Raw genomic sequence first — 57,671 nt, 5'->3', positions numbered from 1 at the left:
CTATGGATCAGTTGATTCAGCGTTTACACTCCACCCATACCGCAGGAGTATTAGAAGCCGACTATGTATTTGATGTAATAGCGAGAGCGAAAGCACCGTTTACCGCGTTGGATAAAAAGCATATTGAGCAGATTTTTCAGGTCTCTGGGGCAAATTTAATTGTCGCAATGACGTTGACAGGCTCACCAAACGACTACCAATTACTTTATACGCTTTATTATCGTGACAATGTTGAAAAAGGAACGGTATCAAACGGTCAAGTCAATCAAGCGGTCGATAATTTAGCCGGAATTATCGGCAAACGACTGGATAAAGATTACGCGCTGCCTGATGACAATTATGAGTCTTCACTGGCAAATGAAATCCTTTCCAATGCAATTGTTTTAAAGTTGGAAGGTGAATTTAAACAAGCAATAGATTTACTTAATGCTGCCATTATTACCCATCCCCTCGCCATCATCGAAAGACGTATTCTCGGACAACTATTAGTTGAGCAGCGCTTCCCCTTTCAACAGGCTTTTGACGTTTTGCAGCAAGGAATTTCTCAAGCGAAAGCTGTGAATGAGAAAAAAGAACTTGTTCGTTTAAACTTCTGGCAGGGCGTAAATCATCTACAACACGGAAAACCAGATACTGCGCAAACTTTTTTTACCGCTGCAAAAGAAGGTGCTCAGCAGATTAAAGACTGGCTATATTTAGCCTACCTAGAAGAAGTAAATGGACAACTTTATCAATTTGAAGGTAATTTCTCGCAAGCCAACACTTCGTATCACAAAGCCATGGACTATCATCAGGTAATGCAATGTCCATTAGGCTATACAAATGGCTTGATGAACCTTTCACAACTGGCTTACGCGCAAAATCAACATGCGCAAGCGCTGAAATTCGCCCAACAAGCACTAAGTGTAGCTAAACAAAGGGAGTTGATTGATAAAAAAATGGTTGTCGAGCAATGGTTGACGCAACTCAGTAACGAGATCAAGCCTGAATAAAACCCCTATTATGATTCATAACAAAAAAGCGCCCAAGTGGCCAACTCTCTTTGGCCACAGGTTTATAATAATTCCAGTATCTTCTTCCTAACTTGTTCCCCCCTTGTCCGCCATTGTATGCGGGCGACCTGCTTTCGCCGAGATAGCCAACCTTATAATAAATCGCTAAACGCAGTTGAAATAGTCTGCACTGCGGTCGATTCTAATCCAGTTATTCGAATGTACAATACAGTGCAGGTTATTGAATTGCTATTTTCTGTCAATAAATTCACAGGGCGACCCCACTTTTTCGCATTGCTCAAATTAGCGTTTAAAAGTTTCCCATTTTCTTCGTAAAGCTGTTATTACTCAGATGTATTTGCCCTATGAGAAAATGAATTAGATAGCGAAGGTTAAACATACAACGTTTTTAATTTTTACAGGCGCTTTTTGACGAATTGGAAGTACACCAGGAGCTATTAAAGACCAAAGTTTGCGCTTAGTGAATCTATAACTTAAGCGTTACATACGCTTCCCCCACTTAGTTCGTCTACACTTATATTTCTTATCTATTCTATCCCCTAGGGCCAAATGAAATCAGCGTTAGGAATTTGGCACAATTTGACTCGTTTCTATGATGTTTCAATGAATCGTAAAAACTCGGGTTGGGTTGTGAATTATTCACTGCTTTTTAAGTTATGAGAGAATCTATATTGTGAAAGAAACGCGAACGCTTTCAAGCACACGCGCAGAGCAAAAAACGGCTTTGACGCTGATTAGTGGGTTCGTGGTAGTGGCCATATTGTATTTCGCTAAAGTCGTTATTCTGCCCGTGGCAGTGGCTATCATGCTGACGTTTCTATTAGCGCCCATTGTAAGTCGCTTACAACGTTGCGGCTTTCCCAGAGTGTTGGCCATTATATCGACGGTGGTTATCGCATTCAGTGTTATTGCTGCGCTAGCTTGGAGCGTGAGCGTTCAGGTCGTCAGTCTTGCCGAACAGCTTCCTCAATATGAAGAAACATTAAGAACAAAAATTCGTCAGATTAATTCAGCGCAAGGCACTGATAACCCGCTCACTCGCGCAGGTGATGTGGTAGAAAACCTTCGCAAAGAATTAGAAAAGCATTCACCCAAAAACGCTCCCTCCGACGTTGCTCAGACCGATGAGAGTGATAACGCGCCTCAACCAATAGCCGTAGAAATAAGGCCCGTCAAACAGAGTTTTCTAGAATCCACGGCACAACTTGTTGGGCCGTTTGTCGGCCCACTTGGCACGACAGCATTGATCGCCATATTTGTTATCGTGATTTTATTTCAGCGCGAAGATTTGCGTGAGCGGTTCGTAAGAATCATCGGCGGGGGTAGTCTGAACGTTGCAACTGAAGCGATAGACGATGCGGCGAAACGCATTTCGCGCTATTTGTTGATGCAACTTCTGGTCAATGCATCTTACGGCATTCCCATTGGTATTGGTCTTTATTTAATTGGTATTCCAAATGCTTTTTTATGGGGTCTCCTGGCCATCTTATTACGCTTCATCCCTTATTTAGGCCCCTGGATCGCAGCCGTATTTCCCTTAGCTCTGGCATTTGCCATTGAGCCAGGATGGTCGCTACTATTGATGACGCTAGGACTTTTTCTTACCCTGGAAGTCATTAGCAACAACATCATTGAACCATGGCTGTACGGTGTAAGCACGGGCACGTCGAATTTTGCATTGATGGTTGCCGCAGTTTTTTGGACATGGCTTTGGGGGCCAGTGGGACTTTTCTTATCTACGCCGTTGACCGTATGCCTAGTGGTAATGGGCAATTATATACCCAGTTTGAATTTTATAAGCGTTCTATTAGGAAGTGTACCTGCTCTTAAACCCCATGAACGTTTGTATCAACGCATGTTGGCGATGGACTATGACGACGTGCTTTTGGTTTCTCAGCAGTTTGTGAAAGAAAATTCACTACTCGAATTTTATGACGATCTTCTAATCCCCGCACTCAATGAAGCGGAAGCTGATAGACACATGGGAGATTTGGCGGAGGTTCGTCAGACATTCATATTGCAAAATACCATTGAATTGCTTGAAGAGCTAAACGAAGAAGGCGAAACATCTACCTGCCCATTATCACAAGCTGCGAAGATTCTGATCGTACCCGCTAAGGACGATATGGATGAATTAGGTGCGAAAATTTTAGCTTGGGCAATGGAAAAAAAGGGCTGGCCTTCAAAACTTCATTCAGCGACCAGTCTACCGAATAAGTGTGCAGAACTAATTCAAACTGAAAACATTGAGGTAGTTTTCATCTCAGCTGTTCCCCCTGATGCTTTTGTGCCTGCACGCCAATTGAGTCGACGTCTACGGACAAGCTGCCCAGGATTGAAGTGTATTATCGGAGTCTGGAGCCCGACCGCTCAGGCAAATGCACTGCAAAGTAGAATGACTAAAGTTTCGGATGCTACGGTGGTGACGACCATTTCCGATGCGCTTGAACGCCTCGAAAACATACTTACAATACCGCAAGATATAGCCTACTCTCCCGCCGAAATTCCTGATGACGAACAAGAACGTCTCGCTGAGGTTAATAAATTAGGTTTACTTGAAGGACAACCAGTTGAAATTTTTGACAATGTTACTCGTGCATTGGCAAAGACGTTTAGCGTGCCTATTTCGCTCATTTCTATTATTGATTCAGATAGACAGTTTTGGAAATCTCAATTTGGGTTGCCAGAAGATTTAGCGATGGCGGGGGAATCGGCTCGCGACACCTCAGTGTGCGGACATGTCGTATCAGAAAACCAGCCGCTCGTCATCGAAGATCTAGCGAAAGATAAGCGTTTTGCTAACAACCCTTTTCTAAAGAGCCGGGGGATCCGTTTTTATGCTGGTATTCCACTACGCACTAGATCCGGTCATGCGGTGGGGAGCTTATGTGTCATCGACACTAAACCTCGCCGTATATCTCAAACAGAGCTTGCCTTGTTAAAGGCATTAGCAGCGCAATTGATGCAGGCAGTGGAAAGCGAGTCGTAAGCATGCTTCATTAAAAAATAACTGTCGCGCTTTTTAGTTGACTAATAAGGGTAGTCAGAAAGCAGCACGGAAAGTTGCCAGTATTGTGATTCAGTATACTAATTAGGAGGAGGTTCGTGTGATGCGACTGCCATTGCTAATAAATAGCCGTCGGACTTCCACTGTCCGCCATTAGTACCTTAAGTCATCCCTTCTTAATTAAACCAACGATAAATAGCAGTACCACAGCGCCGATGACTGCAGTGACGATTGAGCCTATAATTCCGCCCATGGCAATTCCCATCACACTGAAAAGAAAACCGCCTAACACCGCCCCGATAATTCCGACGATAATATTACCTATAAGACCAAAACCGCCCCCCTTCATAATTTGTCCAGCTATCCAACCGGCGACCGCCCCGATTAGGAGAAATATTAATAACCCTGTTAAGTCCATGTTCCACTCTTTTAGTCTAATTAGTGAACCTTTACTTATCACTACGCGTGTCGATAAGCGCCGTATATTTTGTGTTGTTCTCCTTAAGTCTAAAAAGTTTATGTATTTACCATAGTTCATAAAAAAGAAATCGTCACTATGCGTATAGTCGGATATGCCTTCTCGTTTTTAATCTTGAGATGGAATGTTAACGTCGTGTACGGCGAATCAATTTCACAGTAATTAAGTGATTACTTTGCTGCCCAGCGCTAGGGCGGGAATGCGCGCGCAGTTTTATTTGTATTTATGGACTAAGCTATTACATTCGCCTAACTATGCTAATTACGGCTAGATATGAGCAGGTACTAACTGAAAAAGGTATCGGAAGAGTTGTTTTCCGCTAATTCGCATTAAGTACCATATGTTCAATTAAGCGCGGTAAAAAAGTTGAATTATAGATGATGGAGTCAATAGAACTATGGTGACAGCTATCCTAATATTTACGCTAATTGTGGTAGTTGCCACATTACTTCCCTTGTGGCGAAATCCCCATTGGTTCGTCAGAGGTATGGACTTTCCCCGGCTTCAGCTAGCAGCGATAGCATGTTTATTATTCATTTTGCAACTGATTTTTTTCGATCTTTCTGACCCCCTCTACCTAACCTCAGCAGCGTTAACCATCGGTTGCTTAGGTTGGCAGCTGAAGTGGATTCTACCTTATTCGCCCCTTTTTCCTGTCGAAGTAAAGTCTGCACAGACAAATGCTGCAAACGTGACGTTGAAAATCTTAACGTCTAATGTCTTAACACCCAATAAAAACGCCGACGCATTACTGGAGCTGGTCACGGAATACGAGCCTGACATATTAGTCACCTTAGAATCGGACAAATGGTGGCAAGATAAGTTAGACGCCGTTGAAACTGAGATGCCCCATACTATCAAATGCCCGCTAGATAATTTGTACGGTATGCATGTGTATTCACGACTTCCCTTAGAGGAAGTCGAAACGTCCTACTTAGTTGAAGACGATATTCCGTCAATGCATGCGTTATTGGTAATGGACAATGGAGCCCGGGTACGTGTGCATTTTTTGCATCCTGCGCCGCCGAGTCCTACGGAGAATCCGGAGTCAGCAGAGCGCGACGCTGAACTGATCGTGGTAGCGAAAAGTGTAGTGAAAGACGATTCGCCAATCATTGTCACTGGCGATTTAAACGATGTGGCATGGTCTGCGACTACTCAAATGTTTCGCAAAATTAGTGGTTTGCTTGATCCTCGCATAGGCCGAGGCATGTTTAATACTTTCCACGCAGATTATCCATTTCTTCGCTGGCCATTGGACCACTTATTCCACAGCAGCCACTTTACTATAAAGCAAATCAAGCGATTGCCGTCGATTGGTTCGGATCATTTCCCATTATTTTCTGAACTAGTCTTCACTCCAGAGATGAAAAAGCAGCAAAGTGGTGAAGCGCCATCTCAGGAAGAGAGAAAAGAAGCAGAAGAAGTAACTGACGAGAAAGAAGTGAAAGTTAAAGATGTACCAACCCCTGGCAAGTAACCTTAATGGAATGGAATACGAGTGATGAATTACATTTTCATACTTCGCAAGCCTCACTCGCTATAGATGACAACATTTATAGTCCATTGGAATAAGTATCGAGATTCAGCTTATTTGAAGACGTTTTGACAGATAACCATAAAACGGACCAACTTAAGTGATTAGTGAGGCACTTTTCCAGACCTGCTACAGACGAATAAGGATTTAGCCTAGCCGATTCAGCAAAAGTATGATACGCACCTAAAACACCTTACTTAAACATAAGCACGTACTTTATCCTTACGCCGCTGGTCATCATAGGGAAGTTGGCTGGTTGGAGCCCCCGCTAAGATCGAGACTGACACGCTGACTCGGACCGGATCGGTACGAGTTGTCAACGCCTAGCGGAATGTTCGGGCCGAGGTTACTGCCTCAAAGCAAAGAAAAACTATCGGAGATTAGCCGGCGATTGAAAAGAAGGTTATACACCTCTTAATGCACGTAATATGGTATGGAGGCCGTCGACAACTTGTATGACCGCCCTGATTCTAAATCTTTATAAATAGCGTTTTCCGCTCGTACGCTCCTCCTCATTCTTATTTACTTTATCTAATTAAGAGGTGCCGAAGAAATGCTTGTTGATTCACGAAGTGGAAAATTGGCTACTACAACTCAGTAAAGAACAAAATCAATAGTGTAGTTTCTACAAGAAAAGCATACATAGAAACGTATCGACCTAAAAAGCAGTTTCGAATATCGCTCTGTCGGAAGAGATATCGTGATTTTTCATCAAGTCTTCATTCGATGGATTGGCAAGTGCGCACGCATTGGCGTTCTCACCTACTGATATAGAGTATTTTGCATCTAACTTTTGGATACAAAAATTGTGTTAGCAGGGTCGTTTATAGCGGGCTGAAAGAGGGATTCATTTCGCGGATCCCGTTGAGCCTACCTTTCGGTACCTTTGGTCCAGCAAAACGGCAGTCTTGCCGTTTTGACGAACCCTGTAGCCGGGATTTAAAGCTTCTTTCTACCGGGCATAAAAAAACCGGCAAAAGCCGGTTTTTTTATATTTGGCGGAGAGAGAGGGATTCGAACCCTCGATACGCTATTAACGTATACACACTTTCCAGGCGTGCGCCTTCAGCCACTCAGCCATCTCTCCAAATTTTTTCTTCGAAGCGGGTAGTCATAAACACATCCCTGATGATCGTCACCCAGGCAAGACCTCCTGTCTTGCCGTTGCGCTTCTAGAACAGTGATGTTAAATCACTGTTCTTTGTCTTCGACAACCGAATGCTCACCCACTCAGCCATCTCTCAAAATTTATCATTCAAATGCTTTCTGTATTGCATTTAAAAGCGGGCTGTATAGTAGGGAAAGACGCCCGCTGAATCAAGTCAAAGCTGCCGAAATTTAACTATTTGACTGAATATTATGCGTTTACGGGTTTTTTCGCTTTTAATTGAGCAGAAAAGTCCAGCATCCGGTTTAATGGTATTAATGCTTTTCGTCTTAATTGTTCATCAACATGGATTTCGTGCGCGGTTTTATTTTCAGTAAGCGCATTTCGAATAGCTTCTAAGCCGTTCATTGCCATCCACGGGCAGTGAGCGCAGCTTTTACATGTGGCGCCGTTGCCTGCAGTAGGTGCTTCAATAAACGTTTTATCAGGCGCTTGCTGATGCATTTTATAGAAAATACCTTTGTCAGTAGCAACAATAAAGGTATCGTTCGCCATAGTCTTAGCTGCCGCAATTAACTGACTGGTCGAACCCACTGCGTCAGCCATTTGCACCACGCTCGCAGGTGATTCCGGATGCACCAGAATGGCCGCATTAGGGTATATAGCTTTCATATCGTTAAGCTTTTGCGCAGAGAACTCGTCATGAACGATACATTCCCCCTGCCACATTAACATGTCAGCTCCTGTTTTTTTCGCAATGTAAGCGCCCAGGTGCCTGTCTGGTCCCCAGATGATGGGTTTCCCCTGTTCTTCTAAGTGTTCAACGATTTCAAGGGCGATACTGGAGGTGACCACCCAATCAGCTCGAGCTTTAACTGCTGCGGAAGTATTCGCGTATACCACAACCGTGTGATCGGGGTGCGCATCACAGAAGTCGCTGAATTTATCGATAGGACAACCTAGATCGAGTGAACAGGTCGCTTCCAGCGTCGGCATAAGCACATTTTTTTCTGGGCTTAAAATTTTGGCGGTTTCGCCCATAAATTTTACACCCGCTACGATGAGTGTTTGTTCTTTTGCATCACGGCCAAAACGCGCCATTTCCAGCGAGTCAGCCACACACCCACCCGTTTCTTCTGCCAACGCTTGAATTTCAGGATCGGTATAGTAATGGGCTACCATCACGGCATTTTGTTGCTTTAACAAAACCTTAATTTCTTCACGCAGCTCTTTTTTGCGCGTTTCAGATAATTGCACTGGTTTGCTAGGAAAGGGATAGTCGATTTCGTCGACTCTAAATAAAACTGTCATAACTTAAAGCTCAAATAACCGCTCAGGGAAAACAACGGCAGAAATTATACACGATTGTCTTAAAGAGTTCATTTCTTAACATAGTGTCATAGTAGGAAAGTGAAAGATAAATTCTAAGATGCGCGAAAAACTGGTAACTACTATTATCTAGAAGCGTTGCTAGTTCACACCTAATTTAAAAGTTTAGGATTTATTTAAGCGGCTGGTGGAAAAATTGGGCAACTTAAGAAGATATTTAAGCTACTCGATGATGGTGGGTCGTGCTGGATTCGAACCAGCGACCAATTGATTAAAAGTCAACTGCTCTACCAACTGAGCTAACGACCCATCAACGAGTAATAAAAGCGAAAAAGTGGTGGGTCGTGCTGGATTCGAACCAGCGACCAATTGATTAAAAGTCAACTGCTCTACCAACTGAGCTAACGACCCTTCGCTTTTTGTTGTTGCCAGTGCTTGGCAACGGCGGCATATATTACCCATTTCAGCCGCAGGTGCAACCTAAAAATGCGATTTATTTTCAGTTTTATTAAAAAACCTGCTCAAACGCCTAAAATAAAAACAAAACGCTTACAGATTGCACATAAATTTTGGCAAACTGTGTTGGGTAAAATAGCACTAAATGAAAAACCTCTCAAAAGAGAGGCTTTTTTAATATCGTGAATGAAAGAAGAATTATAGACCACTAATTCTGGATTCAGCCAACTTTCTGGCAGAAGAATTAGGGTACATTTCTATTACTTGCTGATAAAACTGTCGCGCTTGCCCAGGGTTATCCTGACGCTCGGCAATGACACCCAATTTTAATAAAGCATCGGCTCGTTTACTAGAGTTTGCAAAGCGGTTCGATACAATTTCGAATTGCTCTTGCGCTTGGGCCCACTCCTGCTTATTGAACAATAACTGACCTAACCAATAATGCGCATTAGGGGCATATTGACTGTTCGGGAATCGCTGTATGAAAGCCTGGAAAGCCGGAATGGCCTTATCATATTCACGTGACTGCAAAATTAAGTTAACTGCATTGTCGTACGCTGTGCTTTCATCCTCTTGGTTAACCGAGGGTCTTACAACAGGTTGGGAAGAAACAGCACCAATATCTTCGCTGGGGGAAATGGGTACTACACCAGCTTGTTTAAGCGCTTCAACGCGTTTATCAATTTCCAGATAAAGCTCTCGTTGTCTTTCCAGTACTTTTTCGAGTTGATTCGTATGCACTTCAACGGCGCCACGCAGTTCATCAATTTCTTCCTGCATTGCGTCTAAGTGTTGTTGCAACCTATGTTGCATCTGCGTACGACTATCAACCATTCTTTCCAGTACCGCGATCCGCTGCTCTACTGTTCCTGTTGGCATCCCCTGCCCTTGGCTGGAATTAACACCACGGTTATCGCTACTGTTCACATCGTAAACAGGCGCTTGTGCATTCACCATTACAGAAACGAGCAAGGCGCTACACAAGGTAGCGCCCCGAGCAATAGAACCGGATAACTTTCGGTCTGTTATTGCTTTAGCCATTATTTGTAAACTACCACTCCGCGACGGTTTTGAGCTTGTGCGTATTCAGTTGAGCCCATAACCGCTGGTTTTTCTTCGCCGTAAGATACGGTAGAAATTTGGTTGCTGCTTACGCCCGCGTTAAGCAAGTACGTTTCAACTGCCTGGGCGCGACGCTCACCTAGCGCAATATTATATTCCGGCGTACCGCGCTGGTCAGTGTGGCCCTCAATAACGACATTCTGATCAGCATTTTGCACCAAAAACTCTGCATGCTTATCAAGAAGGCTTTGGAATTCTGATTTAATGGTTGAACGGTCAAAATCGAAGTAAACAGTTTGTTCTCTCTTCAACTCATCAATTTGTTGTTGAACCATTTCTTGTTGACGCTCCATACGTTGAGCGGCTTCAGCTTGAACACGTTGCTCTTCTTCAGCTCGTGCTCTTTGCTCCGCTTCAGCTTGTTCTTGCGCCATACGGTTTCTTTCAGCTGCGAGTTCTTCTTCGCTAGGGCCTGAAGAACAGGCCATTAGAGTCACCACTGGCAAAGCGATAATGAAGCTTTTCATTATTTTATTCATTTGCATCTTCTTATTCCTTACTTTCAATTCATCAATGATTTTAGCTTATTAAAACAAAAATGGTGACCAACTTGGTGATTTCACTTGCCCATTGGCTGCTGGTAACCTGGCCTTAAAACGCCCATCAAGGGAAACCAGGGACAAAACCTGAGTTCCTTCGTGAAGGGTGCTATATATAATCATGCTTCCATTCGGCGCGATGCTGGGTGATTCGTCCAGATAAGTACGGGTCAACACTTGCATTGCACCATCATTCATCCCCTGCTTGGCAATATGGTAGTTTCCGCGCGTGCGATTTACTATCACTAACTGCTTTCCGTCAGGCGTGATTGTGCCTCCTAAATTCTGCTCACCATCAAACGTCTGACGTCTGATCTTTCCTGTTGCTAAATTTACGCTATAAATCTGAGGTTTACCACCCCGTTCCGAACTAAATATGAGGCTTTTCCCATCCGGAGTCCAGGCTGGCTCAGTATCAATCGCCCGATTTCGCGTAATTCGGCGAAGATCCTTGCTCGCTATATCCATTACATAAATTTCTGGGTTGCCGTCTTTCGATAACACCATAGCAAGTTGTTTGCCATCTGGCGAAAAAACCGGACTTCCATTGATACCAGGAAAGTCGGTTACAGGCGTTCGCTTCATAGTGTAAATATCTTGAATAAAGATCTGGGGTCTTTTATTTTCAAAGCTCACATACGCCAATTTTTCGCCGTCTGGGGACCACGATGGTGACATCAGAGGTTCAGGGGATGAAAGTAGGCGGGTTTCGTTTTCACCATCATAATCCGCGATAACTAATTGATAGGGCAATTTGTGTGTTTCGCGGTCACGGACAATTACGTAAGCGATTCGGGTAAGAAAGGCTCCGCGCGTGCCGGTAAGTTTTTCATAAACCACATCGCTGATACGGTGGGCATATTGACGAAAGTCCTTACTATTTATAATAGCTTGTCTCGAATCGATGATATGGTCCTTGCTTGATACTAATTCCCCGTTGCTTAATACACGGGATTTACCGCCGGTGATTTGGCCTCGTAAGACATCAATCAACTCGTAGGAAACCTGGTAGCGGTCAACCGACTGTTCTTCAATGGTTCCTACCAACACCGTATCCACACCTGCTGCCGCCCACGCCGCATAATCAATTTCACCATCGTTAGTTGGCTTTTGAGGCATTTTATCTGGCGAAATAGGATTAAATTTACCGCTGCGCATTAAATCAGCCATAACAACATCTGAAATAGCGCCAGCTTGCTGTCCATTTCCTTTCCATTTAAATGGGACTATACCAATCGGGCGTGCGCTATCTACCCCTTCAGTAATGACTATTTCAAGGGTTGCTTGAGCCAGCATACTAACTGAACATAAGGCGAGGGTGAGCCAAACTCGAAATTTTCGCATCATTTTATAGTTCCACTGTTAAATTAATGTCTTTAAGTTTTTCGTATACGTCAGGTGCATCAGACATCGGCATTTTATCAGGTCTCAATACTGCACTTTGAGCTGCTCTGCATAATGCTGGATCGCCTTTTAGTATTGTGACCTGGGTGACCAGACCTGTTGTAGCCAACTTGATATTTAAGCGACAAGATTTTCCATCAAAGCTGTCATCTTCAATTAAATAGCGCTTGATGGTTTGTTGTATTAAAGCTTGATAGCGCTCTGTTTCAGATAACACCTGTTTTGCTCTGCGCTGACGCTGAGCGGCTTGCTCTGCTTCCAGCTGCTGCTGCATAATTCTTTCCAGTTCCGCTTTTTCCTGCGCCTCTTTGCGCTTACGCTCTGCTTCTGCTTTCGCTTTCTTTTCTTGTTCTTCCCGTTCTCTCGCTTTTTGGGCGGCTAATTCGCGCAACTCCCGTTGTTTCTTACGTTCTGCTTCCTGTTTACGTTTTCGCTCTGCTTCTTGTTTAATTTTACGCTGTCTCTGGCGCTCTCTTTCAGCTGCCCGGCGTTTCTTTTCCTCTTCAGCTTGAGCCTGCGCTTCTGCCTGCTGCTGGGCTCGTTTTTGATCCGCAATGGCCTGGGCATCAATAAAGGTCGCCTGAATTGCAGGAGCAGATTCCGTGGGTGCCATAAGCGGTTCAGGTGAAAAACTGATACTAATGAGCAACAGCAGGGCTATCCCAAGGTGCAGCCCCAGCGATTGAAGCAATGATTTTTGTTCTGGCGACAGTGACGACTGTTTTTTCTTCACTCAGGCTCCACCGGATCCGTCATGAGGCCAACCGAAGGGACACCCGCACCTTGCAACAAAACCATTAACTGAATGATTTCGTTATAGGCAACCTGTCCATCGCCTTTTACCACAACAGGCGTTTTCGGATCTTTTTGCAATTGCGCCTGCACTAATGCCGCTAATTCGTCACCCTCCAGAACTCGCTCTTGATCCTCCCCGATATTCAAATAATAACGGCCCTGTACATCTACTGAGGCGATTAAAGGTGGGTTATCTTCTTGTTCGATGGGTTCAGCGCTGGCCTTAGGCAAATCAACTTTAACTCCTTGGGTAACCAGCGGTGCGGTTACCATAAAGATAATCAGCAACACCAACATAACATCAATATAGGGAACAACGTTAATTTCCGAAACCGGACGACGACGTTTACGTGTATACATAATTACTTTCTCCCACTCACGTTATACTCTACTGCTGAGTTGGAGTTTGAACGTGCGATGCAATCGCTTGACGATGTAGTATCGCTGAAAACTCTTCCATAAAATTACCGTAGCTGTTCTCTAGCTTCTCAACCTGATTACTGAAACGGTTATAGGCAATAACGGCAGGAATAGCAGCAAACAGACCAATAGCCGTTGCAATAAGTGCTTCTGCAATACCGGGCGCCACCATGGCCAAGGTAGCTTGTTGCACTTCCCCCAGCGCGATGAATGCGTTCATTATTCCCCAAACAGTTCCAAATAAACCGATGTAGGGACTGATTGAGCCCGCTGTAGCAAGGAAAGGTAGATGGCTTTCCAAGCTTTCTACTTCACGCGACATACTCACCCGCATAGCTCGGTCCGTGCCGTCTACAATACCGTTTATACTTGTATTGCTCTTACGTAACCGCACGAACTCTTTAAACCCCGCACAAAATAAGCTGGCCATACCCGATACATTAGACCCAGCTGACAACTCCTGATAAAGACGGTTTAGATCTGCACCGGACCAAAATTTATCTTCAAATTGACGCATTTCTTTGCGCGCTTTCGTTAATGCTTTGCTGCGTTGGAAAATGAATGTCCATGACGCAATCGAAACGCCAATGAGCAGTAACATAACCAACTGCACTATGAAACTTGCCTGCAGAAACAGGCCAATGAAGGTTAAATCAGATGACACGCGTTAAATCCCCTTTCAATGAGCGTGGCAGTCGTCTGGCAGTCATATTCGCCAGATCCACACAGGCTATTAATATTTCCGCTGACACTAAAAGATCATCCTCGGAATTTTTTATTTGTTGTTTGAATGTAACACTTGCGCCTTTCAATTCTACAATCTGTGTTTCAATACTCAATAGTTGATTGAATCGTGCAGGCGCATAGTTATGCATTTCAACCCGTTTGACGACAAACGCCACAGATTGTTCAATTAAAGTATCCTGTTCATAGCCGAGCTCTCTAAGCAACTCAGTTCTGGCGCGTTCCATAAATTTCAAATAATTCGCATAATACACGATCCCACCTGCATCGGTGTCTTCATAATAAACTCGAACGTCAAATTGGTGCATAACTATTCTTTGCGGTACATTTGATAATGTTACGATAATATTACGAGGGGGAGGAAACAAGCCCCGAATAGAAATATTTTTTCAGTCAAATCCTTTATAAAACGTAGCGTTAAACGATTTTCTCACCTCATATTAACAGGGCGTTAACCAATTAGTTTTTTTAATGCGAAAAAATAATTTTCCTCAATTGCCAGCCTGTCAGAATTCTCTATAATGCACCGCATCAGTCGCACAGCACATGACGTGTTACATGAAGTAACTAGTGATTGTGAAAGAGTTTTTTCTCCTGTTAGACATGAGTTCCCTGGATTTATTTCCTTCAACACTTGTTGTTTTGCCCGTTCAATTTGAGCGGGCTTTTTTCTTTCTGCATTCGAATAATTTTTAATTTTCACTAAAAATTTACTAATTCCCTGCCGTTAAATTTGAAAATTCCAAAGATAAGCTGGAAAACCTTTATTGAACTTTAGAGATTCAAACCTATCCTACTATACTTCATTAAGGGATAGCTTCGTCAGTATCTCACTATTTTATCCAGGCAAAATTAACCGGTACAGCTGCCCTCTAGCCAAGGGTGGATACTGATGCTGGGTTTTTAAAGTACCTTGGTAGAAGGAAACTTTTCGGCGCACCTTTTTCGGTACTTCTCTCTAATCAGCAGGTACCCAACTTAGTCATATTGCTGGGAGTTATGTGCACTCACTCAGCCAGTGAGATTAATAGCGTATACCGGGCCTGCTGGGAACGCTTTGCGAGTATAGGTTGGGTGCAAATGAGTATTAAAGATAGTCGCTGAATTGGTCTACAGTTTTACCGCTGTTCTGGCGTTGGAGTGTAGATAGATTATCGCTCCCCCTTTACCTGTCGCAATTAGCCCTACTCTCAGGCTAGTATGGTTTTCTTAAACGCAATACGGGTCTTTCACCTAGCTGATGGGTAGGCTGATGTGCGATAAATTATATCGCCGCTCTGCCATTGCCCCATAGCATTTAGTACGCATCAACGAAGTCAGCAAGGGAAGCTTGGGTATATCCAGGGCGTATTTCAAATACTAATTGGACCGGGTAAAGCTTAAAGCCACCGCAAATTCAGGTGGCTTTATTTTCAATTTTCAGCGCTGATAAGGCTAAGCTAGTATGCGCCATCACTATAGGTTAACTCATAACTATGGCTATAAATTTCAACGATATTACCAAAGGGGTCTTCCATATAGATCATGCGATATGGTTTCTCGCCTGGATAGTAGTATCGGGGCTTTTCCATACGCTTTTTGCCACCCGCAGCAACTATCTTATCGGCCAACTCTTCTAAGTTCGGATCTTGGACGCAGAAATGGAAAATACCCGTTTTCCAATATTCGAAATTATCTTCAGGGTTTTGCTGATTCGGGAATTGAAATATTTCGACACCAATTCGGTCCCCTGTCGATAAGTGAGCAATTTTGAAACTTCCCCATCCTTTCCCGAATACATCCGTACACATTTTTCCTATCGCACTGTTGTCTTCTTCTATTTCTGTGGGCTGCATGATTAAGTACCAGCCCATAACCTTGGTATAGAATTCAACTGCTTTTTCCAGATCAGGCACGGATATACCTATGTGTGAAAATGTTCTTGGAAATGTATTGCTCATAAATAGTCCTCGTTCGTTTGACTTTTTTAAGTGTAGACATCAGGATTGATTATTGGAAATTATCAAATTTTATATTTTTAAGTACATATCGTAATGATAAATACAGCGTGGTTACGTACCTTTTGCATACTTGCTGAAACAGGTCATTTCACCCGGACAGCAGAAAATTTAAATATGACCCAGTCTGGCGTCAGTCAGCATATTAAAAGGCTTGAAGAGTATTTAGGTGCTTCTGTTCTGGAACGAACTGGAAAGCAATTCACCTTGTCAGAAACCGGTAGAAAGCTTTATACAGAAGCCAAAGACGTCATTGAATCTCTATCCACCATGCCAGATCGTGTTACTGCGGATCCTGCCTACGATGGAACGGTGAGTATCATGTCGCCAGGCAGCGTAGGTTTGAAGCTTTACCCCCACCTGCTAAAATTTCAGCAACGCCACCCGAAATTGAAGATTGCGTATCGATTTGCGCCCAATAAAGAAATAGTAAATTGTTTGACACGTTCACTAGCTGATATTGGTTTGACTACTGATAAACCTGTAGAGCACGAAATCCTCGCAGAAACTGTCGGAGATGAAAAACTCCTTGTAGTGACACCTATAAATATAACCCAACCTGACTGGAAGATATTGCAGGAGTTAGGCTTTATCAATCATCCGGATGGAAAATACCATGCAAACTTGTTATTGAGTGCTAATTTCCAAGAATACGCAACCAATCCGGTGGTGAAAGAAACCGGCTTTTGTAACCAAATAGGGCTTATCCCTGAACCGGTTAGTCTTGGGCTGGGTTTCACTGTACTACCTCAATACGCTGTAGAGTCGTTTGACAAGCCTCACCTTATTCGCGTACACGAATTACCCATACCTGTGTGTGAAAGATTGTATCTATGCAGAAAAAGACAAAGATTTACGCCCAAGCGAGTGGAAATAATAATGGAAGAAATTAAAAGCAGGTTGAATTAGTCTTTCGTACTTCGAAAAATCTTGCTATTCAAAATATAAATTTTGGCTGTAATGCAATGCTCGATGTGGTTTACAAATGAATGCTTTGAGGCAACATCATTTTCGCTTATGTCACAATGTATACTTCCCAGCCAGAATGGTAAACAATTGGGTGGTATCAATCGAAGATGTGGATTGCATTCGATGAATAGCCGCTTTTTCATTTTCACCCACAACTATTCGATCAAAATTTGCCGTATAGTACTAGCTTTGTCGTCTTGCACATGTCTCAGATGCAATTGCTTATTAAAAAGAATGGTATCTTTGAAAAGCAATGTGTCTGCTCGCTCAATATGTCCATCATAAAGTTAAAATGTGATAGGGAGACGTAGAGTATATCCTTGCATAAGCTTTTCAGGACAACGCTTCGAGCAACATTGTTAAGCGAAAGTACTCCTGAAGATATTGAACGAGTGGCAAAGAGAATGATACCTCATAAGCAAGCTGTACATGAGATGAGTAACTATATTTCAGATTGCAGCAATTTAGCTCCGCGCTATTTCCTCCCTAAGGTGTTGGGCCACAGACCCTGCTAAATGAGTTGACATTTGCAGTGCACCGCGTCTGACTATTTTGGGGTATTGAGCAAGGAATAGACTCTGACGGTTGGCGCAATTAGAGGAGCTGACGTCTCATACAATATCTTAGTACTTAGTAATGTATTTCATTCGTTTACCCAGCTTGTTGAAAATAGCTGCACAATCAGTAGCCTACCTGACTATGTGGTAGCAGAAGAGGGTTTTAGCAATTTACCTATCGAGCAATGCCCTTTTACTTGTCAAGAGAACATCTATCTGCATAGCTTTTTCAACCTGTTTGCACCGCAATTTTTAATCCAAATGCTACTAAAACACCCCCTACGACTTTTTCGATGACGTTTTTACCTTGTTTAAATGCTGATAATAGTCGCGGCTGGGTTAAAAAAATCGCTACACAGCTAAACCAAGCTAAGTGCGCTAATGAAATTATTGCACCAAAAAGTATCTGCATAAGTATTGGGGTCTCTGAATCTACAACCTGGGTAAAAATACTTAAAAAGAAAACCGTTGTCTTGGGGTTTAGCGCATTAGTAATAAAACCTATGCGGAAAGCTGACTTAGCACTCATACTTCCTTGGGAATGACCAATATCTAGGTCTGTATTTGCCCTTAATGTCTTGTATCCCATGTAAATAAGGTACGCAGCGCCACAATATTTAATAATGGAAAACAATAATACTGAGCTCGAAATAATAACTGCCAACCCTGCCACGGAATAAGCGACGTGCAACCATATAGCAATACTGATACCTAACGCAGAAAACAATCCCGTTTTTCTGTTGTAAAAAATGCTGTTGCGCGTAATCATCACAAAATCCGCACCGGGACTGATAGCCATAAATATGGCAATTACCGCTACCGTGGTTAACTGTGGAATAAACTCAACTAACATGACTAAAGTTCATCAATTATTTTCGCTCTACTTTTGCTACATCGATGGATGTTGGTAAAATAAACTAATAAAAATGTGACAAGTTACGAAAGAAAGATTTTAAATCGAATTGCCGTGTTAAAACTAGCCCCTAACATTCGTAGAGTAACTAAAAGGAATTGAAAAAAATCCCCAAACATGCAGCCACTATCTAAAGTAGATTTAAATCACACTCTATTTTATCACGCCTGGCTAGAAGTAAACCTAAAAAAGCAGCAAGCATAGCGGAAAACAATGCGGGTTAAAATACATCACTCACTTCCCTAGCAAACTCAACTTATCTATTCCAAAACTAGAATCTGGTAGGCACCCAGGATTACAGCTGCACCTAAAGCAGGCCAATGACTCCTCTAGAAAATATGCAATTTCCCAATGCTAGCCTTCAATTCACCACTTATTAGACGACACGCAATCTCTCTTAGTATTATATACGCGAGAGGATTACATGAGCTGTAAAGTAAAACGACACTCCCTTACATATTTCTCACGCATCTTGGATTGAGAGTCGATCTCATGGGATACCTATATAGTAGTAACAGAAGGAACTTTTTTATTGATAAAAATAATGCTTGGAAATTATGCTTAAATCTTCTAGCAGGCTTTTTACAGTTATTTCATAAATTTGGCGAAATATCATCGCGTTTAATGTGTATTTTGTAAAAAGAGATGCAGTATAGATAACGTATGTTAGGTACGATTAGGGTTAGCAACCAAACATCAATATTTAATAATTGGAGTAGTAATGCAGGAGTTGTTGAACGACATTCTTGAAGAGGTGAAGCCACTTGTTGGAAAGGGCAATGTCGCCAGCTATATTCCTGAACTAGCGAAGGTGAATCCGAACCAATTTGGCATCGCTATTTGTGACACACAGGGCAAAGTCACTACCGCTGGAGATGCTACAACGGGTTTTTCAATTCAAAGTATATCTAAAGTTTTTAACCTGGTGTTAGCGTATATCTACTACGGTAATTCTCTGTGGGATCGTGTAGGCTGTGAGCCATCCGGGTTGCCCTTCAATTCGCTGGTACAATTGGAATATGAAAACGGTATTCCAAGAAACCCCTTTATTAATGCAGGGGCGTTGGTGGTAAGTGACATGGTGCACTCTCGCCTAATTGCGCCCCACGTAGCCCTTCGAGATCTCATTAGGAAATTGTCAGACAACCCCTCTATCTTGGCGGATATTGATGTTGCTGATTCGGAATTTGAGTACCGCGCGAGAAACGCAGCCATGTCGTACTTAATGAAGGCTTTCGGTAACTTTAATAACGATGTTGAAGAAGTTCTTCGCACTTACTTTATGAATTGTGCAATCAAAATGAGTTGTGTGGACTTAGCCCGCGCCACCCAATTTTTAGCGAACCGCGGCTTTTGCACAGTGACCAAAAAAGAAGTATTAACGGGCGATCAAACCAGACAAATGAATGCATTGTTAGCCACGAGCGGCCTGTACGATGAAGCTGGTAGCTTTGCCTTCAAAGTAGGGCTGCCCGGCAAAAGCGGGGTTGGCGGCGGCATTATCGCAGTCGTACCAGGTAGATTTTCAATTTGCGTATGGTCGCCAGCCCTAAATAAAATGGGTAATTCGATGGCAGGTGTAGCGGCTCTAGAATCCCTCACCCGTCATATCAAATGGTCAGTTTATTAGGCTTCTGGTTGGAAGCCGAAATGTAAATAAGCACGCTGAGAGACAATTCTACCTCTTGGCGTGCGTTGTAAAAATCCTTGTTGAATAAGAAACGGCTCGATGACATCTTCAATGGTTTCTTTTTCTTCGCCTATGGCGGCAGCCAAGTTATCAAGCCCCACCGGCCCGCCATCAAATTTTTCAATTATGGCTGTCAATAATTTACGGTCCATATAATCGAAACCTTCTTTATCCACATCCAACATATCCAATGCGCTAGCAGCAACGTCTGCGCTAACCTCTCCGTTGGCTTTAATTTCTGCGTAGTCGCGTACTCTGCGTAATAATCGATTAGCAATTCGAGGGGTACCCCGAGAGCGTCGTGCAATTTCAGTAGCGCCTGAGCTTTCCATTTGCATATTCAGATAGTCGGCACTGCGCTGCACAATAGTGGTCAGGTCAGTCACGTTATAAAACTCGAGTCGCTGTACGATACCAAAACGGTCACGCAGCGGTGACGTTAATGAACCGGCTCGTGTCGTGGCCCCTATTAACGTGAAAGGAGGCAAATCGAGTTTGATAGAACGTGCAGCGGGGCCTTCTCCAATCATAATATCGAGCTGATAGTCTTCCATTGCTGGATACAGAATTTCTTCAACCACGGGGCTTAAACGGTGAATTTCATCTATAAACAACACATCATTGCGTTCCAGGTTTGTAAGCAATGCCGCCAGATCACCGGCTTTTTCCAATACCGGGCCAGACGTGGTTTTAATATTCACGCCCATTTCGTTTGCCACAATATTGGCAAGAGTGGTTTTTCCTAATCCGGGCGGGCCAAATATCAGCAAATGATCGAGTGCGTCACTTCTTTTTCGTGCTGCTTCGATAAAAATTTCCATCTGGTCACAAACGTGCTGCTGGCCGGTATAATCAGCGAGAAGTTTAGGACGAATAGCTCGGTCTATCACTTCTTCTTCTGTTGACACTTGAGGATCTATCAATCTATCTGCTTCAATCATTTGTTTAAGCCTACATCGCTGCTTTCAACGCTTCGCGGATGACTTCTTCGCTAGCCATGCCTTCACTATACGCGCCTGATACCATCTTACTCGCTTGGGCGGGCTTATAGCCAAGGGCAATCAATGCGCTTTGTGCTTCTTCACGAACATTGTTTAGTGAAATAGTGGCGGTTTCATTAGTCAGTCTGGCGTCTATATCAGGTAACGAAATACTCTGCGTTTTACCAAAGTCAGCTAATCTATCTTTTAACTCCACTACCAATCGTTCAGCTGTTTTTTTGCCAATTCCAGGTAGTCGTGTCAAACCCGATACGTCCCCTTGTTGAACACATTGTAAAAACTGACTTGCCGACATGCCTGATAAAATAGCTAACCCTAATTTTGGACCTACTCCGTTCGCTTTAATTAACTCCCGAAATAAACCTCGTTCTACTTTATCTGCAAAACCAAATAACAATTGCGCATCTTCACGCACGACAAAATGAGTGAACACGGTTACCTGCTGATCAACCTCGGGTAATTGGTAAAAACTGGTCATTGGCATTTGGATTTCATAGCCAACCCCGCCCACATCTATTAATACATTTGGCGGCTGCTTCTCAAGTAGCGTGCCGTGAATTCTTCCGATCATATTTACTGCTTCATACTTCTTAATTAACGTAGTCGTCTGCGTACTGTTTTGCTGGCTTGTCCGGCCAACTTAATTAAACTTTGCGCCGTATGTGCATGACAAAGTGCGACAGCCAGCGCATCGGCTGCGTCAGCTTGGGGCGTTCCCGATAAAGCCAACAAATGGCGTACCATATGCTGAACTTGCGTTTTTTCGGCACTGCCTTTGCCCACTACGGCTTGTTTTATCTGTCTTGCAGAATATTCAGCTACATCAAGTTCGCCTTGAGTAGCGGCAACGATCGCAGCACCTCGCGCTTGCCCCAATTTAAGTGCTGAATCGGGATTGTGCGCCATAAACACTTGTTCAATGGCAAATTCATCCGGTTGATACTGACGAATAATCTCGCTCACCCCTGTATAAATTTGCGCTAGCCTGGGAGCAAGTTCGTCGCCTTTAACCCGGATACAACCGCTGGCGACATAGTGAATTTTTCCTGCCTGTCGCTTTATCAATCCATAGCCCGTTATGCGAGAACCTGGATCTATACCCAGTATTACCATTAATTTTCCTTTGGCACAAACCTTTCTACCGCATCTTGATTAGAAGGTGACCATAACTTTGCAATTGCTTCTGATTTTGTCACCCATTTATAAGCGAGATGCTCGCTCAAGACTATCGGTGCTTGACTATCGACTTGGGCGCTGAATACATGTTCAGTATTAAATTTCGTCTCGGGTGGATAGCGATAGCGCCATCGAGACCTTATTTCGTATTGGTTAGATAGTTTATGATCTTTGATAGCGTTTTGCGAAGGACTCAGACAAAGGCCTGTCTCTTCCCACACTTCGCGATAGGCAGTTTGGATCGGCTTCTCGTTGTGTTCTAAGGTACCCGTTACTGATTGCCAGAAATTGGGATCATCTTCTCGCTGTAGAATTAAAACCCGGTAGTGCTGATCATACAGCACTACCAAAGCAGATTCAGGGCGTTTAAATGACATTACCCGTTGTCACGGGGCAAGGTTTTTATTGCCAGATCTGCCAGTTGCTGAGGATTGGCTGGACTAGGCGCATCCGTTAATGGACAAGCAGCTGTGGTCGTTTTCGGGAATGCCATGACATCACGAATAGAAGTTGCTCCTGTCATCAACATAACTAAACGGTCCAAACCAAATGCCAAACCGGCATGGGGTGGCGCACCATATTGGAGTGCTTCCAGCAAAAAGCCAAACTTGGTCTGTGCTTCTTCTTCATTAATACCTAATATCGAGAATACCGCTGACTGCATATCCTGGTTATGAATACGCACCGAGCCTCCACCTAACTCTACCCCATTTAGTACCATATCGTAAGCATCAGACAAGGCATTGGCGGGGTCGGCTTTTAGCGCTTCAGCACTCAATCCGCGCGGAGAGGTGAACGGATGGTGAAGCGCATGGAACTGACCATCGATTTCCTCAAACATAGGGAAGTCAACCACCCAGAGTGGTTTCCAATCGCCTTCAAGCAGCTCAAAGTCTTCACCTAGCTTCAGTCGAAGCGCACCCATAGCTTCGGTAACAACCGTGTTAGAATCTGCGCCAAACAATAAGATATCACCAGTTTGTGCGTTAGTGCGCTTAACAATAGAGGTCGCTATCTCTGCGTTTAGAAATTTGAGAATAGGAGATTGTAAACCATCAAGCCCCTGCTCCACATCATTCACTTTTATCCACGCTAGTCCTTTGGCACCGTAGATACCAACGAACTTTGTATATTCGTCAATTTGCTTGCGTGAGAGGCTTGCACCCTGAGGCACCTTAATCACAGCTACACGACCGTTAGGATCCTTTGCCGGACCACTGAAAACCTTAAAGTCAACGTCTTTAAGCAAGTCAGCTACATCCACCAGCTCCAGTGGATTACGCAAATCAGGCTTATCACTACCGTAACGTTTCATTGCATCGGCATACGTCATGCGGGGAAAATCACCTAAATCGACATCCAGCATTTTTTGAAATAAGTCACGGATCATGCTTTCAGTGATACTCATTACACCTTCGGCATCTAAGAAAGTAGTCTCCAAATCGATTTGCGTAAACTCCGGCTGACGGTCCGCACGTAAGTCTTCGTCTCTAAAACATTTTACGATTTGATAATAACGGTCCATGCCTGACATCATTAACAACTGCTTAAAGAGTTGTGGCGATTGCGGCAATGCAAAGAACTCACCCTTATGGGTACGGCTGGGCACTAAATAGTCGCGGGCACCTTCAGGCGTGGCTTTAGTCAGGATGGGCGTTTCTATGTCTAGGAAACCACTATCTTCAAGGAAGCGGCGGACCGCTCCAGTAACTTTTGCTCTGAACTGCAGGCGATTGCTCATCAAAGGACGGCGAAGATCGAGGTAACGATATTTTAAACGTTGTTCTTCAGAGTTTTCCTGGTTCCAATCTAAGGGGAGTGCGGATGACTTGCTGAAAATTTCTAACCCCGTCCCCAGGATTTCAATTTCACCGGTGTTCATCTGAGTGTTAACCTGACTTTCAGGACGCGCCCGTACCTTACCGGTTAACTTAACGCAGAACTCGCTACGTAGTTTGTTAGCTTCGGCCAAAACATCAGGTAGATCGGGATCAAATACAACCTGCACAATGCCTTCGCGATCGCGTAAATCAACAAAGATGACACCGCCCAAATCGCGGCGTTTATTGACCCAACCACAAAGTGTCACTTCCTGTCCGATATAGGACGCATTAATTTTCCCACAGTAATCTGTGCGCATGGTCATTGACCCCTGATTTTCTCTGTTATTTCTTACTATCCACCGCTAATTTCGGTGAATAAGGAATTCGTGTGAAAAATGCCTAGTAAACTCAGGCATTTTTAAGGCCGCATAGTATAAACAAAAGGCGGGCTAAAGCCCAATGGGATTTATCGAGATGGGGTAAATTCGAGTAGAAGACAAACCGCCTTCGACGATGAAGGCGGTTTAAAATAAGAGTTAACGAAAATCCCCGGCATCCAATTCATGCTTTTTCATTAATTTGTGCATATCCGTACGGTTTCTTCCTGCAAGCTCTGCGGCACGCGTAACGTTACCATCTGTCATTTTAAGCAGCTTGTACAAGTACTTCTGTTCGAATGCATCGCGGGCTTCAGTTAATGTTGGCCAGCTTTGCTTTGTCGCAGACAAGGCTTGTTCTACTAAGTGCAAGGGTACACCCGGTGTTTGCGTTAGCGCAACGCACTGTTCGACCACATTAACCAGCTGACGGACATTGCCCGGCCAATCCGATTTTACCATTAACTGCATAGCGTCATCGGAAAACTGATTAACGTTCACACCGTGTCGTTGTGCGCTTTGCTGCAATAGTGCTCTTGCCAATAATGGGATATCTTCACTGCGTTCTTTCAATGAGGGAAGCTTAAGGTTCACTACGTTCAAACGATAATACAAATCCTCGCGGAAGGTGCCTTCTTCCATCTCTTTATGCAGATCTTTGTGGGTAGCAGAGATAACCCTTACGTCGATATCGACATGTTTACTGCTACCAACCGGGCGGATTTGACGCTCCTGAAGCGCCCGAAGCAATTTGACCTGAAGCGTCATTGGCATATCGCCTATTTCATCTAAAAATAGTGTACCACCATCGGCTTCTCTGAATAAGCCTGCATTGGCTTGAACCGCACCTGTAAAGGCCCCTTTCGCATGGCCGAACAGTTCTGATTCGAGCAAATTTTCAGGTAAAGCACCACAGTTAATCGCTACAAATGGCATATTACGACGATTACTGGCGCGATGGATAGCGTTCGCTAATAATTCCTTACCCGTCCCGCTGGCCCCACTGATTAACACACTGACTTCACGTTGGGCAATACGGTAGGCCTGATCAAGCACGTTCGTCATTTCTGGCGAACGTGTGATGATATCCTTACACCAATCTTTAGGTTGAGACGCCAGGGATTGACTTAATGCCTTTTGCAATAGTTTGCGCAATTCATCATGATCGACAGGTTTAGGCAAGAAGCCAAACACACCGCGCTGGGTGGCGGCCACTGCATCAGCGATCGTTCCGTGAGCGGTCATTAAAATAACGGGGATATCTTTACGAATTCCCATGACTTCTTCAAATAAGCTTAAGCCGTCCAACCCCGGCATGCGCAGATCACTTAATACGACATCAAAATCATCGCTACGCAATTTCCTTAATGCACTTTGGCCATCTTCTACTGCGGTGACGCTATACCCTTCCCCTTCAAGGCGGATGGTCAGCAAACGCAAAAGACTTTTATCATCGTCAACTAGTAATAATTGCGGATTTGCTTTGGTCGTATCGCTCACTGCTGGCTACTCCTGTTCTTATCCATTAATGAAGCTTCTATTTGTAACAACTCTTCTACCTTTTTTCGTTGCGCTTCTAATTCTTTCTGCAAATTCTCTATACTTTGACTTTGCTGAGTATTTACTCTGCTTAACAAGGTAATAGCCGATTCGTATTCTAATAGCTGTTCGTTAGGGGCTTGCACGATGGGTTTCACTAATCTGGCAAAATCGGGGGACAGCTTTGGCTGAATTTCCTTTAGCCAATGCGAAGCGCGAAGTCGGTCCTGATAAGGCGTGCTGGCTGGCAGCGTAAAAATAATCTTTGCCAGCTTATCGCCAATTGAATTACCCAGCGCGTTGATAGAGTCTTTACGTTTTGGCCAGGACATTTCACTGGCTTTAATCCATAACGATGCCCAATAAGCTAAATCACACTGATGCTCAAACGTCGCAACGTTTTCTTCAACCAAACATATCTCTGATGTATCAATAGGTTCACTTTGGATGACTTCAACCACGTCAGACGGTATTTGTTTTTCGTTTTCAATAGGTGGCGAAGGAAGCAATTTGCACCCTGCCAACAGCACCACACATAAACACCATATTATTCTCATTACACCATTTCCTTTTGCGGGATGGTTACCCGAAAGCAAACATCAGCATAATCAACATCTACAACGGTTACATCACCATGCATTAAGCGCGCGCAATCAGAGACGATTGATAGCCCAAGACCTGTGCCTATCACGTTGTCATTACGAGGGTCCTCTCCTCTGGTAAAGGGTTCAAATAGCCTGTCTACCGATTCAGCCGGTATACGCTTCCCTCGGTTAGCCACATCTAAAACAGCTTTATCACGTTTCATGTAAATACTAACATTAATTGGCCGGCCAACTGCCCCGTGGGCAACCGCATTCGATATTAAGTTGTCGAGTATCCGTCGATAAAGTTCTTCATCAATCAGAATGGTTTCCACTTGCATATCTACAGTAACTTCTCTGTCCTGCAAAGCTAATGCATAGTCTTCGAGGCACTCTTTAAGTAATCGGCTAACATCCACCTGGGCGAATGTCGGCTGCGCTTGTTGCAATAACAAATTATAGTCAAGTAATTTTTCAACCAATTGGTTTAATCGCTGAGTACTCGACGCAAGCAGCCCAAGTACTTCCACCTGCTGTGGATTAAGCTCGCCCACAACGTTATCAGACAATAGACTACATCCTTCTTTGATACTCGCCAATGGCGTTTTTAATTCGTGGGAAGCATGACGCAGGAGTGCGGTTCGAATATGCTCTAATTGTTGCAGGCGTTCAGCCAGCCAGTGAAGGTCCCGCTCAACTCCAATCAACTCTCTTGGGGCATGGGTAGACAATGGCGGTAACTCGCCTTCCTGCTGGGCTAATATACGAATAATTTGTTTCAGTTTTTTAACCGGGTTGACAATAAGTTGGCTCCCCAAAAGAATCAGCAATAACGATACACTAACCAGCATAGCAGTAGACCACGCCTGTTTCGCCTGCATAGTGTTCAAGTCATCTTTTTGAATAGCAAGACGCTGCTGAATGGCTGAATCTACATCGCCGCGCATACTTGCTACACTGCTGTTTAGCGAGGCCAAATAGGTATTCAATAAGAATTGGTCATCGATACTTCGAAATGCTTTTAACTGAGAGATATGATGGTCAAGGCGCACGCAAGTTTTGCTTTCTTCAAGGGCTTTGCACAACGCGTTTTTCGCTTCGATGAACTGTAACATAGCGTTGTCAGTTAAATCGGCCACCGCATTGCTTTCTAACACAACAAATTGTCTGATACTGCGTTCCAAATCGATCGCGGCCGCATCAAGTTGTTGCATTAAACCTACCACATTAACGACGTAGCGTGTCTCAATTGTCGTCATCCTGCCGACTTTAGCTAAATCGTTTTGACTTTGCCAAAGCAATGCGATTAACGGAACCAATGCCAGTACGAAACTGCCTAATGTAAGTTGCCTTAAAGATCCTAGTCTCACTAAATTTTCACACTACTTTTTATTATATTTATTTGCACGTTTTAACTCTGCTCCCTGAGAATCGTATCGCTTCGGTACTAAGTCAAGCATAGTTCACAATTTCGTGCGGATCCCTGCACAGATTATTATTTCCATAAACAAAATAATTTTTGCTTTAAATAACGTAAAACAAGCTAAATTGGTTCGTTTAGTGGCAAACGTTTTCGCAAAATTTATTGTATTATTTTTTTGTTCACAGGAATTACAGTTATTTTACCACTGGCCTTTAATTCTTCAGGACTTAACTTGCCATCTTCGTTGGTATCTATCCTTCCAAATTGTCTAAGTAAGTCCGTATTACTTACCGCTTCCTTTAGTGAAATTACCCCATCTTGATCCATATCTAATTTGGTGAGTAAATCTGCTTGCGCGTTTGCCACTAATGTTGTCTGTAGCGCGATTGCGGTAATAATTAACAAAAATATTCTTTCTATGCGTTTCATTGACGGCTCCAGCCTCCCACACTTCAACGAGAAATAACTAATGATTGTTGGAATACTAAGCTAGAACCAGGCCAAACATAATAAAATGAATAAAAACAAAGTGTTAAGGTGAAATGTTGCGGTAAAACATTTTCACCTGTCACTTTCTGGAGACACATGAGTTGACTATATAGATTATTCTGATTTCAGTGCTCGTCGATGAAACCTTGTTGGTAGAAACGGTAAGCTATCTAATGGCACGGGTTCGCTAAACAAATAGCCTTGCACATGATCGCAACCATGTTCAAGTAAATAGTCCCATTGGTTGTGGTTTTCGATACCTTCTGCACAAATAGTAAGCGATAAACGCTTGGCTAAGTCAATAATGGTACCAGTAACTAATCGACTTCTTTCAGAGGTTTCAAGCTCTCTGATAAATTGTCGATCAATCTTAAGCGTATCAATGCTGATTTGCGTGAGATAACTTAACGAAGAATAGCCAGTGCCAAAATCATCAAGAGAGATGGCACAGCCCATATTCCCTACTCGACGAAAGAACTTATTAGATAAAGCAAAGTTTTCCAGATAAGCTGATTCAGTCACTTCGAATTCGATGTATTCAGGATTTACCATATGACGATCAAAGATATCGTGAATCATGTCAAACAGCCCGCTATGACGCAGATCGTGCCCAGATAAATTGACCGATACACGAAAACGTCGTTTTAAGAGTGATTGAATAGTCGGCATTTCTTTGGCAACTTGCTCAATCATCCATTTCGTTATGGACGTGATTTTCCCGCCGCGTTCGGCGATGGGTATAAATTCACTTGGCATAATCATGCCGAATTCGGGATGTTGCCAACGAATGAGCGCTTCAAACGCGATAATAAGCCCATGCTTATCTACCTTAGGCTGGTAATACACAATAAATTCGTCGTGTTTTATTGATTGGTCGATACTGTTAGCAATAGACAGTTTGCGTTTATGCGAATCCACCATATCAAGAGTAAAAATAGTGTAAGTTCCCCGGCCATTGGCTTTTGAGCGGTACATCGCCAAGTCGGCATTACTCATTAATTGACTCAACTCATAGCCGGCATCCGTGGCACGGGCAATTCCAATGCTTACGCCGACGGTGAGCGATAATCCGCGTAATTGAAATGGCTCTGAAAATGCTGAAATTACACGATTAGCCATATTTCTTACACTGGCATCGCTGGTATCACGATCAGGTAGAATAATAAATTCATCCCCACCTAACCGCGCAACTAAGTCTCCCTCTCGTAGCAGGGTGGTTACCCTGGAAGCTACTTCGATGAGAATTAAATCACCTGTTTCATGGCCCAGAGAATCATTAATGCCCTTAAAGCCATCTAGATCAAAAAACATTAGAACCAAATCTTCATCAGCTCTTCTGGCCCGCGCCAATTCAAGACGAAGATTATCCATTACGAACTGACGATTCGGTAAGCCGGTTAAACTGTCAAAATTAGCCAAACGCGTCATCGTTTGCTGTTGTTCTATCAGCGTCTGATTTTGCTCATGATTAATGGTCAGCTCAACTTCGATGGTATCCATTAGGCTATTGATATTGTCGCCAAGTTTACCAAATTCGTTATGGTGAGAAGCTTCATAGCGTAGCGCGTAGTCTTTACTTTCACTAACCTCCTGAGTAAATTTGGATAAGGTATAGAGAGGCCGGAGCAAACGATTAATCAATAGAAAACTTACCAGTAAAATGGACACTAGGGCCACGATAATCAATGGTAGGGATTGCCACAACAGAGAACGTTTGCTGCGCACAATGGGTTGGGTTATATCGTTAACTAAAACAAGATACCCTATAGGAAAGTTTTGCGGCCCGATGCGTTCAAATGTCACCATATGGCCATCAATCTGCGTACTTCCTAACTCCCAGGGTTTTGAAGCTTCCAAAAGGGGAAATGTTTTTTGCGAGTCGTATCGTGCCCCCTGAAAAAATACAAGCTCATTGTAGTCATCGTCATATATTGACGCGTACTCAATAGCTTCATAAGCAACTAAACTACTTAGCTCTTCTTCCATCTCGGCAAAATTCATTGGCCGAGTTTCCATAAAGGGTTGAAGTTCTGAGCGTAAGTTTCGCGCTAGTGATGAAAAATGCCCCTTTATGGAAGATAGAAAAAGTTCCTCATGCTCTTCCTGTGTCAACCAAAGTACAATTGACGTCGACAATATCACCGCCCCTACGATGATAGCCATCAGGGAAGTTTTCATTGGTTTAAACACTGTACTGCACCTGTTCCATTTTTTCAGTGTAATAACGCCCAATGGGACGTGGTTTCATTCTCCGGTAACCGACAGCTTGGCCTTGATAAACTGACTGTGAGGAATATGCAATAAATCTGCTATTCGGCGTATAATGTGTTCTTCAATTGGTGCAATATTATTATCTGCATAAGCGACCTGCCACAATCCCTTTAGAATGGCCTGCTTTTTTTCATTATCACATTGCTGGTTAATTGCCTGGGTAAACTGAACTAAATCTACTGCTTCTTCCGCGGTTTCGCGCCCTTCTACGACCAGCGATTGTCGGGCTTCGTCAGTAAGTGAAAATTGCTTATCAAGGATGGCTTTATATGCGTTAAGTTCTCGCTCGTCAGTTTCGCGATCTGCGCGAATAATTTCGCTAAGAAGTGCCGCAGTGGCAAGCTCTACAGAAAGCGATTCTTCTTTTTGGTCATTTGACTGTTTAAACAAGTCCAGCACGGCTTTTAACATAGCTATTCTCTATATAGTACAAAAGAAGCCGCCACACTATATCAAAATAGCTTGGCGACGCCACGCTAATTGTAAACTTAGTTTACAAAGCTAAACTTTCATTGTTGCAGTAGCTTTTGTACCCCCTTCGCTATATTCAATAGTTTCACAAAGCTCTCGCATAAGCAGGACCCCACGCCCTGAACTGCTGGTTAAATCAGGATTATTCACTTTTTCAATATCAAAACCTGCTCCTGAATCCTTCATCACGATCGTCAACATTTTCTGCGCTGGCGAATATATAAGGGTTATATGTATGAACCCATTTTCCAATGCCGATAGCCTTTTTTCTCGTTGTTCGTAGTAAGTTATAAAGCCTTCTGGCGACCGTTTCACCCGCGAATCTAAATGCAACAAGCCATGTTCCAGTGAATTATTAAACATCTCTGTTAGCACCGTAAACAAATCTGAGCGTATCCAGTTCAAGCCTTGCTGACTATTGATCATATTCATTATTGATTCTAAAGCCTGTTCGTTTTTCAGCGCTTCGCTTGAAAGTTTTAGTGAAATCTCGAATGGGGTGGCGCTAATTTGGATGTTCTCTTTTAGGTCATGTAACGGGGTGGAACGATAAATAGCAATGGTCATATCATCGTGAGGCTCAGCTTCGCCAAGGTAAGCGCGAGCTTGCTGATAAAGATGCTCTGCTGTGACGTGAGGAGATGCAAAATACCACTTCTCGACCCCTTCCTCGTCCAGCATTTTTCCGTCTTTATTGGTGATTTCCATTAAACCGTCGGTACACGCAAACAGTTGATCGCCGTGTTCAGTATCGAATACTTCGCACTCGCTATCAAATTCCGATTCGTCAAGGATGCCGAGCGCCATGTGTTTTGAGAGAAATTTTCTGATCAACTCCCCCTCTTTACTTTTAAGCAGCATCTGGGGCATCCCCCCATTCCAAATGGTTAACCGTTTGCCGGACACATCCACTTCCACGATGACGGCGGCAAAAAACATATCCGGTGGTAGCAGCTGTAATAACATACTGTTTAGCGTAAACGCCATTTCACCTATCGACAGCCCTTTTACTGCCATGGCTTGAAATGAACGGGTAACAGGTAAAGCGCCTATTGCAGATGCGAGTCCGTGGCCCGTAAAATCCCCTACGAGATAATAAAGCCCTCCTCCTGGACTCGCTTCGCAAAGAAATAAATCCCCATTAAATGTAGCGGCAGGCGATACTTTAAAATCGAAAAACTTAACGACAGATTCATTATTTACAATGGCATTAGAAAAAATATGCTCAACAATGGTGTGTTCTCGATCGACCTTGCGCTGAAAGCCCAATAACTCCTGATTTTGTTTATCTACCTTTTTACTTAGTAGACGCGTGCGGGCGTGAGCACGTATCTTCGCAGCTAATATTAACTTATCAAAAGGTTTAGAAACAAAATCATCTCCGCCTACCTCTAAACATTTGATTAAGCTTTCGCGATCATCTAATGCGGTAATAAAAATTATCGGCAGGTAACTTCCTTTATACAATTTCTTAAGTATGGGAGCGACCTCGAATCCACTTATCCCTGGCATCATCACATCTAATAAAACTAAGTCAGGTTTGTGTTTTTCTGCTAATTTCAGCGCCTCCTCACCATCTTTCGCTTCAATACAATCTTTATAGCCTTCATCTTCCAGCATATGCTGAAGTAAAAAGCGATTAAGTGACTCATCATCAACTATTAAAATACGCATCGGTTATCCTGGCTTTAGCGACTAAATTCAGCTGATATCAAATTTTTTATCGAAGCGGGATATTTTTAAAATGCGAGCTACCTGAGGTCGGCTGTTTATAATCTTGTAGTTAACAGTTTTATCTTTATCACAAAAATGCTTCTGCATATTAAGTAACATACCAAGCGCTGAACTATCCATATATTGCGTATCGGCTAGGTCTATCCTAATCTCTTTCGGCGGTTCAGATAGTTCGGTGTAGACATGCCGAAATTCTTGTACTTTGCTGTAATCAAATTTTTCATCCATTTTTATGATGAGCGCTTTGTTTGCATTTTCCCAGTTTGCTTTTATTGCCATATAGTTCTCCAAAAGGCTAAATCCGTTCTTTTATTAACATCTAAGCATTGTTCTTTTACTATAGTAGTTCAGAATCATTAGTTAAAAAGTCATTTCATGCAAAATTCCAAATTGGTATATAGTACAGAAAGCGGCCGCATACATGATGATGCCCCCGCTAACACTCGCTCTACCTCAAAAGATGGCGTTGTGCGTATTCATCGTGAGACAAAGGGGCGCAAAGGTAAAGGTGTATCCGTTATCCACGGCTTAGACATGGATGCGAAAAAATTAAAAAGTTTATGCTCTGAATTAAAGAAAAAATGTGGTTGTGGCGGTGCAATAAAAGATGGCACCATTGAGGTTCAGACAGATGATCGTGCTAAATTACAAACTCTTTTACAGGCCCAAGGTTTTACCGTAAAACTAGCAGGCGGTTAAGTTATAGTAAATGTTGAATTTTCAGGCAGAGTAAAAACCTAGTGTTATAAACCTGTCAAAAATATATGAGTGAAATCGATGGAAAAGTTGTCAATATCTGACTTACACATTGTGTTGGTAGAGCCTTCCGATACCCAACGCAAAATTATTACAACACTGTTATTGAAAGAAAAAGTAAAAGAAATAGACCCTGTTAGTACGCTAGCAGAGGCACGTGCGGCGGTAAAATCTCACGGCGCTGACTTGGTTGTCAGTGCGATGTACTTTGAAGATGGTACTGCGTTAGAACTGCTAAAGTTTATTAAAGAGTCAGATGAACACAGTGCCACCCCTTTCATGCTGGTTTCAAGTGAAAACAGGCTAAGCAAACTTGAAGAGTTTAAGCAGGCTGGCGTGGCGGCTATTTTACCGAAACCTTTTGAACCTCTACATCTTTCACGCGCCCTAAACGCCAGCTTAGATTTAATTAATCACGATGAACTCGAATTGGAATTGTTTGATGTACAGGAAGTGCGCGTACTATTGGTTGACGATAGTAAGTTAGCTCGAAATCATATTCGCCGCGTTCTGGAAGGGATGGGCCTTAAAAAGATTCGTGAAGCAGAAAATGGTGCCATGGCGCTGACTTTCATTAAAGATGAACAATTTGATTTGGTTGTAACCGACTACAACATGCCTGAGATGGACGGCAGAGAGTTATCTGAATTTATTCGCTTTAATCCAGATACCACTCATATTCCTATTATCATGGTCACGTCTGAAGCAGCCGACAGTGCACATATGGCGAACATTCAGCAAACTGGCGTAAATGCGTTATGCGATAAGCCGTTCGAACCCACCGAAGTTAGAGCTATGCTTGCAGCTCTCTTAAGCGAGTAGTGTAGGCTTGAATAAGATATATATTTTTAGTGATTGACAGCTTAATAGCAGCAACATAAAGTAAAAAAATGAAAACAGAATACCTTCATGCTTCAGCTTTTATCTTTGGTTTTATCCCCGCCATCTGAGGGAGGTTGAAGCATGTTTATAAAACCTCCCACTGGGAGGTTTTTTTTTAACTTTAATTAGAACGTGCTTAACGTTACTGCTTGAAATTTGATCACCTTGAGTGTGGCGTTTGTCGCACATTTGTATGGCGCAAAAACTATTTATGTAGATTTCTACACTTCAAAGTTTCTGTCTTGTCCAAATGAGCGACGACTCGCTGTAAAATTGAAAAGAAAAACCCAGCACGCTCGTATAACCCGGAACCTCAACAATGTCTGAGCCAGCTTTAGATGCGTTAAGAGAGAAAATTACCGATATTGATCAGCGCCTGATTGATTTGTTAGCCCAACGTAGATCCCTAACTAATGACGTCGCTGAAACTAAAATCAAACACCATATACCGGTGCGTGACGTCCGCCGAGAAGAACAGCTACTCGTGCGCTTAATTAAAGCGGGAAAACAAGCAGGATTAGATGCGCACTATGTAACTCAACTCTTTCACGTCATCATCGAAGATTCAGTATTAAACCAACAAGCTATGCTGGCTGAAAGGGCGAACCCAGGTAGCGCTTTGCCACTTAACCGGGTTGCTTTTTTGGGTGACAAAGGCTCATATAGTTATTTAGCCACACAAAAATATTTTTCCCGTCGCCCAGGCGAATTGCTTGAAATTGGTTGTCAAAGCTTTAGTGAAATCGTCACTAAGGTCGAACATGCAGAGGCTGATTACGCTGTCCTCCCAATCGAAAATACCACATCAGGCAGTATTAACGAAGTTTATGACCAATTACAACATACTCAGTTAAGCATAATTGGTGAGTTGACTCATCCTATACGTCACGCTCTCCTCGTTACGGAGAATACACAGATTAGCCAAATAAAGACGCTTTACGCACATCCCCAGGTGTTCACCCAGTGCAGTCATTTTCTTGCAGAGCTTGGAAACGTAGAGGTGAAAACCATGGATAGTACCTCTTCCGCCATGCTTACCGTGAGCGAACTCCACCGAAATGACGTGGCCGCGATTGGTAGCGAGGCAGGCGGAAACTTATATGGTCTGACTGCGATTAAATCTCACTTAGCTAATCAAAAAGAAAATCATAGCCGCTTTATTGTGGTGGCCCGAAATGCGGTTAAGGTACCGCTCCAGGTCCCGGCTAAAACGACTTTCGTCATGTCCACTGTACAAAAGCCTGGCGCATTAGTCGAAGCACTATTGGTATTAAAAGATAACGCTATCAATATGACAAAGCTAGAATCCCGTCCTATACCTGGTAATCCTTGGGAAGAAATGTTTTATATTGACGTAGAGGGCAACCTAAACGACGGACCATTGCAATCTGGAATAGAAGCGTTAAGAAAAATAACGCGCTATATAAAGGTACTTGGGTGTTATCCAAGCGAAGAAATAAGCCCCACTAAAGTAGCCGCAGCACAAGCGTTAACTAACTAAACTTTTCGTCAAGGGTGAAGGGTTCAGCAGGATATCCGTCATAAACGTACACGCGGTTTCTTCCTTCATCTTTGCTACGATACATAGCTTTGTCTGCACAACCATATAAGCTCTGAAATTTATATCCGCAAAGTTTAGTATCGGCTACACCGAAACTCGCGGTGACCTTAAAGTTTTCACCACTTTCCGAAGTATCAATTGCCGCGATAGCACTGCGGCAACTTTCAGTGATTGACTGTGCCTTTCTTGCCGCACAACCTGGAAGTAGTATTGCAAACTCTTCACCACCTAAACGACCAATCACATCTTGATTCCGACATACCCTTTTAACGACGTCTACCACCGCTTTCAGCGCCCAGTCCCCTATCACATGACCATGTGCATCATTAACGCTTTTAAACAGGTCTAAATCAAAGACAACTACGGAAAGATGTTGCTGCGTCTTTTCGTGATAACTCAACGCTTTTTCGGCTACTTGGGTGAAGTGGTGACGGTTTGCGATGCCAGTTAGTTTATCAGTTTGCGCCTGGGTTTTTAGTTGCATTTGCATTCTACGATTGAATAACATCCATACCATAACAATGCTAGCTAACAAAGCAAAGGTTGCTATGAGAAGGCGGCTATTATCGATCTCTTTTTGTGCCAATTCAGCCTGGGTTTTGAGCAAAGAGTTTTCTTTATTTAACAAGGCGATTTGATTAGCCTTTTTCTGAGCTTCGAATTTCGTCTGCTGAATAGCAAGTTGGCGTATTTTAGTTTCATCAAGTAGTGCTTTTTGAGCTTCGGAAAAAATTTTGTAATAGTGATGCGCTTGCGTAATATTGCCAACTCTTTCAAAGTACTTATAAAGCACCTCAAACGCTAGTATCCGCGGTTTGTACATACCCGCACCACTGGATAATACAATAGCTTCTTCTGCATTGTGTTTAGCTTTTTGCCACTGATTTTTAATTAAATAAAAGTTAGCTAACTGAGCGCGATAATCAGCTTGTGCCACCGGATAATTCGCTTTTACGTATATTTCTTGGTTACTTTCAAGCAGAGAAATAGCTTCATCCACTTCATTATGCTTGAAATAGAGCTTCGCCTTTATAACTAGACTAATTAAAGCAACCAGATATTCCTTTGCTTCTTTACAGTAGTTAACTGCGTAGTCTGCAGTCGCTGGTGTAATTTCACGGTTCAAATAATATTCAGACTCAACTTTAACTTGATGAGCAACACACACGGTATGAGGATTAACTGCATTGCCCAGTAACCAACTGGCAGCGTGTAACCCCGATTCATAATCCCCTAACTGATTATAAAAAGTGGCTAAACCAGCATATGCATTAACCTGACTTGCTTTACTTCCATTAGGAATCAGTTCTATTAATTGCTGTGCGTAGTTATAACCATCAATGTAATTTCGTACTATGCCATACAAGTTAACAGCAACCGTTAATGCCCTAAGTTTTAAATCCTCATCCACCGCGGACTTATACACTTCCTTCGCATACTGTATTGCTTGTGCAGGTTCGCCCGCATAAATAGTGCGATACGCTTTTAATAGCTTGAAGTAATTTGCTTCGTAAGTGGTTAAATCATGGGCGTTACGTTCTAGCTCAGAAAGGAGTTGTTTGAATTGTTGGGGTTGTTGGCTTTTAATTCTGTCCGCTTTTTCGAGCAATATACTATTATCAGCAGAACAGTACGCTGCCGATAATAGTAATAGCAAACAAAAGATACGGTTCATACATTAGTTAACGAAAAGAGACGTCTCGTTGTCGTCGTCATCCTTGAGAGGACTCTGATCATCATCCTTATCTGGGTGCACGACGCACCATAATTTCCTGTTTTCGAACCTTTCTCTTTCAGTTTCAAAAGCTGTCCAAAATTGCTGGCTAGCTTCAACAGTATTTTTAGATGCATTCGCACCCATGTTTTCCAATAACTCGACTGCCGTCATAAAAATTCCTTTATATAAGAAAGTACATTAACTCCAGCGGAAGATTAGCACTACCCAAACCTATTGTTAATTTTTTTTGGCCTCGATATTTAGAAAAAATGTTACGTGAGAGCGGTATTTTCAATGGTTGCTACTGGAAATTAGGTACGGTTATTAGTAACAATCATTCAAACAAAAACAAAAACCCATAAAAAACAACATGTTAATAAGAATAGTCTAATAAATGTAGAATGTCGAAACGATTCGCTTATACCAAAATCGTTTATTTTAAAAGAATAAGAAATATAACATTATCAGATTAAACCAAATTTTCCCGCATTATCGTATTCGTTTTGTGAGAATCATCAAAAACAAAAACACGATTTCGCCCTTCTTCTTTACTTCGATATAAGGCCTGATCAGCACTGGCGTAGAGATTGTAAAATTTATAATCGCATACTTTTGTATCCGCCAAACCAAAGCTAGCAGTTATCCTAAAAGATTCCCCACTAGGCGCAGTATCGATTGAGGCTATTGCCTGGCGACATTTTTCGGTAATTGACTCCGCTTTTACTGCTCCACAACCAGGTAAAAGAATGCCAAACTCTTCCCCACCCAAACGCCCAACCACATCCAGGGTTCTACACACTTCCTGAACAGCGTCGACTACGGTTTTAAGCGCCCAATTACCTACGATGTGACCGTAAGTGTCATTCACCTTCTTGAAAAAATCCCAGTCAAAAACAACTAGTGTCAATACCTGCTGAATTTTTTCATCATAGCTAAGGGTGGAATCGGCCAGTTGAGTAAAATGGTGGCGATTTGCAATTCCGGTGACCTCTCCCCTAAATTTAACCCCATCACTTTCTTTTGGCTTTAAAACTTATTCTGAATCCAGCGCATTCATAATGGCTTCGATTTTTGCGTCAGGCGTCTTTTTCTTCGCTGGAGGAATGACTAACGTGGAATGCTGATAAACCGTGGCTTCGCATAACTGATCTAAACGCATCCATTCGATTCTGACCTTTTCAATAGGCAGGACAGCGGCCTCGTACAATGCAATTTGATGTTCAGTTGGATAATGTTCTAACAGATAATCCTGTAGTACTTTGCGATAGCGGTTTTCAGACACAAATTTTTTCAATTGACGGTCTCCTACCATGCCGATTTGCCACAAGATCAATAACGCGGTGTTGTCGAACCGTTTTTCGTTCATTAAAAACTGGCTGGCTTCATAGTGAGCACAACCGTTTGTTCCTGGGTCGAGGCCCATGTCTGCAAACAAGCAATCTTCGGCTGAAATACCCGGCTCCATGTGTGCGTTGAAGCCTTCTTCGCGCGCCTGTTTAATCACTTTATGCGGTGCCATAGCGAATACACCTGGGTGACCGTAAAAAGCTCCGACGACCTTTTTACCCGACCGCACTTCGTCCATCATTGCTTCTATCATTTCACGATAAGTTTGCCGGCGGTCCTTCCCTTCCGCGTAATACTTTTGCAGACTGCGCACATCCTTATTCATGGACATGACCCACTCTTCCACGTATTTGTCCGACATACTGCAAAATACCACATCAGCTTGTTCAATATAACTTCTTGAAAGCGGGCAAATATGTGACCCCAGGGTCATACCTACACCTACACAAACAATACTTCCTGATTGATTAGTCAATTTAGAACCTCTTTAATACATTTATTATAAACTTTTAATTATTTGGATTTGCTGGATAGCATTGGTACACCGAAATTTCAACTCATCGCTGTATAGCGTCAGCAATTGCACTGGTCACCAATTCAGGCACATCGACTTTCTTTGCGAAACGAATTACTCCAGTGTTGCCCTCACTACGATCAAAAATAGTGTAATAATTATTTAAAAGCGGCAATCCAAGGATTAGTTGATTGGGCCAGCCCGGTAAACTGCACAATTTAAATGTGGCTTGGTCAGATTGGGGCGAATGCACTTGCCAATAAGTGTCTGGAGTTAAGGTAACAGCTACGGGTTGTTTACGCTCACCTTCCAAATACAGCGTAATGTCTGGCCATTGGTCTAAATCTAACGCGCTTAACGGTATCCCCACTTCAGTGCCGGTGAACGCGTTGTAAGGCGACAGTAATTTTTCGAACGCAGCATTATGATTGATTAACTGCGTTTTGACTTGCTGCAATAATTCGCCGGGCATCACTAGAGCTGTTGCGCCACTATCCACAATACCATTTGTACAATATGCTTTTACATGCTTTTCAGCTAACGTGGGTGCGGGTATTTCCGCACTTTCCCCTACTTGTATACTTAACACATTTACGTTGTAGTACTTATCATGCGATACCCCCACGGTAAGGATGGGCTCCTGATATAAGTCGTCGTGTTTCAGGGGTGCGCCTAACACGAATAAACCGTGTTTCAGATGATGAGTGTGGGCTAATTCATCTGTATTACTTTCCCCAGTATGATAGATACTGGAACGATGAGTCAGCAAAGCAAATTGATCTGCGACCACGCCCGATTCCTCTAGCTGAGAAAAATATGGGATGAGGTCAATTCTAGGGTATTGATGCAGGAAGTGTGTATATTCGGGAACGTCCTCACTACAATTCGTCATTAAGTATGGATAGCTGACGCACGGGTCAACCTTATTTTCGGTGAGGTAGCTTGTTATATCGTAGGCATGGTTCAATGCTGTATAGGCCAGGCCCATAATTCCGTCGGCATTTAAAAAACTTGCGGCTTCTTCTTTTGAGGTGATAGCCAGTGCCACGCCAGCTAAGTCAATATGCTCGTCTAATTCCTTCACGCCTACATGAGTATGTACAACCGGTCCGTACCAACCACCTTTGCCATATTGGATGTCTTGCACATACGTAGTGCCTTCAAAGGCTAGTTCTGAAGTGATGGTGATTATTTTATGGCTAACAACAAACGTACTGCTACCTGTATCCAATATCAAATTTACCGGCGTGGCATCTGAACCAATCAGAAACCTAGCGCAATAGCCCCCTTCTGCATATAAATTAGTAATGGGAATGCGGATTGATTTCATACTACAACACCAGGCTAATTATTAAGTTACGTTTTTTCGAAACATAATATGAGGAAAATCGATTTTAATTTCTTCGTACGTGTTACAGCAAATTTGTTCAAACCCACATTTTTTGAATACATTTATCATCGGAGCGTTTTGAGCAATACAGCGCCCTATGATTTGACTATTTCGGCCACTACGCCGCACTTTGTCCACTAACATTTGGGTAACGATAGTGGCAATACCCTTATAGCGAGATTCTTCATCTAACAAGATACCGTATTCTTCGACATTTTCTAAACGGTGGATCAGCCCAATAATGCCTACTATTTTTTCAGTTGGGCCATGAGAAATTTTATAAAAGTGATACGCGCCCGCTTTATTTTGATGCACTTTTACAAACCACGCATCTACGTCTTTTACTGTCATCCGTACAAACAGCATTTTTGAAATGGAGGGGTCTAAATAGAGTTTTCTGAACAGGGCCTTATCGTTTACATTAATAGGTAGCAAGTTTATTTCTGAACGAAGAATAACAACACCATATAGCAACTAAAAAGTTAGCCGGTAACTATATATCGGAAATACAGGAGGTTAAAGCTGAACATATCACTTTTTAACTAGAGTGAGAGGGCCATTTAACTACTAAACTAACGCTTATCCGAGAAACGTTTAAGAGTGAGCTCAATTAACAAAAACATTATGGGTCAGTTTTTTTCCTAAGCATCTGATCATCGTCTGCTTTAAGCAGTAACTGTTTGCTATCAAGGAGACATTTTTTCGCATAATCACCAAACCAATTTCCTATAGTAAGAAACTGTTTAATAAAGGCTGCTTTATCCCCTGTCTCAAATTTTGCCAGTGCCTCACCGTAACGTTTATGAAAACGCTTCAGAAGGTGAATGTTTTCTGGGTTAGCGAAAATGATATCGGCGTAGAGGTGAGGTGCTTGCGCAAATAGCCGACCGACCATGGCCAGTTCCAGACGGTAAATTGGAGAGCTAAACACCGTGAGCATATTTAAGTCAGGATTTTCTTCCTGTAAATGCGCACCGTACACGAAGGTAGAAAAATGTCGCATTACCTGAATATATGCCATAGCTTGATCATGCTGTTGGGCCGAGCTGTAATGAATTGCGGCTCCCCAGATAGTCATTTGTTCAATCAACCATTGATAAGCTTCAGGCATTCTGCCATCACACACCACCACAACTTGTTTAATCATGCCGGGCGCATCGGGTCCAAACATCGGGTGTAAACCCACGACTGGCCCTTTATGGATATCCAACATAGCTTGCAAGGGCTTAACTTTCACACTGGTGATATCGGCTAAAATACACTCTGGTGGCAAGGCATCGAGTTTTCCAATTACTTGCTCGGTAAGATTGATCGGAACCGCCACGATGACTAATTGCGAATTCGCCAGTAGGTTTTCGGTCATTTTTTTCTGCCAGTCATCCTTTTCTATAACAGATACGGTATAACCACTTTTGCGGAATAAAGAACAAATGACTTTACCCAGCGCTCCATCTCCACCGATAACAGTCACTTGTTTGATAGCAGAATTTGCGCATCGGTAACGGTTGTTTTGGGTGTGATATGATTCTCGCATTATCCGGCGTAGTAAATCTTCGATAAGATCGGCAGATACACCCGTTTCTTGAGCCTGCTGTCTACGTTTTTTAATTAATTCGGTTTCTCGCTCCGGCACAAAGATAGGCATGCCCGTCTGCGCTTTGATTTCGCCAATTTTACCGGTCAATTGTGCACGCCTGCGCAATAGTTCAACCAGTTCAGCATCAATGGCATCAATTCCTTCGCGAAGCTGAACCAGTAGTTCGTCAAAGTTGCTCATAAAAAATGGGTTAAGCTACCTCGTCCCGTTTGTTTTGTCTTAGGGGTAGTACGGTAATCAGCTTGTCACGGGTTTGTGTAATGAGATTTTCAGTGGTCCCCCAATCAATACAACCATCGGTAATTGAAACCCCATATTCTAGCTCGTCTGGGCTTTTCCCGTTAGCATTCTGGCTACCCGCATAAATATGGCTTTCGAGCATCATACCGATAATAGACTGGTTCCCTTCAAGTATCTGATTTACGACATTTTGTGCCACTAAAGCCTGGCGTTTATAATCTTTACTCGAATTGGCGTGACTACAATCTACCACTAGGCCCGCACTTAACCCAGCTTCCTGCAAGGCTAGCTCAAACTCAGAAATACACACCGAATCATAATTGGGCTGCTTGCCCCCGCGTAAAATGATGTGTCCATCAGGGTTACCACTAGTGGCAATAATACTGACCTGCCCTTGTTTATTAATCCCCATAAACCGATGACCTGACGCAGCTGATTTTAGTGCGTTAATGGCAATATCCAGACTGCCATCGGTGCCATTTTTGAATCCTACTGGCATCGATAAACCACTGGCCATTTCACGATGTGTTTGTGACTCACTGGTGCGTGCACCAATTGCACTCCAACTGAATAGCTCAGCGAGGTATTGCGGGCTGATCGGGTCCAATGCTTCTGTCGCGACGGGCAGCTCTAGCTCCGCTAGCCAAATAAGCAGCTCACGGGCTTTTCGCAGGCCAGTTTCAATCTCAAAAGTCCCATCCATATTAGGGTCGTTAATTAAGCCTTTCCAGCCTGTTGTAGTGCGAGGCTTTTCAAAATAAACCCGCATAACTATAAACAACGTATCTTTACAGGCTTCATGCAACTCTTTTAAGCGTAATGCATACTCTTTGGCAGCATCAATGTCGTGTATCGAACAGGGTCCACATATCACTAACAAACGATGATCCCGACGGTGGATAATGTCGGCAATAGTGGCGCGTGCTTGCGAGATAACATTAAGTGCGTGAGCAGAAACAGGTAATTCTGCGCTTAGCGCTTCGGGAGTAATCAGTACATCTTCGGCACTGATATGAATATTATTGACGGTATCCTTGATCATTTTGCTCTCTAATCAATACATGAAAACGGTGGAATGGATAGCCCTGCGAGCGCCACCCAAATGTAAACCTAAATTTACAACGGCAGCGAAAGCAACATTTATTACAGGCGTTGACTTTTTATCAACAAATGATTAAGCATGCAACCCTTTCGTAAAATCATTTCAAATTGATCTAAGTCGAATTAGACAAAGGTGCGTGGGCTAACCACCTCTCTCTCAGAAATCATTGTATTATCTGGGATAACGGCACCGGGCAATATTGTTACATTGTCGGCTAAAGTGACATTGTTTCCAATGATAACGGATTGCGCTCGTTGCAATCCCTGGGCGCGCTTTTCGCTATCTTTTGGATGATGTAACGCACAAATTACTACCGCATTGCCTGCTTTAAAGTTATTACCTAACTTGACTAATCCCGCATCCAGAACGACTGTTCTATCACCGAACAAGGCGCTACCTTTGCAGTGGATATTAAAACCATAATCACAATAGAAGTCCTGACCTACTGCGACTGAATGCATGTGCGGGCACAACTGGCGCAACAATTCTTCGCGTCGATGGTCATCGGTGTCTAATTGATTAAGTTGCCAACAAGCCTGTTTCGCTTGAATACGCAATTTTCTTAATGGTTTTGCATGCGTGGAATACCATTTACCCGCATAAATTGATTGCCAGATAGGGTGCATAGTTTTTTAGGTCTTCAGATGCAAAAAACCCGCGTAAACGCGGGCTTTTAAAGTTAACAGTAACGCAAGGATTAGTAATCTTAGTTAAGCTTCTCTTTGATACGTGCAGATTTACCTGAACGCTCACGCAGATAGTAAAGCTTAGCACGGCGAACCGCACCACGACGTTTCACTTCAATTGAAGAAACAGCCGGGCTGTGGGTTTGGAATACACGCTCTACGCCTTCGCCGCTAGAAATTTTGCGCACGGTAAAAGACGAGTGAAGACCACGGTTACGTTTAGCAATAACAACACCTTCATAAGCCTGAAGACGCTCTTTGTCACCTTCTGTAACGCGCACTTTAACCACAACTGTGTCACCTGGACCGAACGCAGGCACATCAGTTTTTAGCTGTGCTTGTTCAATTTTTTTGATGATATCTTGACTGATTTTGCTCATCATATCCTCTCGTCCTAGTTAACTGTCATCTTGCTGCAACTGTTCGGTAAACTCGGTGAGTAACCGTTGTTGCTCCTCAGTCAGAGCTAGGTGATTTAATAATTCAGGGCGACGCTGCCAGGTTCTACCCAACGACTGCATCAACCGCCACTGCCTAATTTTTTCATGATCACCACTTAACAACACAGGTGGTACCGCTTTTCCGTCGAGTACTTCTGGCCGCGTATAGTGCGGACAATCCAGTAGCCCTTCGGTAAAAGAATCTTCGATAGCCGATGCTTGATGCCCTAGAACACCTGGAACTAACCTGGCCACAGCATCCATCAGTACCAGTGCAGGCAATTCACCTCCACTTAACACGTAATCACCAATTGACCATTCTTCGTCAACGTGGTTTTCGATTACACGTTCGTCGATCCCTTCATAACGGCCGCAGACCAAAATCATGCGGTCGTTTTGAGCCAGTGTTTTCACACCGGCCTGATCTAGCGGTTTCCCCTGTGGGGATAAGTAGATCACTTTACTTTTTTCTCCGCCAGCCTGCTTGGCTGCCGAAATTGCGTCTGTTAATGGCTTAACCATCATCAACATGCCTGGACCACCACCATAAGGGCGATCATCCACGGTGCGATGACGATCATGAGTAAAATCACGCGGGTTAAAATGGTCAATCGCGATTTTCCCTGACTTCACTGCCCTTCCCACAACGCCTTGTTGTGCAAAGGGAGCGAACATGTCAGGAAATAAACTAACGATGCCGAACCATTTTTCCGTGGTCACTTAAAACCCCGGATCCCAGTCTACCGTAATCACTCTGCCTGATTTATCCACCGACTGTACAACTTGATCGAATACAAACGGCAGTAATCTTTCTTTTTGACCAAATGCATCTTTACCATTGGCTTTGACCTGTAATACATCATTCGCTCCGGTATTGAATACATCTTTGACGACACCCAAATCGTAACCTTGCGTTGTTACGACTTGCATTCCCGTCAGGTCGCGCCAATAAAATTCATCTTCACCCAGCTCTGGGAGCTGGTCGGCCAGAATATGGATATCCAAATTTTTAATGCGTTCTGCATCATCACGGCTATCGATATTCTCAATTTTGGCCACCAAAGACTTACCATGTGGACGCCACTGGTCAATCTGGTATTCTTTCCCATCACCGAGAATCCACGGCGAATAGGTAAAAATACCTTCTGGTGTATCGGTATAGCTGTTTATTTTGACCCAACCTTTTACTCCGTAAGGAGCGCCAATTTTGCCAATTACAACTTTGCCAGACGCTTGACTCATCTATACCCACCAATTTTTTTGCAGCTTATGCTGCAGATTTTTTAGCTTCTTTTACCAAGCTAGATACGCGCTCAGATAAACTCGCGCCAACACCAACCCAGTAATCTACACGCTCTAGATCAACGCGAAGACGCTCCGATTGACCTTGTGCAGTTGGATTGAAAAAACCAACGTTTTCAATAAAACGTCCGTTTCTTGCGCGACGGCTATCTGCCACCACTAGTTGATAAAATGGACGCTTTTTCGCGCCACCACGCTGTAAACGAATAGTAACCATAGTTGCCTCAAACTCGTTGTAGCGTTACCGTTAACTTACCCTCTCTAACCGATGCAAAAAGCAACAGGCAAATGAGAAGGCCGCGGAATTATACGGATTTGACAAGGTTATTCAAGTTTTAATGTAAAAAGAAAAAGGTGCAGGCTCATTCTTCGCGCTTTTTAACTAAATGACGCCTACCCTTTTTCTGTATATATTTACTATTTCTTTTTGTTCTTCAGCCAAAGGAACCTCGTGTGCGAATTGACACTCAAGTATCAACCGGTCAAGTCTTAGGATGGGTGGGCGGTCATCTAATGAAATACCGCTGGCAGGTCGCCGGCGCGATTGTCGCTTTATTTATTGCAGCGGGCGCATGGTTAGTTCTGGGGCAGGGAATAAAGTTAGCCGTGGATAAAGGCTTTATCGAAAATAACCCAGCCATTTTAAATAAAGCTGTAGCAGGTGTGCTAATCATTTGTCTGATAGCCAGTATTGCTACTTACTTTCGTTTTTATTTGATGAGTTTCTTAGGCGAACGGATTAGCGCTGATATTCGTAATGAAGTATTTTCTCACTTGCTCACCCTCTCCCCTTCATTTTTCGCGAAAACCAGAACAGGAGAAGTAATTTCCCGCTTTACCAGTGACACTACCGTGATCCAAACCGTTGTTGGCAGTAGTGTTTCGATGGCTGTGCGCTCGGTCGTCACCTTTACGGGGGCTATTATATTAATGGCTGTTACCAGCCCCGTCCTCACCTTATGTGTATTGTTAGCGGTGCCAGCAGTTTTGCTTCCGCTTCGCGTCTTGGCCCCGCGAGTGCGAAAGTATGCCAAAGAAAGTCAGGATAAGATCGCTGATCTGGGGGCGCACGTCGATCAATCTCTGCACGAAATAACAACTGTGCAAGCCTTCAATGCTCAGTTGACGGAACAGCAGCATTTCGATCGTCGCGTTCACCACGCACTCAATGCGGCTAAACGACGTATCCATTTCCGTTCACAATTAATCGGCGCTATCATGCTTATTAGCCTGGCGGCTATTACATTAATAGCGTGGGTGGGGGCCAGACAAGTATTTGCTAATGCTATGAGCATGGGAGAACTGTCCGCTTTTTTATTTTATGCGGTACTCGCCGGGGGCAGTGTCGCCACGATAAGTGAAGTAATAGGCGACGTACAACGAGGTGTTGGGGCAAGCGAACGATTGCTGCAACTTTTGCATACGCCGCCATCGATTCAATCTGGCACACAACCTCTATTAATGGACACGTGTAAACCACCCGCTATCTACTTTGATAATATATTCTTTGCTTACCCCGAGAATCCCCCTTTATTCAAAGGGCTCTCACTCACTATCCAATCAGGAGAGAAAGTGGCACTGGTTGGCCCAAGTGGAGCCGGAAAAACCTCCCTATTTCAGCTGTTGCTTCGTTTTTATGAACCTCAGCAAGGGCGAATCAACATAGGTTCTCAAAGTATCGCTCACGTTCGATTGACCGATTTACGGAATACTATCGCTATCGTCACGCAGGAGCCCGTAATATTTGCCGCGTCAGCAGAGGAAAACATTGCTTATGGCAAACCTAGCGCTAGTACTGAAGAGATAAAAAAAGCCGCTGAAGCAGCGTACGCTGATGAGTTTATCATGCAACTAGAATCTGGCTATCAAACTCAATTAGGTGAAAGAGGGGTAAGATTGTCAGGTGGGCAACGACAACGTATCGCTATAGCCAGAGCTATTTTAGCCGATCGTCCTATTTTGTTACTCGATGAAGCTACCAGTGCATTAGATGCCCGCAGTGAAAGAATGGTTCAACAAGCGCTAAACCGGTTAATGGAAGGCCGCACTACTATCGTTATTGCCCATAGACTCGCGACGGTTCAGCACGCTGATCGTATCGTGGTTATGGAAAAAGGGACGATTACCTCAAGTGGGACCCATGCTGAATTATTAAAAAGTGATACCTTGTATAGAGAGTACGCTGAACTGCAATTACTTAGCTGACGTAAGTGTGATAACAACATTCACTATTTTGGCTTTAATCGCGCTAATAACTGTGGATAGTTGAAGTCCTTGTTATTTGCTTTTAAAAAACTCAATCATCCTATGTCCGGCCGTTAATGGTGACATAACCGAAGTAAATGTTGCTGTAAGTAAACTTGTTCAAGGAAGCGATGTATTGATACGACTGGCAAAACACAAGCGGCAGGCTGTATAAATACGCGCCAAGTCACTGGTTGGTAAGGATTTGGCGGAATGGGCCTCACCGTAGTATTTACGTTTTGCTTCTACTTATTTGTTTATCTTGCACTCACTCGCTAGACCTACCTAGAAACAGATGAAAGCCAGCGCCTGGAAGATATACAGGAGCTGAGGAAAATAATTAAAGCGTGCCCTTGCCTAATAAACGAATTAAGAAAATGACTGCGTCGGCGACGGAGGGGTAAGTGCATCTTTGCACACTAACGCCTTAGCCAGCAACTTATGCGTAAGCAAAGACAGCACTTCCGTTTCCTTCTCATTTCGCTCACCATCAATACCCGTTATTTGCATAGCCACTTCCATTGCTTTATCGACGTCATGCAGCAAATGCTCTTTCAACGATTTTAGCAACTCAATCCCCTTACCTTCATCCAACGCTTTACGCGTTTGATAAATAGCCTCGGTGAGAAACGCATCGATACTTATTGGACTTTCCCAACACATTTCTTCGATAACAGAATCAAGATATTCCTGCTCTGTCAGGGTAACTTTGCCGTCAATTTGATAAAGCAACACAGCAAGCTGGATGAGGGCTTGGTTAAAAGATTGTTGACTGGATAACTGCATAGATATTTCTCCACATTTGTGCTCAAACTACCGCACAACCGTCTGCGGTGAACACTGACACCACCGTGTATTGGCGACGGTTTCAAGTCTACCACGTTGCGCATGACACGCGTATTACGCAAGCATGACACTTTTGGTTCAACTTGTTAACACTATGTAAATTATAGCGTCTGATAGAGAATTTCCAAGGGATGAATTGGTAAGCAAATGAGTAGATTACAATTTGACAGTGTAAAGATTCACAGCGTTTGCCAATATTGCCTGCTGCAGAAGAGCTATTGGCTTATGAGCATCGGTCAGTACTTTAATAGGCTCTATCTGGCCGAATAAATCATGATTTCGCAAAAAGTTTACCGCCGCCTGTTGATTTTTCCATAAATCAATACGGTTATATTTCTCTAAAACAGTCTTTTGCAGTTCAGGTAGTAGAAGGGCAGATACGCGAGGTAGCGTTAGCGCTATTTTCATGCCTTGAGGATCATAGTCACAAAAAGCAATAACCTGAACGGAAGGGGGCAACACAGCCAAAAAATGCCTTACCCCTTTACTTATTGACCGCTCATGACCACGATAAACGGCGATAGTCTGGTCACATTTCCCAGGCCAATTTACCTTATGCCACTGGTCAAAAATATCAAGATTTTCAACCAGTACCACGTTTTTTACTTTTGAAAATTGAATTGCACAAAATGATGCCCTGATTGAACAACCGACTGGCAATCTTGCTCCAGTTTGAATACAGTCAAAGCGTCCTTCGTGGTGTGTGAACAAAACCGTTTCGCTCTCGGGTTTTATCGGCGCTGACTTTTCAAATTTTGATACCGCTGAGAAGCCAAGCCGGCTCTGCCCTTCTATAGGAAGCATTAATAAATCTGGCTCGTGTAGTTGAATAATTTGCTTGAGCTTCGCTTTTGACTGCGCTGAAAAAATAAACTTTTTTCCTTTCCAGGTAAGCAAATCACCATAGCTATCAAGCATATAAGCAGCTAGTTCAGCAGATGGAGTAAAATCCAGTTTATCCCCGGCTAAAAACCGAACCAGCGACTTTTGTTGCTGTTTAGACAGGCCCATTAACGAAGGCCCAGTTCCACGTCTTCAATGATATAGTTACCAGAATAGATAGGATGACTATCGCCTGTGGTATCAATCGCAAAATAGGTTTGCTCTTCTAACGTTAAGCCCTGATAGCCGCCAATAACCTGGTAGATCCAGGCCTCTGCATCAAAGTCCAAATCATTTTCTGTTAGGTACTCTAACGCTGTAATACGTTTACCTGTAGAAATAACATCGCAGAAATAACCTTCTACAGCCTGTTTGAGTTTGTCTTCCTCAAACACCACCGCAGATTGCTCTTCTACATTTATTTTCTGTGCCGCGCGCTCTGGTTGTTCCTGTTGGTGTGAGCGATTCAGGGCTTTGATGGTCCCTACCAATTGTTGCAAATCGCTTTCGTGCTCTACCCGCTTAACATCAACGGCGGCAGGCGCAATCAGGCTGCCAGCCTGATTAAACAACAACGGGACGTTCGTTAGCTTGGTGTAATTACCGGGCGTAAAATCGGGCTTTTGCTCCATGTGAAGCATAAAACCTTTGAGCAAACGGGTACGCCCGCGAAATTCTCTAAATCGTCCTAGCAGGGCCAATAATCTTGCCTGAACAATGGATAATTCCTGGGTTACTTTGGAGAAGCTATGTTGCAAGGTAACAATTAAAAGGTGACGTAATTCCCGGTTATTGCCCGCTAATTCACTCAGCTCCTCAAAACGGAACATTTCTAACTGCTTTAATAGCTCCGATACCTGAGCTTGAGCTAACTCGTTCTCACGTATTTTGGCATCAATAGACGCCACATAGCCAAACTCATTATTGATTCGTCCAAATAGTATCCGTACGCTATTTGATAACGATTCGGCTAACCCATACACGTGTTCGGTGAGATCAGACAAATGGGCTTCGCTTTCGGTATAGCGGCTGTGTGCTAAGGCTTCTTTGTAATGCTGGGCTAATGTTTTCAGGCTTGCCAAGGCTGAACCGATATTTGCATCCAGTTGACGGTTACGCTCATCATGCAAACTGGATTCGAGCAAACTTCTCACTGCATTTTTGAGTCGTAAGCCAACCTCTTCATCGGGGCGCCATAATACTCCTAACTGAATTAAATTATCAATCACCTTCGGACTGTGATCTCGCTCATCCAGCGACCCTGTCAGGTAAACCTGCATAATTAAATCAGCATGGCGACTTAGGGCGTTTAAAAATTTAACGCCCGATTGCCGTAAGTTCTGATTCATTATAACAGGCTCCCTTGTTGCACGGCCTGCTCAGCCTGCTCTGAAAGAGACAAGGCTTCGGTTTCATCGATAAAGCGAATAACCTCATATAAGTACTCTATTTTACCTGTGGCCAAATAAATCTGCTTTTCCTGGTTGGGCTTTATCAGGTAACCCATGTCAGTTAACCGCTTGAATACCTGTTTCACCTGGCCGTCTAAGGTCGTGCTGGTTGACCCAAACAAACGATACCGTGAGATTTTTTCTAGCTGTTCTGCATAAGCTGGCGTATCTTCAATGGTACTTTGCAGCTCATTTAAACGAATGGCACTACCTTGGGTAACAGGCACATCATTTCCTGCTGCCTGCTGCACGAGTAATAACCATTCGACCAATGGCAACAAATTACTGGAGATTTCTTGAAATTGGTTGCCCAATACTTTGCGCTCTGATTCAGTCAATACTTGGTATGCAGCAAAAAACACGTCGCCATCAGCTGCTGTGGCCAAGGTGCGATTAAGCACATTTAACTGGCTTTCCATTTTGTCGCTGTTTTGCGCCGATTTTAAATAGCGCCATGCCTCTTCATCGGTAACCTGACAGATGAATGCACCAGACAATAATAACTCTAATATTCTGCCCTGTTCGGTAATCATGCTTCCACCTCCTGCTGACGTTTTTTAATCATTTCGCTGATGGCACTTACCCTAGGCTGCACGACCTGCAATTGCCGGGTTGCTTTATCAATAAGATAACGGTTTGCGAATAACGACAATACTTCTGATTCTGGGTTTGGAAACGCTCCTACCACCGATATATTATTTTTCTGACAAGCATCAAAAATTTTCTTCACATTGTTTTGGTGAAGTGTACCTAATTCATCGATCGGCCAGTGAATAATCGCATCTGCTTTGCCCCTTAACAATCGCGTAAATGCCAGTAAGAACTTACATAAAATCAGGTAAGCCATACCGTGGCTGGATGATTCATTTAACTGACGGTCGGTGCGGATAATCAGATCTGAGTTACCTTCCTTTATGTGTAATTCGATATCTAAAAGGTTACTAATCCCGCCGGATAAAGCCGCCCTACCTAAGATATCTAATACACGCCGCATACTCATTGCATATTCATCATCGGGTAACTCTACGCTCCCTGAGGCAATCCACTCTTCATACAATTTATTAAATTGTGTCAATTCTGGCCAGAATTCTAACTCGGAAATTCGAGAGCGGATCTTAACCGCAGAATTAGATACGCCATCCAAAAATAATTCTTCGTCAACTTCTTTACTGATACGTTTACTTTGACTGACAATGCGGGTATCGATATCTTTTAATACATCATAGTACGATGTTAAATCTGCGCCGAAGATACGTCCTTGCTCACGCAGCCCTTGCAGCTTCTGTGGAACAATCACGTTAAGAAGCTGGGCAAGATGGCTGACCAATCGGCGATGGTCTACACTCTTATGTCCTTGTGGTGTCATTACCGCACATTCTTCTCTAGAGCGTTCCCAGGTATCAGATAATCCTGTACCCGCCTGTGCCGCAATCAACTGATCAAAATGTTCCACATGGGCTTTAATATCATCTAATAAACGTTGACGTTCCTGCAACAAAGACTGGCCCTCAGAAATGCGCTGACCTATCTGGCTGGAAGTATTTCCTGAATCATTTACCAGTTCATGCTCTGGTAGACTCATTTTACTCAGTTGCTTAGCAATTTGCTGAACGTCATTTTCATTTTCTTTCGCAGTTTTAAGTTGATGCTCAAGTTCAAGTTGCGTGTCCTTAAGCTGCTGACGAGACGTTTTATATTCCGCGCCCTGTTGCTCAAGATCCCGCTGGGCCTGTGCAGCATCTTTTTTGGCTTTTGCCAATTCCCGCTGCCATACCACCTTGTGCCCGGTAAATACCGTTTTATACCAGTGATCAAATTCACTCACTTTATGGCGATTACGCTCAGTAACATCAATATCCTGTTTTAACTGTTTTAGCTGTTTTTGCAGTGTGCCGATTTCATCTACATCTACGCCACGATTCGCCAGCTCGTCAGCTAACCACTGCTCACATTTTTGCTTATCGGCTTTAGCCGCTTCTTTAGCGCGAATGATATGTTGTTCAATTTGACGGATGGTATCCTGCGTATCTGCAATTAACTGCTGCCAGTGAAATTGTTGTTCGGTCTCAGCTTCTCGCTGCTGGTCCTTTATTTCGTCAACGGCTTCGTTGTGTTTGGCAGTGCAGGCTTTCTGTTCGTTTTCGTTGGCAGCTAGCCGCTTTTTACCTTCCTGTTTACGTTCAGCTAACGCTTGTACATATTCCTGATGCACCTGATCCCGATCAGATTGCGCGCGTTTACGATTCGCTTCACTGGTGCGAGTTTCACTTTCACACTTGCTCAGCGCTAACTCTTTATTGCGCACATTTTCACTTGCAGTAGAAAGTTGCGTTTCCGCTTCATTCTGCTCGTTGAGTCTTTCTGCTAACGTAGACTGCGCAGCTGACAATTTGGCTTGAAGCGCTTGTTCGCTTTCTGCGTACTCAGGGGTTTCAATAGCCGCTACATCTAACTCAACGCCAAAAACACCTTCACTGCTTTCAAGTAGTTGCGGCTTAAGGTCATTTCTGGATAGAAGCTGGGGATGGATAATTTTACCTAAACTTTGTTCCCAGCCGCTTTTTTCACGACGTAAAAACTCAAGTAAGCTATTGTTGCCTGGGTAGAGCAGCGCTTCAACTTTGTTTACCTGTACTTGTTGTTGCTGAAAGGCAATCCGCGCCTTTTCTAACGCACTGTTTGCCGCTTCGCGTGCCTTTACAGCCGCTTGATATTCAGTCTGAGCGCGACGTTGATTCTCACGGCTGCCATCTTCTCGCACGCTGGCTTCTTTGATGGCTGCGTCGAGCAAATCCAGCTGACTTTGCTCAAATTCACTGAAGCCTGCGTTTTTAAGTCCAGCCGAAATTTCAGCCTGCTTAACTTTAAGTTCTCCTAAACGGATTTGATGCGCGGTTGCTTCAGCCTGAAGCTGTTGCCGATATTCTTCTTTTATGTTTTGCAGTTGCGCCTGCTGTTCAGCCTTTTGCTGATCCAGCTTATCTCTCGCCGTTTCTCTTTGTTCACCAAACGCTTCAAGTTCGTTGGCGTGTTTTTCGTTTAGCTCAACTAAACGCTTGTTGAATGCTGATTGTACATCCTGATGTTTTTCGGTCAGCAAGGTATAACGACTGGTTAACGTTTCTCTTTCGCTGATCCACTGGGGCAAGTGGCTAACGTTTTGTTTGAGCGTTTCTATATCCTGTTCTTGCCAGGCATCAAATTCTTTTTCTACCGAATCCAAGTCTTTTTCATACTTGCTGGCATCGGCTTTGGCACTGGAAAGTTTCTGATTTAAGGCATCACGCTGTGAACCCCACTCATTTTCTTTTGTTTTCAACGTATGCAGCGTATCTTCCAGTTGCTGCTCGCTTTGTTGAATTTGGGCAGCAAGGTAAGACAAATCAAAATTAAATTGCTGTTTCAGCTCTGCCAGGCGTTTCTCACTTTGCACTAACGCGTGGTCAGCTTGTTCTAGTTTTGCGAACTCAGGACGAATGGCATCAAACTCTTTAATCAGGTGACATTCACGGATCCAGTCTTCCACACGATTACGGCTTAGGTTAGAACTAGGAGGTTGTACTCCGTCTTCTTCCAATATAGCGGCGATCATGGCTTTAATAGTTTCCATCTTGCCTTCTTTAGAATGAACGGCTTTTGCCAGCTTTTCGATATGACGAAGATGCACGCCCGATTCGGCAAGACTGAATATGCTGGCGTAGCCAAGCAATTCTCGGCTATTCGCCACGGCATTCAGCGTAGCGCGATCATTTTGCAGGATTGCACGGTAATCGCGAGTATTAAGCAAGTTAGTTACGAGAACATTATTTCGCTTAAGATTTCTGGCGAGTTCGTTCATCCCAATAGATGCATGTTCACCTGACTTGTTCTTATACAGGTAATCGCTTAATTCAAAGGGCTTGCTGATATACCGATAATTTACCCCAGACCCCGAAGAAGCCAGCACGGCTTGACATAAATCTCCTTGGCTACGTGCAAACTCGTAAATGATATAGCTGGATTGACGCGGCAAATACCACTTTTCGAAACTGTCACGTGTGGCTGGTACCACTCGGCTAGGATACTCGCCATAAAAAACGGGGACAAGCCGTTGCAGAGTTGTTTTACCTGATGCATTCGTCCCACAAATATTGGTATGTCCATCAAGTTTTAATTCCACTACTCCTGGTAAGTGGGTGTCAATTAATATTATGCGTTTTAAACCGGCCATAGCGTTCCTGAATTTTTTTGATCGCAGATCATGCTAATAATGTATTCATCGGGTGCTTTGCTTATTTCGCAACATTAACGCGCGAAATCAAAGGGAATAGGATCAGTGCAAAGTTACTTTGAGAGAAGCCCGTTGGGCAGTAATTACTTTTTACTTTTTACTTTATACTTTTTATTTTTTACTTGTCACATTGAACCGATGACATAAATTTTTTATTTTTTGGATGCGCAGTTTAGTATGATTTGAACCATTTGCACAGGCTCAAATCACCCAATTCAATTCACTTATGCACCATTTTAATTTCTGGTGTTAACCGCACCAGGGGCAAGTTGCGCATTTTCAATCTGTTGCAGAACATCGAGGTTAGCTAATGCAAGTTGACACCCCTGCCCCCTGATACGGTGTTTAACGGAACAATCTACCTGCCAGTAGCGCAACAAGTAAGCAGCCAAAGCGGCACGTATAGTCACCACTTTTTTACCATTTTTCATATTGTAGTCCATGTAAATCGCTTCAGGCGTAGCTATTTCAGGGTGCGGTATCAGCTCTAAACTCACCAGTTGTTGCCAGCCGGCGTCCTTTAACACCGACTCCTTCTCAGCGATATCTCGTTTTATTGTGCCAATAGATTTAAAACGCGTACAAACAAAATCTCTGAACATCCCGTGTGTACAATCAAACGCGCGCACATGCCAGCGGTGGCCATTGTTGACTACTGCGTGTGGTACAATAATTCGGGTCTTTGTTCCCGAAGACACGCTGACATAATTTGCTTCAATAGGATAGCGATGAATCACTGCTCGCATAAGCTGACCAATAATCGCCGCGTCAGGGTGAATTAATTGAATAGCATGCAGGCATTGTTCGCTCGCACGAAAGTGGGAACTTAGCCCATCGCCAAATCCGCGACTCAAGCTGGTTAAAATCACGTCAGGATCATGGGGGAACAGGGGATCGAATGCTTCACAACGTAAATAACGCTTAGTTTGATGATCTAAAATCAAATTTTGAGGCGCTAATTGTCGGTATAAAGTAAAGTCTCTGGTGCTCGCAGCGAGACCCGTAGCAAATTGATTAATTAAGTCCTGCCTACAAATGGCCCCAAAATATTGCAAACTAAAATCGATGAATGCTAAGCGCTCGCGCTGAGCGTGGCTAAGATCTTGAAGTTTATCATTTGTTGACATGATGGCATCGCTTCCAATTAATCATAGCAACCATTTTGATGCCATCGTAATGAGGGTGTCAAGGAAACTGATCTTTGCCTTCTTCAACCTGCTTTTTCATTAAGTAACCTATTAATGTCAATGTACTGTCGAAAAGTTGCCATAAAACCGACAATTTTTTGACCACCCATCCAAATCGTTCCTTATATATTCTCGCCTAGAGACAATTTAAGCGGGAAAACAAACATTTAGCCGTTTTTTTTAAAATAATCGGATTTTTTTACATTTTTTGTTCAAGGATTTTTTTCCTTCGACGATACAGTATTTGAAAGAGCCAGGGTGACAAAACACGGCAAACAGTGTGCTTACCTT

At 43.3% G+C, this 57,671-nt stretch carries 51 protein-coding genes, 3 tRNA genes and 1 pseudogene (1 of these 55 running past the window's edge); 9 read left to right on the top strand and 46 right to left on the bottom strand.

Translation table 11 applies throughout. The features are described 5' to 3' along the window. Both OPS28_RS06705 and OPS28_RS06700 read left to right on the top strand, forming a co-directional pair. Positions 1-992, top strand: the 3' portion of a protein-coding gene (locus OPS28_RS06705; protein ID WP_265608686.1) for a winged helix-turn-helix domain-containing protein. The gene continues 442 nt to the left of window position 1, outside the view; the window shows 992 of its 1,434 coding nt (coding positions 443-1,434); its start codon lies off the left edge, out of view; the stop codon is at positions 990-992. A gap of 694 nt (positions 993-1,686) precedes the next feature. Then, positions 1,687-4,002: an AI-2E family transporter gene (locus tag OPS28_RS06700; protein WP_265608685.1), complete on the top strand. Its 2,316-nt coding sequence runs from the start codon at positions 1,687-1,689 to the stop codon at positions 4,000-4,002. 184 nt (positions 4,003-4,186) lie between these two features. On the opposite strand, the gene OPS28_RS06695 is transcribed toward OPS28_RS06700, so the two are convergent. Further along, positions 4,187-4,438, bottom strand: coding sequence for a GlsB/YeaQ/YmgE family stress response membrane protein (locus OPS28_RS06695; protein ID WP_265608684.1), 252 nt, complete (start codon positions 4,436-4,438; stop codon positions 4,187-4,189). A 457-nt stretch (positions 4,439-4,895) separates the two neighbouring features. Between OPS28_RS06695 and OPS28_RS06690 the strand changes: the two genes are divergently transcribed. Continuing rightward, on the top strand, positions 4,896-5,978 hold the full coding sequence (locus OPS28_RS06690) for an endonuclease/exonuclease/phosphatase family protein (RefSeq protein ID WP_265608683.1): 1,083 nt from the start codon (positions 4,896-4,898) through the stop codon (positions 5,976-5,978). 1,053 nt (positions 5,979-7,031) lie between these two features. Here OPS28_RS06690 and OPS28_RS06685 read toward each other — a convergent pair. The 12 genes from OPS28_RS06685 to OPS28_RS06630 form a co-directional block, all read right to left on the bottom strand. Then, positions 7,032-7,122, bottom strand: a tRNA-Ser gene (locus OPS28_RS06685). 270 nt (positions 7,123-7,392) lie between these two features. After that, positions 7,393-8,454, bottom strand: coding sequence for a quinolinate synthase NadA (gene nadA / locus OPS28_RS06680; RefSeq protein WP_265608682.1), 1,062 nt, complete (start codon positions 8,452-8,454; stop codon positions 7,393-7,395). Positions 8,455-8,705: 251 nt separating this feature from the next. Further along, positions 8,706-8,781 (bottom strand) — tRNA-Lys (locus OPS28_RS06675). Positions 8,782-8,807: 26 nt separating this feature from the next. After that, positions 8,808-8,883 (bottom strand) — tRNA-Lys (locus OPS28_RS06670). 243 nt (positions 8,884-9,126) lie between these two features. Further along, entirely contained in the window at positions 9,127-9,969 is an 843-nt protein-coding gene (ybgF, locus tag OPS28_RS06665; protein ID WP_265608681.1) for a tol-pal system protein YbgF, read from the bottom strand. Then, positions 9,969-10,535, bottom strand: a complete 567-nt coding sequence (gene pal, locus OPS28_RS06660) for a peptidoglycan-associated lipoprotein Pal (RefSeq protein WP_265608680.1) — start codon at positions 10,533-10,535, stop codon at positions 9,969-9,971. The genes ybgF and pal overlap by 1 nt, the downstream gene beginning before the upstream one ends. Positions 10,536-10,577: 42 nt before the next feature. Continuing rightward, positions 10,578-11,885: a Tol-Pal system beta propeller repeat protein TolB gene (tolB, locus tag OPS28_RS06655; protein ID WP_442863973.1), complete on the bottom strand. Its 1,308-nt coding sequence runs from the start codon at positions 11,883-11,885 to the stop codon at positions 10,578-10,580. A 52-nt stretch (positions 11,886-11,937) separates the two neighbouring features. Then, entirely contained in the window at positions 11,938-12,726 is a 789-nt protein-coding gene (gene tolA, locus OPS28_RS06650; protein ID WP_265608679.1) for a cell envelope integrity protein TolA, read from the bottom strand. Continuing rightward, complete coding sequence (gene tolR / locus OPS28_RS06645; RefSeq protein ID WP_265608678.1) at positions 12,723-13,148, bottom strand: protein TolR; 426 nt, start codon at positions 13,146-13,148, stop codon at positions 12,723-12,725. The genes tolA and tolR overlap by 4 nt, the downstream gene beginning before the upstream one ends. A 28-nt stretch (positions 13,149-13,176) precedes the next feature. After that, on the bottom strand, positions 13,177-13,872 hold the full coding sequence (gene tolQ / locus OPS28_RS06640; RefSeq protein ID WP_265608677.1) for a protein TolQ: 696 nt from the start codon (positions 13,870-13,872) through the stop codon (positions 13,177-13,179). Continuing rightward, positions 13,862-14,260, bottom strand: a complete 399-nt coding sequence (gene ybgC / locus OPS28_RS06635; RefSeq protein WP_265608676.1) for a tol-pal system-associated acyl-CoA thioesterase — start codon at positions 14,258-14,260, stop codon at positions 13,862-13,864. Before ybgC ends, tolQ begins: the two co-directional genes overlap by 11 nt. Positions 14,261-15,391: 1,131 nt before the next feature. Beyond that, positions 15,392-15,892, bottom strand: a complete 501-nt coding sequence (locus tag OPS28_RS06630; RefSeq protein ID WP_265608675.1) for a lactoylglutathione lyase family protein — start codon at positions 15,890-15,892, stop codon at positions 15,392-15,394. A 93-nt stretch (positions 15,893-15,985) separates the two neighbouring features. On the opposite strand from OPS28_RS06630, the gene OPS28_RS06625 reads away from it, so the two are divergent. Beyond that, positions 15,986-16,858, top strand: a complete 873-nt coding sequence (locus OPS28_RS06625; RefSeq protein ID WP_265608674.1) for a LysR family transcriptional regulator — start codon at positions 15,986-15,988, stop codon at positions 16,856-16,858. A gap of 846 nt (positions 16,859-17,704) precedes the next feature. On the opposite strand, the gene OPS28_RS06620 is transcribed toward OPS28_RS06625, so the two are convergent. Further along, entirely contained in the window at positions 17,705-18,328 is a 624-nt protein-coding gene (locus OPS28_RS06620; RefSeq protein ID WP_265608673.1) for a LysE family translocator, read from the bottom strand. A gap of 781 nt (positions 18,329-19,109) precedes the next feature. Between OPS28_RS06620 and glsB the strand changes: the two genes are divergently transcribed. Further along, on the top strand, positions 19,110-20,018 hold the full coding sequence (glsB, locus tag OPS28_RS06615) for a glutaminase B (protein WP_265608672.1): 909 nt from the start codon (positions 19,110-19,112) through the stop codon (positions 20,016-20,018). On the opposite strand, the gene ruvB is transcribed toward glsB, so the two are convergent. The 13 genes from ruvB to OPS28_RS06550 form a co-directional block, all read right to left on the bottom strand. Beyond that, positions 20,015-21,019, bottom strand: coding sequence for a Holliday junction branch migration DNA helicase RuvB (ruvB, locus tag OPS28_RS06610; RefSeq protein WP_265608671.1), 1,005 nt, complete (start codon positions 21,017-21,019; stop codon positions 20,015-20,017). The two genes, glsB and ruvB, sit on opposite strands and share 4 nt — an antisense overlap. Before the next feature lie 10 nt (positions 21,020-21,029). Next, positions 21,030-21,650, bottom strand: a complete 621-nt coding sequence (gene ruvA / locus OPS28_RS06605) for a Holliday junction branch migration protein RuvA (protein ID WP_265608670.1) — start codon at positions 21,648-21,650, stop codon at positions 21,030-21,032. Positions 21,651-21,673: 23 nt separating this feature from the next. After that, positions 21,674-22,192, bottom strand: coding sequence for a crossover junction endodeoxyribonuclease RuvC (ruvC, locus tag OPS28_RS06600; RefSeq protein WP_265608669.1), 519 nt, complete (start codon positions 22,190-22,192; stop codon positions 21,674-21,676). Continuing rightward, entirely contained in the window at positions 22,192-22,632 is a 441-nt protein-coding gene (gene nudB, locus OPS28_RS06595) for a dihydroneopterin triphosphate diphosphatase (RefSeq protein ID WP_265608668.1), read from the bottom strand. The genes ruvC and nudB overlap by 1 nt, the downstream gene beginning before the upstream one ends. After that, positions 22,632-24,395 carry an aspartate--tRNA ligase gene (gene aspS, locus OPS28_RS06590; RefSeq protein WP_265608667.1) on the bottom strand — a complete coding sequence of 588 codons (1,764 nt, stop codon included), beginning with the start codon at positions 24,393-24,395 and terminating at the stop codon, positions 22,632-22,634. The genes nudB and aspS overlap by 1 nt, the downstream gene beginning before the upstream one ends. Before the next feature lie 219 nt (positions 24,396-24,614). Beyond that, positions 24,615-25,955: a sigma 54-interacting transcriptional regulator gene (locus tag OPS28_RS06585; RefSeq protein WP_265608666.1), complete on the bottom strand. Its 1,341-nt coding sequence runs from the start codon at positions 25,953-25,955 to the stop codon at positions 24,615-24,617. Next, positions 25,952-26,551: a hypothetical protein gene (locus OPS28_RS06580; protein WP_265608665.1), complete on the bottom strand. Its 600-nt coding sequence runs from the start codon at positions 26,549-26,551 to the stop codon at positions 25,952-25,954. Before OPS28_RS06580 ends, OPS28_RS06585 begins: the two co-directional genes overlap by 4 nt. Continuing rightward, a complete protein-coding gene (locus OPS28_RS06575) occupies positions 26,551-27,948 on the bottom strand; it encodes a sensor histidine kinase (protein WP_265608664.1) in 1,398 nt (465 codons plus the stop codon). Before OPS28_RS06575 ends, OPS28_RS06580 begins: the two co-directional genes overlap by 1 nt. Positions 27,949-28,160: 212 nt before the next feature. After that, positions 28,161-28,430, bottom strand: coding sequence for a calcium-binding protein (locus OPS28_RS06570; RefSeq protein ID WP_265608663.1), 270 nt, complete (start codon positions 28,428-28,430; stop codon positions 28,161-28,163). Positions 28,431-28,604: 174 nt separating this feature from the next. Beyond that, the gene (locus tag OPS28_RS06565; RefSeq protein ID WP_265608662.1) at positions 28,605-30,680 is read right to left on the bottom strand and encodes a putative bifunctional diguanylate cyclase/phosphodiesterase; all 2,076 of its coding nucleotides are present in this window, start codon (positions 30,678-30,680) and stop codon (positions 28,605-28,607) included. A 54-nt stretch (positions 30,681-30,734) separates the two neighbouring features. Then, positions 30,735-31,172: a tellurite resistance TerB family protein gene (locus tag OPS28_RS06560; RefSeq protein ID WP_265608661.1), complete on the bottom strand. Its 438-nt coding sequence runs from the start codon at positions 31,170-31,172 to the stop codon at positions 30,735-30,737. 90 nt (positions 31,173-31,262) lie between these two features. Further along, a complete protein-coding gene (locus OPS28_RS06555) occupies positions 31,263-32,906 on the bottom strand; it encodes a fused response regulator/phosphatase (protein ID WP_265608660.1) in 1,644 nt (547 codons plus the stop codon). Between the two features lie 27 nt (positions 32,907-32,933). Continuing rightward, on the bottom strand, positions 32,934-33,245 hold the full coding sequence (locus tag OPS28_RS06550; RefSeq protein ID WP_265608659.1) for an STAS domain-containing protein: 312 nt from the start codon (positions 33,243-33,245) through the stop codon (positions 32,934-32,936). A 96-nt stretch (positions 33,246-33,341) separates the two neighbouring features. On the opposite strand from OPS28_RS06550, the gene yciH reads away from it, so the two are divergent. The 3 genes from yciH (at position 33,342) to pheA (ending at position 36,105) form a co-directional block, all read left to right on the top strand. Beyond that, the gene (gene yciH, locus OPS28_RS06545; protein WP_265608658.1) at positions 33,342-33,665 is read left to right on the top strand and encodes a stress response translation initiation inhibitor YciH; all 324 of its coding nucleotides are present in this window, start codon (positions 33,342-33,344) and stop codon (positions 33,663-33,665) included. 78 nt (positions 33,666-33,743) lie between these two features. Beyond that, positions 33,744-34,544 carry a response regulator gene (locus OPS28_RS06540; RefSeq protein WP_265608657.1) on the top strand — a complete coding sequence of 267 codons (801 nt, stop codon included), beginning with the start codon at positions 33,744-33,746 and terminating at the stop codon, positions 34,542-34,544. A gap of 379 nt (positions 34,545-34,923) precedes the next feature. Further along, positions 34,924-36,105, top strand: a complete 1,182-nt coding sequence (gene pheA, locus OPS28_RS06535) for a prephenate dehydratase (RefSeq protein WP_265608656.1) — start codon at positions 34,924-34,926, stop codon at positions 36,103-36,105. On the opposite strand, the gene OPS28_RS06530 is transcribed toward pheA, so the two are convergent. From OPS28_RS06530 to rpsP, 13 genes and pseudogenes are all read right to left on the bottom strand, one after another. Next, a complete protein-coding gene (locus tag OPS28_RS06530) occupies positions 36,098-37,840 on the bottom strand; it encodes a tetratricopeptide repeat-containing diguanylate cyclase (protein WP_265608655.1) in 1,743 nt (580 codons plus the stop codon). The genes pheA and OPS28_RS06530 overlap by 8 nt on opposite strands. Before the next feature lie 3 nt (positions 37,841-37,843). After that, complete coding sequence (locus OPS28_RS06525; RefSeq protein WP_265608654.1) at positions 37,844-38,053, bottom strand: hypothetical protein; 210 nt, start codon at positions 38,051-38,053, stop codon at positions 37,844-37,846. Between the two features lie 298 nt (positions 38,054-38,351). Continuing rightward, a pseudogene (locus OPS28_RS06520) lies at positions 38,352-38,864 on the bottom strand (GGDEF domain-containing protein); the annotation flags it as partial. A 51-nt stretch (positions 38,865-38,915) separates the two neighbouring features. After that, positions 38,916-39,704 (bottom strand): SAM-dependent methyltransferase, encoded by a 789-nt coding sequence (locus OPS28_RS06515; RefSeq protein ID WP_265608653.1) that lies wholly within the window; start codon positions 39,702-39,704, stop codon positions 38,916-38,918. Positions 39,705-39,786: 82 nt separating this feature from the next. Further along, positions 39,787-41,073, bottom strand: a complete 1,287-nt coding sequence (locus OPS28_RS06510; protein WP_265608652.1) for a pepsin-like aspartic protease — start codon at positions 41,071-41,073, stop codon at positions 39,787-39,789. 21 nt (positions 41,074-41,094) lie between these two features. Continuing rightward, complete coding sequence (locus OPS28_RS06505) at positions 41,095-41,568, bottom strand: GNAT family N-acetyltransferase (protein ID WP_265608651.1); 474 nt, start codon at positions 41,566-41,568, stop codon at positions 41,095-41,097. Positions 41,569-41,755: 187 nt separating this feature from the next. Beyond that, the gene (gene tyrA, locus OPS28_RS06500; RefSeq protein ID WP_265608650.1) at positions 41,756-42,910 is read right to left on the bottom strand and encodes a bifunctional chorismate mutase/prephenate dehydrogenase; all 1,155 of its coding nucleotides are present in this window, start codon (positions 42,908-42,910) and stop codon (positions 41,756-41,758) included. A 10-nt stretch (positions 42,911-42,920) separates the two neighbouring features. Continuing rightward, positions 42,921-44,012 (bottom strand): 3-deoxy-7-phosphoheptulonate synthase, encoded by a 1,092-nt coding sequence (locus OPS28_RS06495; RefSeq protein WP_265608649.1) that lies wholly within the window; start codon positions 44,010-44,012, stop codon positions 42,921-42,923. A gap of 182 nt (positions 44,013-44,194) precedes the next feature. Further along, positions 44,195-44,698 carry a maltose acetyltransferase domain-containing protein gene (locus OPS28_RS06490; protein WP_265608648.1) on the bottom strand — a complete coding sequence of 168 codons (504 nt, stop codon included), beginning with the start codon at positions 44,696-44,698 and terminating at the stop codon, positions 44,195-44,197. Positions 44,699-44,778: 80 nt separating this feature from the next. Further along, positions 44,779-45,138: a 50S ribosomal protein L19 gene (rplS, locus tag OPS28_RS06485; protein WP_265608733.1), complete on the bottom strand. Its 360-nt coding sequence runs from the start codon at positions 45,136-45,138 to the stop codon at positions 44,779-44,781. A gap of 18 nt (positions 45,139-45,156) precedes the next feature. Then, positions 45,157-45,918, bottom strand: a complete 762-nt coding sequence (trmD, locus tag OPS28_RS06480) for a tRNA (guanosine(37)-N1)-methyltransferase TrmD (protein WP_265608647.1) — start codon at positions 45,916-45,918, stop codon at positions 45,157-45,159. Beyond that, positions 45,919-46,440 carry a ribosome maturation factor RimM gene (rimM, locus tag OPS28_RS06475; RefSeq protein WP_265608646.1) on the bottom strand — a complete coding sequence of 174 codons (522 nt, stop codon included), beginning with the start codon at positions 46,438-46,440 and terminating at the stop codon, positions 45,919-45,921. A 25-nt stretch (positions 46,441-46,465) separates the two neighbouring features. Then, entirely contained in the window at positions 46,466-46,717 is a 252-nt protein-coding gene (rpsP, locus tag OPS28_RS06470; protein ID WP_265608645.1) for a 30S ribosomal protein S16, read from the bottom strand. Between the two features lie 296 nt (positions 46,718-47,013). On the opposite strand from rpsP, the gene OPS28_RS06465 reads away from it, so the two are divergent. Further along, positions 47,014-48,705, top strand: coding sequence for an ABC transporter transmembrane domain-containing protein (locus tag OPS28_RS06465; RefSeq protein ID WP_265608732.1), 1,692 nt, complete (start codon positions 47,014-47,016; stop codon positions 48,703-48,705). Between the two features lie 408 nt (positions 48,706-49,113). On the opposite strand, the gene OPS28_RS06460 is transcribed toward OPS28_RS06465, so the two are convergent. The 6 genes from OPS28_RS06460 to OPS28_RS06435 form a co-directional block, all read right to left on the bottom strand. After that, positions 49,114-49,530 carry a tellurite resistance TerB family protein gene (locus tag OPS28_RS06460; protein ID WP_265608644.1) on the bottom strand — a complete coding sequence of 139 codons (417 nt, stop codon included), beginning with the start codon at positions 49,528-49,530 and terminating at the stop codon, positions 49,114-49,116. A 216-nt stretch (positions 49,531-49,746) separates the two neighbouring features. Next, a complete protein-coding gene (locus OPS28_RS06455) occupies positions 49,747-50,601 on the bottom strand; it encodes a DUF7281 domain-containing protein (RefSeq protein ID WP_265608643.1) in 855 nt (284 codons plus the stop codon). After that, complete coding sequence (locus OPS28_RS06450) at positions 50,601-51,821, bottom strand: phosphoenolpyruvate carboxylase (protein WP_265608642.1); 1,221 nt, start codon at positions 51,819-51,821, stop codon at positions 50,601-50,603. Before OPS28_RS06450 ends, OPS28_RS06455 begins: the two co-directional genes overlap by 1 nt. Further along, positions 51,821-52,456 carry a condensin complex protein MksE gene (locus tag OPS28_RS06445; RefSeq protein ID WP_265608641.1) on the bottom strand — a complete coding sequence of 212 codons (636 nt, stop codon included), beginning with the start codon at positions 52,454-52,456 and terminating at the stop codon, positions 51,821-51,823. The genes OPS28_RS06450 and OPS28_RS06445 overlap by 1 nt, the downstream gene beginning before the upstream one ends. Beyond that, a complete protein-coding gene (locus tag OPS28_RS06440; protein WP_265608640.1) occupies positions 52,453-56,133 on the bottom strand; it encodes an ATP-binding protein in 3,681 nt (1,226 codons plus the stop codon). The genes OPS28_RS06445 and OPS28_RS06440 overlap by 4 nt, the downstream gene beginning before the upstream one ends. Positions 56,134-56,429: 296 nt before the next feature. Further along, positions 56,430-57,320, bottom strand: coding sequence for a WYL domain-containing protein (locus OPS28_RS06435; protein ID WP_265608639.1), 891 nt, complete (start codon positions 57,318-57,320; stop codon positions 56,430-56,432). Positions 57,321-57,671 lie beyond the last annotated feature (351 nt).

This window comes from Alteromonas sp. ASW11-130, from assembly GCF_026183735.1.
Lineage (GTDB): Bacteria > Pseudomonadota > Gammaproteobacteria > Enterobacterales > Alteromonadaceae > Alteromonas.
This window is presented reverse-complemented; position numbering and strand designations above follow the sequence as displayed.

Excerpts from the sequence above, each read along its gene's own strand:
- OPS28_RS06695 (WP_265608684.1), bottom strand. The coding sequence starts at position 4,438 with ATGGACTTAACAGGGTTATTAATATTTCTCCTAATCGGGGCGGTCGCC.
- OPS28_RS06690 (WP_265608683.1), top strand. The coding sequence starts at position 4,896 with ATGGTGACAGCTATCCTAATATTTACGCTAATTGTGGTAGTTGCCACA.
- nadA (WP_265608682.1), bottom strand. The coding sequence starts at position 8,454 with ATGACAGTTTTATTTAGAGTCGACGAAATCGACTATCCCTTTCCTAGC.
- ybgF (WP_265608681.1), bottom strand. The coding sequence starts at position 9,969 with ATGGCTAAAGCAATAACAGACCGAAAGTTATCCGGTTCTATTGCTCGG.
- pal (WP_265608680.1), bottom strand. The coding sequence starts at position 10,535 with ATGCAAATGAATAAAATAATGAAAAGCTTCATTATCGCTTTGCCAGTG.
- tolB (WP_442863973.1), bottom strand. The coding sequence starts at position 11,885 with ATGCTGGCTCAAGCAACCCTTGAAATAGTCATTACTGAAGGGGTAGAT.
- tolR (WP_265608678.1), bottom strand. The coding sequence starts at position 13,148 with ATGTATACACGTAAACGTCGTCGTCCGGTTTCGGAAATTAACGTTGTT.
- ybgC (WP_265608676.1), bottom strand. The coding sequence starts at position 14,260 with ATGCACCAATTTGACGTTCGAGTTTATTATGAAGACACCGATGCAGGT.
- OPS28_RS06630 (WP_265608675.1), bottom strand. The coding sequence starts at position 15,892 with ATGAGCAATACATTTCCAAGAACATTTTCACACATAGGTATATCCGTG.
- OPS28_RS06625 (WP_265608674.1), top strand. The coding sequence starts at position 15,986 with ATGATAAATACAGCGTGGTTACGTACCTTTTGCATACTTGCTGAAACA.
- OPS28_RS06620 (WP_265608673.1), bottom strand. The coding sequence starts at position 18,328 with ATGTTAGTTGAGTTTATTCCACAGTTAACCACGGTAGCGGTAATTGCC.
- glsB (WP_265608672.1), top strand. The coding sequence starts at position 19,110 with ATGCAGGAGTTGTTGAACGACATTCTTGAAGAGGTGAAGCCACTTGTT.
- ruvB (WP_265608671.1), bottom strand. The coding sequence starts at position 21,019 with ATGATTGAAGCAGATAGATTGATAGATCCTCAAGTGTCAACAGAAGAA.
- ruvA (WP_265608670.1), bottom strand. The coding sequence starts at position 21,650 with ATGATCGGAAGAATTCACGGCACGCTACTTGAGAAGCAGCCGCCAAAT.
- ruvC (WP_265608669.1), bottom strand. The coding sequence starts at position 22,192 with ATGGTAATACTGGGTATAGATCCAGGTTCTCGCATAACGGGCTATGGA.
- nudB (WP_265608668.1), bottom strand. The coding sequence starts at position 22,632 with ATGTCATTTAAACGCCCTGAATCTGCTTTGGTAGTGCTGTATGATCAG.
- aspS (WP_265608667.1), bottom strand. The coding sequence starts at position 24,395 with ATGCGCACAGATTACTGTGGGAAAATTAATGCGTCCTATATCGGACAG.
- OPS28_RS06580 (WP_265608665.1), bottom strand. The coding sequence starts at position 26,551 with ATGAGAATAATATGGTGTTTATGTGTGGTGCTGTTGGCAGGGTGCAAA.
- OPS28_RS06570 (WP_265608663.1), bottom strand. The coding sequence starts at position 28,430 with ATGAAACGCATAGAAAGAATATTTTTGTTAATTATTACCGCAATCGCG.
- OPS28_RS06560 (WP_265608661.1), bottom strand. The coding sequence starts at position 31,172 with ATGTTAAAAGCCGTGCTGGACTTGTTTAAACAGTCAAATGACCAAAAA.
- OPS28_RS06555 (WP_265608660.1), bottom strand. The coding sequence starts at position 32,906 with ATGCGTATTTTAATAGTTGATGATGAGTCACTTAATCGCTTTTTACTT.
- OPS28_RS06550 (WP_265608659.1), bottom strand. The coding sequence starts at position 33,245 with ATGGCAATAAAAGCAAACTGGGAAAATGCAAACAAAGCGCTCATCATA.
- yciH (WP_265608658.1), top strand. The coding sequence starts at position 33,342 with ATGCAAAATTCCAAATTGGTATATAGTACAGAAAGCGGCCGCATACAT.
- OPS28_RS06540 (WP_265608657.1), top strand. The coding sequence starts at position 33,744 with ATGGAAAAGTTGTCAATATCTGACTTACACATTGTGTTGGTAGAGCCT.
- pheA (WP_265608656.1), top strand. The coding sequence starts at position 34,924 with ATGTCTGAGCCAGCTTTAGATGCGTTAAGAGAGAAAATTACCGATATT.
- OPS28_RS06530 (WP_265608655.1), bottom strand. The coding sequence starts at position 37,840 with ATGAACCGTATCTTTTGTTTGCTATTACTATTATCGGCAGCGTACTGT.
- OPS28_RS06525 (WP_265608654.1), bottom strand. The coding sequence starts at position 38,053 with ATGACGGCAGTCGAGTTATTGGAAAACATGGGTGCGAATGCATCTAAA.
- OPS28_RS06510 (WP_265608652.1), bottom strand. The coding sequence starts at position 41,073 with ATGAAATCAATCCGCATTCCCATTACTAATTTATATGCAGAAGGGGGC.
- tyrA (WP_265608650.1), bottom strand. The coding sequence starts at position 42,910 with ATGAGCAACTTTGACGAACTACTGGTTCAGCTTCGCGAAGGAATTGAT.
- OPS28_RS06495 (WP_265608649.1), bottom strand. The coding sequence starts at position 44,012 with ATGATCAAGGATACCGTCAATAATATTCATATCAGTGCCGAAGATGTA.
- OPS28_RS06490 (WP_265608648.1), bottom strand. The coding sequence starts at position 44,698 with ATGCACCCTATCTGGCAATCAATTTATGCGGGTAAATGGTATTCCACG.
- rplS (WP_265608733.1), bottom strand. The coding sequence starts at position 45,138 with ATGAGCAAAATCAGTCAAGATATCATCAAAAAAATTGAACAAGCACAG.
- rimM (WP_265608646.1), bottom strand. The coding sequence starts at position 46,440 with ATGAGTCAAGCGTCTGGCAAAGTTGTAATTGGCAAAATTGGCGCTCCT.
- rpsP (WP_265608645.1), bottom strand. The coding sequence starts at position 46,717 with ATGGTTACTATTCGTTTACAGCGTGGTGGCGCGAAAAAGCGTCCATTT.
- OPS28_RS06465 (WP_265608732.1), top strand. The coding sequence starts at position 47,014 with ATGAAATACCGCTGGCAGGTCGCCGGCGCGATTGTCGCTTTATTTATT.
- OPS28_RS06460 (WP_265608644.1), bottom strand. The coding sequence starts at position 49,530 with ATGCAGTTATCCAGTCAACAATCTTTTAACCAAGCCCTCATCCAGCTT.
- OPS28_RS06455 (WP_265608643.1), bottom strand. The coding sequence starts at position 50,601 with ATGGGCCTGTCTAAACAGCAACAAAAGTCGCTGGTTCGGTTTTTAGCC.
- OPS28_RS06450 (WP_265608642.1), bottom strand. The coding sequence starts at position 51,821 with ATGAATCAGAACTTACGGCAATCGGGCGTTAAATTTTTAAACGCCCTA.
- OPS28_RS06445 (WP_265608641.1), bottom strand. The coding sequence starts at position 52,456 with ATGATTACCGAACAGGGCAGAATATTAGAGTTATTATTGTCTGGTGCA.
- OPS28_RS06440 (WP_265608640.1), bottom strand. The coding sequence starts at position 56,133 with ATGGCCGGTTTAAAACGCATAATATTAATTGACACCCACTTACCAGGA.
- OPS28_RS06435 (WP_265608639.1), bottom strand. The coding sequence starts at position 57,320 with ATGTCAACAAATGATAAACTTCAAGATCTTAGCCACGCTCAGCGCGAG.